This window comes from Brevibacterium renqingii (assembly GCF_017808095.1).
GTDB lineage: Bacteria > Actinomycetota > Actinomycetes > Actinomycetales > Brevibacteriaceae > Brevibacterium > Brevibacterium renqingii.
Window position 1 is genome coordinate 1,056,263 of sequence record NZ_JADBHG010000001.1, and the last position, 57,671, is coordinate 1,113,933.

Annotated in this window: 47 protein-coding genes and 1 riboswitch (1 of these 48 cut by a window edge); of the genes, 20 read left to right on the forward strand and 27 right to left on the reverse strand. The window is 66.6% G+C overall.

The features are described 5' to 3' along the window. Positions 1-35: 35 nt before the first annotated feature. The 5 genes from IIE29_RS04765 to IIE29_RS04785 all read right to left on the reverse strand — a co-directional run bounded on the left by IIE29_RS04765 (position 36) and on the right by IIE29_RS04785 (position 6,122). Complete coding sequence (locus IIE29_RS04765) at positions 36-476, reverse strand: heat shock protein transcriptional repressor HspR (protein WP_209324001.1); 441 nt, start codon at positions 474-476, stop codon at positions 36-38. Positions 477-490: 14 nt separating this feature from the next. Continuing rightward, complete coding sequence (locus IIE29_RS04770) at positions 491-1,504, reverse strand: DnaJ C-terminal domain-containing protein (protein ID WP_209324002.1); 1,014 nt, start codon at positions 1,502-1,504, stop codon at positions 491-493. Positions 1,505-1,684: 180 nt separating this feature from the next. Beyond that, positions 1,685-2,383, reverse strand: coding sequence for a nucleotide exchange factor GrpE (locus IIE29_RS04775; RefSeq protein WP_209324003.1), 699 nt, complete (start codon positions 2,381-2,383; stop codon positions 1,685-1,687). Then, entirely contained in the window at positions 2,383-4,242 is a 1,860-nt protein-coding gene (gene dnaK, locus IIE29_RS04780; protein WP_209324004.1) for a molecular chaperone DnaK, read from the reverse strand. Before dnaK ends, IIE29_RS04775 begins: the two co-directional genes overlap by 1 nt. A 356-nt stretch (positions 4,243-4,598) precedes the next feature. Continuing rightward, positions 4,599-6,122, reverse strand: coding sequence for a SulP family inorganic anion transporter (locus IIE29_RS04785; RefSeq protein ID WP_209324005.1), 1,524 nt, complete (start codon positions 6,120-6,122; stop codon positions 4,599-4,601). A gap of 186 nt (positions 6,123-6,308) precedes the next feature. Between IIE29_RS04785 and IIE29_RS04790 the strand changes: the two genes are divergently transcribed. Further along, positions 6,309-6,692, forward strand: a complete 384-nt coding sequence (locus tag IIE29_RS04790) for a MerR family transcriptional regulator (protein ID WP_209324163.1) — start codon at positions 6,309-6,311, stop codon at positions 6,690-6,692. Positions 6,693-6,851: 159 nt separating this feature from the next. Here the strand turns inward: IIE29_RS04790 and IIE29_RS04795 are convergent, their stop codons facing one another. Further along, entirely contained in the window at positions 6,852-8,120 is a 1,269-nt protein-coding gene (locus IIE29_RS04795; RefSeq protein WP_209324006.1) for an alpha-hydroxy acid oxidase, read from the reverse strand. Between the two features lie 133 nt (positions 8,121-8,253). Next, positions 8,254-9,942, reverse strand: coding sequence for an L-lactate permease (locus IIE29_RS04800; RefSeq protein WP_209324007.1), 1,689 nt, complete (start codon positions 9,940-9,942; stop codon positions 8,254-8,256). A 222-nt stretch (positions 9,943-10,164) separates the two neighbouring features. On the opposite strand from IIE29_RS04800, the gene IIE29_RS04805 reads away from it, so the two are divergent. After that, positions 10,165-10,950, forward strand: coding sequence for a FadR/GntR family transcriptional regulator (locus IIE29_RS04805; RefSeq protein ID WP_209324008.1), 786 nt, complete (start codon positions 10,165-10,167; stop codon positions 10,948-10,950). A gap of 93 nt (positions 10,951-11,043) precedes the next feature. Here IIE29_RS04805 and IIE29_RS04810 read toward each other — a convergent pair whose 3' ends face one another. Next, positions 11,044-12,177: a CobW family GTP-binding protein gene (locus IIE29_RS04810; protein ID WP_209324009.1), complete on the reverse strand. Its 1,134-nt coding sequence runs from the start codon at positions 12,175-12,177 to the stop codon at positions 11,044-11,046. 38 nt (positions 12,178-12,215) lie between these two features. Beyond that, on the reverse strand, positions 12,216-12,887 hold the full coding sequence (locus IIE29_RS04815) for a GntR family transcriptional regulator (protein WP_209324010.1): 672 nt from the start codon (positions 12,885-12,887) through the stop codon (positions 12,216-12,218). A gap of 453 nt (positions 12,888-13,340) precedes the next feature. Between IIE29_RS04815 and IIE29_RS04820 the strand changes: the two genes are divergently transcribed. Together IIE29_RS04820 and IIE29_RS04825 are read left to right on the forward strand one after the other, a co-directional pair. Then, positions 13,341-14,954, forward strand: a complete 1,614-nt coding sequence (locus IIE29_RS04820) for an APC family permease (protein WP_209324011.1) — start codon at positions 13,341-13,343, stop codon at positions 14,952-14,954. 87 nt (positions 14,955-15,041) lie between these two features. After that, entirely contained in the window at positions 15,042-15,398 is a 357-nt protein-coding gene (locus tag IIE29_RS04825) for a hypothetical protein (protein ID WP_209324012.1), read from the forward strand. Here IIE29_RS04825 and mobA read toward each other — a convergent pair. Further along, entirely contained in the window at positions 15,379-16,332 is a 954-nt protein-coding gene (mobA, locus tag IIE29_RS04830; protein ID WP_209324013.1) for a molybdenum cofactor guanylyltransferase, read from the reverse strand. The genes IIE29_RS04825 and mobA overlap by 20 nt on opposite strands. Before the next feature lie 208 nt (positions 16,333-16,540). Here mobA and IIE29_RS04835 point away from each other — a divergent pair, with 208 nt between their 5' ends. The 5 genes from IIE29_RS04835 to narI all read left to right on the forward strand — a co-directional run bounded on the left by IIE29_RS04835 (position 16,541) and on the right by narI (position 24,989). Continuing rightward, positions 16,541-17,896 (forward strand): MFS transporter, encoded by a 1,356-nt coding sequence (locus IIE29_RS04835; RefSeq protein WP_209324014.1) that lies wholly within the window; start codon positions 16,541-16,543, stop codon positions 17,894-17,896. Continuing rightward, on the forward strand, positions 17,893-21,696 hold the full coding sequence (locus IIE29_RS04840; RefSeq protein ID WP_425491434.1) for a nitrate reductase subunit alpha: 3,804 nt from the start codon (positions 17,893-17,895) through the stop codon (positions 21,694-21,696). The genes IIE29_RS04835 and IIE29_RS04840 overlap by 4 nt, the downstream gene beginning before the upstream one ends. 62 nt (positions 21,697-21,758) lie before the next feature. Then, positions 21,759-23,411, forward strand: a complete 1,653-nt coding sequence (gene narH / locus IIE29_RS04845; protein WP_209324015.1) for a nitrate reductase subunit beta — start codon at positions 21,759-21,761, stop codon at positions 23,409-23,411. 1 nt (position 23,412) lies between these two features. After that, positions 23,413-24,261 carry a nitrate reductase molybdenum cofactor assembly chaperone gene (narJ, locus tag IIE29_RS04850; RefSeq protein ID WP_209324016.1) on the forward strand — a complete coding sequence of 283 codons (849 nt, stop codon included), beginning with the start codon at positions 23,413-23,415 and terminating at the stop codon, positions 24,259-24,261. Next, complete coding sequence (gene narI / locus IIE29_RS04855) at positions 24,258-24,989, forward strand: respiratory nitrate reductase subunit gamma (protein ID WP_209324017.1); 732 nt, start codon at positions 24,258-24,260, stop codon at positions 24,987-24,989. Before narJ ends, narI begins: the two co-directional genes overlap by 4 nt. On the opposite strand, the gene IIE29_RS04860 is transcribed toward narI, so the two are convergent. Further along, on the reverse strand, positions 24,983-25,714 hold the full coding sequence (locus tag IIE29_RS04860) for a winged helix-turn-helix transcriptional regulator (protein ID WP_209324018.1): 732 nt from the start codon (positions 25,712-25,714) through the stop codon (positions 24,983-24,985). The genes narI and IIE29_RS04860 overlap by 7 nt on opposite strands. A 207-nt stretch (positions 25,715-25,921) precedes the next feature. On the opposite strand from IIE29_RS04860, the gene IIE29_RS04865 reads away from it, so the two are divergent. Then, positions 25,922-27,646 (forward strand): amidase, encoded by a 1,725-nt coding sequence (locus IIE29_RS04865; protein WP_209324019.1) that lies wholly within the window; start codon positions 25,922-25,924, stop codon positions 27,644-27,646. A 73-nt stretch (positions 27,647-27,719) separates the two neighbouring features. Here IIE29_RS04865 and IIE29_RS04870 read toward each other — a convergent pair whose 3' ends face one another. After that, positions 27,720-28,433: a DUF998 domain-containing protein gene (locus IIE29_RS04870; protein ID WP_209324020.1), complete on the reverse strand. Its 714-nt coding sequence runs from the start codon at positions 28,431-28,433 to the stop codon at positions 27,720-27,722. A gap of 123 nt (positions 28,434-28,556) precedes the next feature. Between IIE29_RS04870 and IIE29_RS04875 the strand changes: the two genes are divergently transcribed. The 3 genes from IIE29_RS04875 (at position 28,557) to IIE29_RS04885 (ending at position 30,663) form a co-directional block, all read left to right on the forward strand. Further along, on the forward strand, positions 28,557-29,330 hold the full coding sequence (locus tag IIE29_RS04875; RefSeq protein WP_209324021.1) for an isocitrate lyase/PEP mutase family protein: 774 nt from the start codon (positions 28,557-28,559) through the stop codon (positions 29,328-29,330). A 74-nt stretch (positions 29,331-29,404) separates the two neighbouring features. Further along, complete coding sequence (locus IIE29_RS04880; protein WP_209324022.1) at positions 29,405-30,166, forward strand: VOC family protein; 762 nt, start codon at positions 29,405-29,407, stop codon at positions 30,164-30,166. Next, positions 30,163-30,663 (forward strand): hypothetical protein, encoded by a 501-nt coding sequence (locus tag IIE29_RS04885; protein ID WP_209324023.1) that lies wholly within the window; start codon positions 30,163-30,165, stop codon positions 30,661-30,663. The genes IIE29_RS04880 and IIE29_RS04885 overlap by 4 nt, the downstream gene beginning before the upstream one ends. Before the next feature lie 14 nt (positions 30,664-30,677). Here IIE29_RS04885 and IIE29_RS04890 read toward each other — a convergent pair whose 3' ends face one another. The 3 genes from IIE29_RS04890 to IIE29_RS04900 form a co-directional block, all read right to left on the reverse strand. Continuing rightward, on the reverse strand, positions 30,678-32,807 hold the full coding sequence (locus IIE29_RS04890) for a RecQ family ATP-dependent DNA helicase (RefSeq protein ID WP_209324024.1): 2,130 nt from the start codon (positions 32,805-32,807) through the stop codon (positions 30,678-30,680). 64 nt (positions 32,808-32,871) lie between these two features. Then, positions 32,872-33,081, reverse strand: a complete 210-nt coding sequence (locus IIE29_RS04895) for a hypothetical protein (protein ID WP_209324025.1) — start codon at positions 33,079-33,081, stop codon at positions 32,872-32,874. A 329-nt stretch (positions 33,082-33,410) separates the two neighbouring features. Further along, the gene (locus tag IIE29_RS04900) at positions 33,411-33,884 is read right to left on the reverse strand and encodes a hypothetical protein (RefSeq protein WP_209324026.1); all 474 of its coding nucleotides are present in this window, start codon (positions 33,882-33,884) and stop codon (positions 33,411-33,413) included. 148 nt (positions 33,885-34,032) lie between these two features. On the opposite strand from IIE29_RS04900, the gene IIE29_RS04905 reads away from it, so the two are divergent. Then, positions 34,033-34,617, forward strand: a complete 585-nt coding sequence (locus tag IIE29_RS04905) for a TetR/AcrR family transcriptional regulator (protein ID WP_209324027.1) — start codon at positions 34,033-34,035, stop codon at positions 34,615-34,617. A 181-nt stretch (positions 34,618-34,798) separates the two neighbouring features. On the opposite strand, the gene IIE29_RS04910 is transcribed toward IIE29_RS04905, so the two are convergent. Next, positions 34,799-35,698 carry an ArgP/LysG family DNA-binding transcriptional regulator gene (locus tag IIE29_RS04910; RefSeq protein ID WP_246475685.1) on the reverse strand — a complete coding sequence of 300 codons (900 nt, stop codon included), beginning with the start codon at positions 35,696-35,698 and terminating at the stop codon, positions 34,799-34,801. Between the two features lie 70 nt (positions 35,699-35,768). Between IIE29_RS04910 and IIE29_RS04915 the strand changes: the two genes are divergently transcribed. Further along, a complete protein-coding gene (locus tag IIE29_RS04915; protein WP_343071793.1) occupies positions 35,769-36,368 on the forward strand; it encodes a LysE/ArgO family amino acid transporter in 600 nt (199 codons plus the stop codon). A 200-nt stretch (positions 36,369-36,568) separates the two neighbouring features. Here IIE29_RS04915 and IIE29_RS04920 read toward each other — a convergent pair whose 3' ends face one another. Together IIE29_RS04920 and IIE29_RS04925 are read right to left on the reverse strand one after the other, a co-directional pair. After that, entirely contained in the window at positions 36,569-38,746 is a 2,178-nt protein-coding gene (locus IIE29_RS04920; protein WP_209324029.1) for a YhgE/Pip domain-containing protein, read from the reverse strand. Between the two features lie 51 nt (positions 38,747-38,797). Next, positions 38,798-39,646 carry an ATP-binding cassette domain-containing protein gene (locus tag IIE29_RS04925; protein WP_209324030.1) on the reverse strand — a complete coding sequence of 283 codons (849 nt, stop codon included), beginning with the start codon at positions 39,644-39,646 and terminating at the stop codon, positions 38,798-38,800. Between the two features lie 298 nt (positions 39,647-39,944). On the opposite strand from IIE29_RS04925, the gene IIE29_RS04930 reads away from it, so the two are divergent. Beyond that, a complete protein-coding gene (locus IIE29_RS04930) occupies positions 39,945-41,021 on the forward strand; it encodes a tellurite resistance/C4-dicarboxylate transporter family protein (RefSeq protein WP_209324031.1) in 1,077 nt (358 codons plus the stop codon). A gap of 363 nt (positions 41,022-41,384) precedes the next feature. Here the strand turns inward: IIE29_RS04930 and IIE29_RS04935 are convergent, their stop codons facing one another. The 3 genes from IIE29_RS04935 to IIE29_RS04945 all read right to left on the reverse strand — a co-directional run bounded on the left by IIE29_RS04935 (position 41,385) and on the right by IIE29_RS04945 (position 44,058). Continuing rightward, a complete protein-coding gene (locus IIE29_RS04935) occupies positions 41,385-41,981 on the reverse strand; it encodes a DUF805 domain-containing protein (RefSeq protein ID WP_246475686.1) in 597 nt (198 codons plus the stop codon). A 174-nt stretch (positions 41,982-42,155) separates the two neighbouring features. Next, on the reverse strand, positions 42,156-43,454 hold the full coding sequence (locus IIE29_RS04940; RefSeq protein ID WP_209324032.1) for an MFS transporter: 1,299 nt from the start codon (positions 43,452-43,454) through the stop codon (positions 42,156-42,158). Between the two features lie 73 nt (positions 43,455-43,527). Beyond that, positions 43,528-44,058 carry a MarR family winged helix-turn-helix transcriptional regulator gene (locus tag IIE29_RS04945; RefSeq protein ID WP_209324033.1) on the reverse strand — a complete coding sequence of 177 codons (531 nt, stop codon included), beginning with the start codon at positions 44,056-44,058 and terminating at the stop codon, positions 43,528-43,530. Positions 44,059-44,175: 117 nt separating this feature from the next. Beyond that, positions 44,176-44,303: riboswitch (FMN riboswitch) on the forward strand. A gap of 113 nt (positions 44,304-44,416) precedes the next feature. On the opposite strand from IIE29_RS04945, the gene ribD reads away from it, so the two are divergent. The 4 genes from ribD (at position 44,417) to ribH (ending at position 48,301) form a co-directional block, all read left to right on the forward strand. Then, entirely contained in the window at positions 44,417-45,565 is a 1,149-nt protein-coding gene (gene ribD / locus IIE29_RS04950; RefSeq protein WP_246475687.1) for a bifunctional diaminohydroxyphosphoribosylaminopyrimidine deaminase/5-amino-6-(5-phosphoribosylamino)uracil reductase RibD, read from the forward strand. Positions 45,566-45,629: 64 nt separating this feature from the next. Continuing rightward, positions 45,630-46,337 (forward strand): riboflavin synthase, encoded by a 708-nt coding sequence (locus IIE29_RS04955; protein WP_209324034.1) that lies wholly within the window; start codon positions 45,630-45,632, stop codon positions 46,335-46,337. Beyond that, the gene (ribA, locus tag IIE29_RS04960) at positions 46,330-47,679 is read left to right on the forward strand and encodes a GTP cyclohydrolase II (RefSeq protein ID WP_209324035.1); all 1,350 of its coding nucleotides are present in this window, start codon (positions 46,330-46,332) and stop codon (positions 47,677-47,679) included. The genes IIE29_RS04955 and ribA overlap by 8 nt, the downstream gene beginning before the upstream one ends. A gap of 151 nt (positions 47,680-47,830) precedes the next feature. Continuing rightward, entirely contained in the window at positions 47,831-48,301 is a 471-nt protein-coding gene (gene ribH, locus IIE29_RS04965) for a 6,7-dimethyl-8-ribityllumazine synthase (RefSeq protein ID WP_209324036.1), read from the forward strand. A gap of 247 nt (positions 48,302-48,548) precedes the next feature. On the opposite strand, the gene poxB is transcribed toward ribH, so the two are convergent. The 6 genes from poxB to IIE29_RS04995 form a co-directional block, all read right to left on the reverse strand. Beyond that, positions 48,549-50,264 (reverse strand): ubiquinone-dependent pyruvate dehydrogenase, encoded by a 1,716-nt coding sequence (poxB, locus tag IIE29_RS04970; RefSeq protein WP_209324037.1) that lies wholly within the window; start codon positions 50,262-50,264, stop codon positions 48,549-48,551. 234 nt (positions 50,265-50,498) lie between these two features. Further along, positions 50,499-51,674 (reverse strand): MFS transporter, encoded by a 1,176-nt coding sequence (locus tag IIE29_RS04975; RefSeq protein WP_343071794.1) that lies wholly within the window; start codon positions 51,672-51,674, stop codon positions 50,499-50,501. Continuing rightward, a complete protein-coding gene (locus IIE29_RS04980; protein ID WP_209324038.1) occupies positions 51,675-53,009 on the reverse strand; it encodes a Wadjet anti-phage system protein JetD domain-containing protein in 1,335 nt (444 codons plus the stop codon). Further along, positions 53,006-56,428 carry an ATP-binding protein gene (locus tag IIE29_RS04985; RefSeq protein WP_209324039.1) on the reverse strand — a complete coding sequence of 1,141 codons (3,423 nt, stop codon included), beginning with the start codon at positions 56,426-56,428 and terminating at the stop codon, positions 53,006-53,008. Before IIE29_RS04985 ends, IIE29_RS04980 begins: the two co-directional genes overlap by 4 nt. After that, positions 56,425-57,198, reverse strand: coding sequence for a DUF4194 domain-containing protein (locus IIE29_RS04990; protein ID WP_209324040.1), 774 nt, complete (start codon positions 57,196-57,198; stop codon positions 56,425-56,427). The genes IIE29_RS04985 and IIE29_RS04990 overlap by 4 nt, the downstream gene beginning before the upstream one ends. Next, positions 57,195-57,671, reverse strand: partial view of a DUF3375 domain-containing protein gene (locus IIE29_RS04995; RefSeq protein WP_209324041.1) — the 3' portion only. The gene runs 987 nt beyond the window's last position; 477 of the gene's 1,464 nt are visible here — the last part of the coding sequence; its start codon lies off the right edge, out of view — the gene reads right to left on this strand; the stop codon is at positions 57,195-57,197. The genes IIE29_RS04990 and IIE29_RS04995 overlap by 4 nt, the downstream gene beginning before the upstream one ends.

Consider the following 57,671-nt stretch of genomic DNA (forward strand, 5'->3'; position numbering starts at 1 on the left):
CAGCCGGGTCCGCGCTCTTCTCGTCTCCGGTCTACTCAACGGCGCCGGAACCTGTTGTACAGAACCAGCGCGCCCGGCTCGGGTCTGCCCTGCGGGCGACGCCCACGGGAGATCGAAACAACGTCTCCGCCGACGGTGCCGGCCGCGAAGACTCGGGCCTCGCGCTCCTGCGCCGACATCCGCGAACGGACCTCGGCCTCGAGCTCCTCATTCCGGTGCTGGAGCGCATCGACCCGGTTCTGCAGGTCGATGATCTTCTTGATCCCGACGAGGTTCACTCCCTCGTCCTGCGACAGCTGCTGGATCATCCGCAGCTTGGCGATGTCCTGTCCCGAGTAACGCCGTCCCCGGCCTGCCGTGCGCTCTGGAGTGACGAGACCCAGGCGGTCATACTGCCGCAGAGTCTGCGGATGCATTCCCGCCAGATCCGCGGCCACCGAGATGACATACACCGCCGCACTCGATGAAATGTGCATCGTGCTTCACCACCTCAACTGGCCTTTGCCTTGTCCAGCAGGCCGTCGCGGGGATCTTCGCCCTCGGTCGCGGACTTGAATGCCTCGACCGCTTCCTTGGCCTCCTTGGACAGATTCTTCGGCGCCACGATCTCGACCGTCGCCAGCAGATCGCCGGTGCCCTTCTTCGTCTTCACTCCCTTGCCGCGCACGCGCAGGGTCCGGCCCGAGGGAGTCCCGGGCGCGACCTTGACCTTGACCGGCATGCCGCCCAGCGTCGGGACCTTGATCTCCGCTCCCAGAGCCGCCTCGTCGAAGCTGATGGGCAGGTCCATGCGGAGGTTGTCACCGTCCCGGGTGAAGACCGGGTGTGGCTTCACATGCACAGTGAGGATCACATCGCCGGGCTCGCCGCCGTTGGGACTGGCCTTGCCCTTGCCTGTCAGACGGATCTTCTGTCCGTCCTTGACGCCGATCGGTGTGCGCACGGTCAGCGGTTTGCCGCCGGGCATATTCAGCTTGACGGAAGCACCGTCGATCGCTTCGGTGAACGACAGGGTCGTGCTCGATCTGATGTCGCCCCCCTTGACCGGCGGCGAGTAGCCACCGCCGAACCCGCCGCCGTAGCCTCCGCCGAATCCGCCGAGCAGATCTGCGAGATCCGGGGGGACGTCTCCCCCGCCGCCGTAGGTCGTCCGGGTCCGTGTCCTTCCCCCGCCTCCGAAGAGGTCGGAGAACACGTCCTCGAATCCGCCGCCTGCAGCACCGCCGGGCCCTCCGGCTCCGGCACTGAACCGGGCACCGCCGCCCATGGCTCGGACCTGGTCGTACTGAGCACGCGATTCCTTGTCGGACAGCACCTGATGCGCCTGTCCGATCTCCTTGAATTTCTCCTCGGCCTTGTCATCACCGGGATTGGCATCCGGGTGGTACTTGCGTGCGAGTTTGCGGTAGGCCTTCTTGATCTCAGCATCGGAAGCATCTTTGGAGACGCCGAGGGTTTTGTAGAAGTCCTTCTCGAACCAATCATTCTGAGGTCCGGTATTCACCTGGCACCTCCTTTCCTTCCCAGCAATCCTGTCATCAGTGTATTCACTTGTCTCCTCACAATCCGCACCTTCGGGGCCAGCGCCCCGACGATCCGGACCGCCGCCGAGGTGGCCGCCCGGTCCCCTGCGTCAGTTCGCTGACGCAGGGGTTCCGGGAGCCGCCTCGGCGATCGTGGTCGTTCAGTCCTCCGGTTGCTGGACACCGACCCGGGCCGCGCGGATGATGCGCTCCCCGATTCGGTAGCCCGGCTGCATGACCAGGAAGACCGTCGGATTCTCGACATCGTCCGAAGGCTGCTGCATGAGCGCTTCGTGGATGTTCGGGTCGAACTCGTCGCCGACCTCTCCGTACTGTTCGACGCCGAGCTTGCCCAGCGACTCGATCAGCTTATTCACGTGGGTCTCGAAAGGCCCGGTGACATCGCCGTTCTCACGGGCGAGCTTGACCTCGTCGAGCACGGGGATCAGGGCCTCGATGACCTTGATCGTGCCGCCGAGGGCCGCCCGTTCCCGTTCGCGGTCGGCGCGCATACGGTACGCCGCGTACTCGGCGTTGATGCGCTTGAGGTCCGCGAGATGGGCCGCAGCCTCCGAACCCGGTTCGGGCTCGGCCGACGGCTCGGTGTCCTCAAGATCCGATGCATCGGCGGGGATGTCCACCCCGAGGTCGCTGGCATCGGCGGATCCGCTTCCGGTCTGATCGGCGTCGGACACCTGATCGGAGTTGGGATCCGCGACTTGCTCCTCGTCGACCCCGGCCGAGGCCGACTGGTCGTCGGCCTCGGGACGGACCTCACCGGTGTTCGGGTCGACCCGGCGCTTGTCGCTGAAAGTGAAGCCTGGCTCCTCGGACGACTGATCGTTGCCCTCGGCAGTCATTACTTCTTCTCCTCGTCCTCTTCGTCGACAACCTCGGCGTCGACGACATCGTCCTCGGCACCGGAATCGGCGGTTGCCTCTTCACCGGCAGCGGCGCCGTCGGCGCCCTGCTGGCTGTAGATGGCTTCGCCGATCTTCTGCTGGTTGGCGACGAGCTTGTCGTAGGCGGTCTTCACGGCGTCGTCGTCTTCACCCTTGAGGGCTTCCTTGACGGCGTCGACATCGCCCTGCATCTCGGTCTTGACCTCTTCGGGCAGCTTGTCCTCGTTGTCGGTCAGCAGCTTCTCGGTCTGGTAAGCGAGGTTCTCCGCATTGTTGCGGACGTCGGCGGCCTCACGGCGCTTCTTGTCCTCTTCTGCGTGCTCCTCGGCCTCACGGACCATGCGCTCGATGTCTTCCTTCGGCAGCGCGGAACCGCCGGTGATCGTCATCGACTGCTCCGTGCCGGTGCCCTTGTCGGTGGCCGACACGTGGACGATGCCGTTGGCGTCGATGTCGAAGGCGACCTCGATCTGCGGCACGCCGCGCGGAGCCGGAGCGATGCCGGTCAGCTCGAAGGTGCCGAGGTTCTTGTTGTCGCGAGTGAACTCGCGCTCACCCTGGAAGACCTGGATCGAGACTGAGGGCTGGTTGTCCTCGGCCGTGGTGAAGGTCTCCGAACGCTTGGTCGGGATCGGGGTGTTGCGCTCGATGAGCTTGGTCATCACGCCGCCCTTGGTCTCGAGTCCGAGCGAGAGCGGAGTGACGTCGATGAGCAGAACGTCCTTGCGTTCGCCCACGAGGACACCGGCCTGCACGGCAGCACCGATTGCCACGACCTCATCCGGGTTGACGCCCTTGTTGGGTTCCTTGCCGCCGGTGAGTTCGGTGACCACGGCGGACACTGCCGGCATACGGGTCGAGCCGCCGACGAGCACGACATGGTCGATGTCCTTGACGGACACTCCCGCGTCCTTCATGACAGCGTGGAACGGAGCCTTGGTGCGCTCGAGGAGATCCTTCGTCAGGTCCTCGAACTTCGCCCGCGAGAGCGTCTCGTCCAGGTGGATCGGTCCGTTCTCGCTCATCGACAGGTACTGCAGCGAGATGTTGGTGCTGGTGGCCGAGGACAGTTCCTTCTTGGCCTGCTCAGCGGCTTCCTTCAGACGCTGCAGAGCGGTCGCGTCCTTGCTCAGGTCGACGCCGTAGCCGTTCTTGACCTCGCCGACGAGCCAGTCGACGATGCGCTGATCCCAGTCATCGCCGCCGAGGCGGTTGTCGCCCGAGGTGGCCCGGACCTGAATGGTCGAGAAGTCGTCTTCATCCTTGCCGACTTCCAGCAGCGAGACATCGAAGGTGCCGCCGCCGAGGTCGAAGACGAGGATCGTCTCGTCTTCCTTGCCGCGCTCGAGCCCGTAGGCCAGAGCGGCCGCAGTGGGCTCGTTGATGATGCGCGAGACGTTGAGGCCGGCGATCTCGCCGGCGTCCTTCGTGGCCTGGCGCTCGGCATCGTTGAAGTATGCGGGGACGGTGATCACTGCATCGGTGACGTCTTCCTGCAGGTACTCCTCGGCGTCGTGCTTGAGCTTCTGGAGGATGCGAGCTGAGACCTCGGGCGCCGACAGCGTCTTGCCGCCGAGCTCCGTGGTCCAGTCGGTGCCCATGTGGCGCTTGACCGAAGAGACGGTGTTCTTGATGTTGGTGACGGCCTGGCGCTTGGCGATTTCGCCGACCAGAGAGTCACCGTTCTTGTTGACAGCGACGACGGACGGCGTCGTGCGACCGCCTTCCGCGTTCGCGATGACCTTCGGGTCACCGCCCTCGAGGACCGTGACGACGGAGTTCGTGGTTCCGAGGTCGATTCCAACTGCACGTGCCATAGCGTTATCTCCTTACTTTGAGCGAGTTCCTGCGGCTCAATGCGTGTGCTCGGGCGGCTCCGCCGCCGAGCTTCCACGACATTTCCTGCCATGGAGCGAGCAGCGGATCCACTCGAGCGCACACATTGAGCCAACCGGACTCAAGTATTCTCTTCGAAGTTTCGGTCGTCAAACCGACTTCATCAAAGTTGCGTACACTAGACTCAACTTTACTGAGGCCGGCTTTATTCCTGGGAGAAGAGAAAACTTCTCCATGGCCGCCCCAGGCGCTCGGATTTCGTCTCGAGCAGAGAAGCCGCAGACAACGACTGCAGAATATGCACCCTGCGAGAATCGGCGAGGGGACGGGACTGCTCCTAGTGGCCGCCGCCGAGGCCGCCTGTGAGTCGAGCGTGGAACGCAGTCGTGAAGTCGTTCATGCCGACGAACCCGACGGATTTTCCATACTGCTCGTATTTCGTTTCGATCGCATCGAGAGCGGCGACGGTCGACGCATCCCAGACATGCGAATTCGTGAAATCGATGACCACTCGATCCGGATCGTCAGCGTACTCGAACAGTGTCGTCAGGTCGTTGCTGGAGGCGAACAGCAGCTGCCCTTCGACTGTATAGTGAGCAACCTCCTGATCGCCCTGCATCCGGATCTCTCGGCGGACGTCGATGAGATGCGCAACGCGACGGACGAACATCACAGAGGCCACGAACACCCCGACAACGACGCCGATCGCGAGATTGTGGGTCGCGACGACCACGGCGACCGTGATGACCATGACGGCTGTTTCGCTCTTGGGCATTCTCCTGAGCGTGGCGAGTCTGATGGAGTGCCAGTCGAAGGTGCCGACCGAGACCATGATCATCACGGCAACGAGTGCGGCCATCGGAATGACGGATACGACGTCTCCGAGAGCAACGACGAGAATCAACAGGAACAGCCCGGCGAGGAATGTCGATATGCGGGTGCGGGCGCCGGAGGCTTTGACGTTGATCATGGTCTGCCCGATCATGGCGCACCCGCCCATTCCGCCGAAGAGCCCTGAGAGGATATTCGCCACTCCCTGGCCCCAGCTTTCGCGGGTCTTGTTCGAATGCGTATCGGTGACATCGTCGACGAGCTTCGCAGTCATCAGTGATTCCATGAGTCCGACAAGGGCCATCGCCAGAGAATAGGGGGCGATGATCGTCAGTGTCCCCCAGGTCAGGGGGACGTCAGGGATGAACAGCTCCGGCAGGCTGCGGGGCAGCTCCCCTTGGTCGCCCACGGTGGGGACGTTGATCGCGAAGACCACGACTGCGACAGTGACGATGACGATCGAGATCAGCGGAGCGGGGATGACCCTGGTGATCTTCGGCATCAAGATCATGATGACCAGACCGGTCGCAACGAGCGGATAGACCATCCAAGGCACATCAATCAGCTGTGGGAGCTGAGCGGTGAAGATGAGAATCGCCAGAGCGTTGACGAATCCGACCATGACGCTGCGCGGGATGAAACGCATCAGCTTTGCGGCACCGAACCCCGCGAGCACAACCTGCAGCACTCCGGCAAGCAGGACGGTGGCGATGAAGTAGTCCATTCCGTATTCACGGGCCACCGGCGCGATGACGAGCGCGACCGCCCCAGTGGCAGCGGTGATCATCGCAGGGCGCCCGCCGACGAACGCAATGGCTGCGGCCATGATGAACGAGGAGAAGAGCCCGACTTCAGGGTCGACGCCGGCAATGATGGAGAACGAGATCGCCTCTGGAATCAGCGCCAGCGCGACGACCAGCCCCGCGAGGACTTCTCGTGTGAGGATACGCGGAGTCTTCAGTGCGGTCATCAATGAAGGATCGGGGAGATAGCGGCTTCGGGCGGCGGCGGTCGTCGCGTTCGTCGTCATGTTTGAGCCTCCAAGGCCGGGAGCACGTCATGTGACACCATCTGAAAAGGGAATGCGCTTGCGCGCGATCGGCATGGCCCCACATCACGTGGGAGGTGAGAACCGGGAACGAGCCGCGCTGTCATACGGGCGCTGAACCCAACCTTAACGTAACGTAAAGGTTGCCGCGAAATGAGGGGAGTGTCGATGCCCGAGACCGGAATGATGCACATCGGAGAGCTGGCTGAACGCACAGGGCTGTCGTTGCGGACGATTCGCCACTACGACCAGATAGGCCTGCTGACTCCTTCGGGCAGGTCGGCGGGAGGTTTCCGCCTCTACACGGAAGACGATCATGACCAGCTGATGCTGATTCGCAGGATGAAGCCGCTGGGATATTCGCTGGAGCAGATGGGCGACCTGCTCCGGGCGCTGGAGAGTGCACGCGGGAGCGATTCCTCAAGTGCCGATGGAGCGAATGAGCTGACGCAGTTTCTCGATGATGCTCACGAACGTCGCGACAGACTTGCACAGCAGCTCGCCGCCGCCGACGAATTCATCGATCAGCTCAACTCAAGAATTGTTCGGTGATCCGAGCAGAGCCGTACAAGGCAGAAGGCATCTCTCTGGCATCCGGAGCTTCCCCAGGGACAGACAGAGTCTTTCGGGCAGACAGAGATCGGCCGGTGTCGATGATCATGCGATCCTGCGACACCGGCCGACCTGTTCGTCAGATGCTCGGCACGCAGCTCAGCCCCGGGCGGGGCGAGAGCCGATGATCTCGGCCCTGTCGTCGCGATCGAACTGCCGCAGCTGGGTCACATGAGCGGGGTTGAGCTCAGAGACATCGGCGACCTGCAGCAGACGCATGGTGCGTTCGACCTGTTCGCCGAGGATCCCGATCGTCCGATCCGCACCTTCCCGGCCGCCGGCCATGAGTCCGTAGAGATAAGCACGGCCGATGAGCGTGAAGTCGGCTCCGAGGGCCAGCGCGGCGACGATATCGGCACCGTTGCGGATGCCGGTGTCGATGATGATCTCCACGTCCTTGCCGATCTCGCGGGCCACCTCGGGCAGGAGTTCGAACGGCACAGGTGCGCGGTCGAGCTGACGCCCACCATGGTTGGACAGCACGATCGAGTCGACGCCGAGATCGGCGAGCCTCTTCGCGTCCTCGAGCGTCTGCACGCCCTTGACGGAGAATTTGCCGGGCCACATGGCTCGGATCTCGGCGAGGTCCTCGAAGTCGATGGAGGGGTCCATCGCCGAGTCGAGCAGCTCGCCGACCGTGCCGCCGGTCTCGGACAGGGAAGCGAATTCGAGCTTCGGGGTGGTCAGGAAGTCCCACCACCACCAGGGGCGGGGGATGGCGTTGAGGATCGTCTGCGGGGTCAGCTGCGGCGGAATGGAGAAGCCGTTGCGGGTGTCGCGCAGTCGGGCACCGGCCACGGGGGCGTCGACGGTGAAGAACAGGGTGTCGAACCCGGCGTTCTTCGCCCGCTCGACGAGGCCGTAGGAGATGTCGCGCTGCTTCATGACATAGAGCTGGAACCAGTTCCGGCCGTGCGGATTGGCCTTCTTCACGTCCTCGATCGAGGTCGTGCCCAGCGTCGAGAGAGTGAATGGGATGCCGGCGGCACCGGCCGCGGAGGCTCCGGCGATCTCGCCTTCGGTCTGCATCAGTCGGGTGAAGCCGGTCGGGGCGATGCCGAAGGGCAGGGCCGAGCTGCCGCCCATGATCTGGGTGCTCGTGTCGACGTTGGTGACGTCCTTGAGGATCGAGGGGTGGAACTCGATGTCCTGGAAGGACTGCATCGAGCGCGCCATCGAGATCTCTCCCTCGGCCGCACCGTCGGTGTAGTCGAACGCCGCGGCAGGCGTGCGCCGCTTGGCGATCCGACGCAGGTCCTCGATCGTCAGAGCGTTCTCCAGACGGCGCCTCTTCGGATCGAGTTCGAACTTCTTGAACTTCATCAGATCGAAGATCTCGGACGGCTGAGGGATCTGCCTCTTGACCATGGTGCATCGCTCCTTGCTGTTGCAATTGGGGTTGTTCGGTATGTGGGGCTGTCGATGATGTGCGGGGCTGCTGTGGCGCGGCTGTTCTGCCTCAGGGTCTGAGCCGCAGGCCCCACGGCTCAGACCGCGGCCCTCAGGTCGATGGGACCATCCAGGACAGGATCGTCGACTGGAGCCCGACGAGCAGGCACATCAGGACGAGCATGCCGAGTGACCATCCGATGACCCGGCGGAAGATCGACGCCTCCCTGCCGAGCAGGCCGACGGCGGTCGCCGCGATCGTGAGGTTCTGCGGGCTGACCATCTTGCCGAGGACGCCGCCGGAGCTGTTGGCCGCCACCAGCAGCAGCGGATTGAGGCCGGCTTCGTGCGCCGCCGTCTGCTGCAGTGTCGCGAACAGGGCGTTGGCCGACGTGTCCGAGCCCGTGACGGCCGTGCCCAGCCAGCCGAGGATCGGCGAGAGGAAGGCGAAGAAGGCTCCGGTGCCGGCGATCCAGGTGCCGATCGTGATGGTCTGACCCGACAGGTTCATCACATAGGCCAGCGCGAGCACCGAACCGACCGTGAGAATCGAGAATCGCATCTTGACGACGTTGACGACGAAGACGTCGAGCGCCTCCTTGGCCGTCATCCGGTAGACGATGGCGACGATGATGCCGGAGATGAGCAGCAGCGTTCCCGGCGACGACAGCCATTGGAAGTTGTAGATCGTGCTCGCCGACGCCTCCCCGGCGGAGGTGAGGAGCCTTCCGTCGAGACCGGGCCACGGGATCTGCACATCGGTGGAGGCCAGCCAGCTGTTCAGAGCGGGAACGAGCTTGGCCACTGAGAAGATCACGATCACGAGGAGATAGGGGAAGAGCGCGAGGAAGACGCGGGAGCCGGTCAGAGGCGCGGTCGTCTTCTCGACATCGGTCGCGACCGCCGCTGCCGCTCCCCCGGCGTCGGGGGCATCGGCGCCTTCGTGCTCACGCTCGTCGGCCATGCGGTCGAGGGCGTCCTGTCCGCCCTTCGGCTTCCAGAAGCGCAGCATCACGACGACGGCGGCGAGGCCGACCAACGAGGCGATGATGTCGGTGAGCTCGACCGAGAGGAAGTTCGAGGAGATGTACTGAGCGAAACCGAACACGACGCCGACGACCAGCGCCAGGGGCCAGATCTGGCGCAGTCCGCGACGCCCGTCGACGAGCATCACGAGGAAGAGCGGAACGATCGCGGCCAGGAACGGGGTCTGGTGACCGACCATGGCACCGATGTCCTGGTAGTCGATTCCGGTCAGCGTGCCGGCGGTGATGATCGGGATGGCGATGGCCCCGAAGGCCACGGGAGCGGTGTTGGCCACGAGGACGACGACGGCGGCGCGCATGGCAGTGAATCCCACGGCCACGAGCATGACGCCGGTGATCGCCACAGGGGCGCCGAATCCGGCGAGCGCCTCGAGGAGACCGCCGAAGCAGAAGGCGATGATGATGGCCTGGATGCGCGGATCATCGGAGATGACGTTGATGACCAGCCGCAGATCTTCGAAATGCCCCGAGCGCACGGTGAGTTCGTAGAGCCAGATCGCGGTGATGACGATCCACATGATCGGGAACAGACCGAAGGCGAAGCCCTGCGTCGCCGACAGTCCGGCCAGCCCGATCGGCATCCCGTAGGCGGCGATCGCGACGATGAGAGCGACTGCCACAGCGGACAGACCGGCCCAGTGGGCTTTCCACTTGAGCGCGCCGAGCGTGATGAAGATCGTGAGCAGGGGCAGGATCGCCAACAGAGACGACCACAGCAGGCTGTCGGCGACCGGCGCGATTTCGGGTGTGTACATGAACTCTCCAACACAGCCGGCGCTTGCCCACGTTGAGACGGCTCCCCTGTGAACGCGCTCCGAACTCGAATAGTTTCAGCATGGCCTTTATGAGGTCAGACCATTAATCTGAGCATAGAACCGGTCTGTGAACTGCGTCAAGAGCCGCCTGGAGAACAGATGCGAACGGATCGAGAGGAATTGCGAGAAGGGACGTGACATGATGACCCGGTGGGAACGACCATGAGTGACGATGACGCCGAGACACGATCGGCGCGATCCCCCGGCGCCGAGGCGACCGCGGGCCCGACATGGAGACCGGTGTCCCGAGCGAACACCTATGAGCTGGTCATCGATGCGATCGAGGAGCAGATCGTGGCCGGCTCGCTGACCGTCGGCGACCCTCTGCCGGCCGAGCGCGATCTCGCGAGCAAGCTCGGCGTCAGCCGCGCGAGCGTCCGCGAGGCACTGCGTGTCCTCGAGAGCCTCGGCGTGGTCCGATCCTCCGGCGGTTCCGGGCGGGGTGCGGGCACCTTCATCGCCGCGATGCCCTCGGCCGCGCTCACCCGCTTCCTCCGCCTCCACGTGGCCTTGACCAACTTCAGCCTCAGCGACGTCACGGAGACGCGCATCCAGCTCGAGCGCTCCAGCGCCGTCCTCGCGGCCGCCCGCGCCGGTGAGGACGCCCTCGCCGCGATCAACGCTCAGCTGGCGATGATGGACACCCCCGGGATCAGCCTCGAGGTCTTCAACGATGCTGACACCGCGTTCCACGTCGCCATCGCACAGGCGGCGGGCAATCAGCTGTTCTCCGATCTCACGGGAGCGATCCGCACGTCGCTGCGCACCTCGATCTTCGCGGCGTTCAATCGGATCGAGGACCAACAGGGCCTCATGTCCGAGCTGCAGGCTCAGCATCGGGCGATCATGGCTGCGATCGTCGCCGGTGACACCGAGGAGGCGGCGAGGCTGACCGAGGAGCACATCCGCTTCGCCGCTTCGGAGCTTCCCGGCCTCTCCGACGACTGAACGCGGACAAGGAACCGTGAGCCTCCCGCTGTCAGCGCCCAGGCTCGCAGACCGTCGCCTCAGTCATAGGAGCCGGTCGACCGCGGGAGCCGGTCAGCTGTGGAGACGCACGTGGTGACGCAGCCGCTCCACGCCGGTACCGAGTGAGTTCCCATCGTCCTCATCCGGCGCGAGCGCACCGTGCAGCCGACGGCGAACCGCAGCCTCGTCGAAGTCTTCGCCGATGACGACGAGGACGCTTCCCGAATCGGCAGCACCTTCCCGACGCCGGCCGTCGGCGACGTAGACGTTCGGGCCGACCGCCTGCACGCCGAACGTCAGCCACCGACCCCGTTCCCGGGTGCGCACCGTCCCCTTGACTCGGTACACCCCCGGCGGCAGGTCCTCGACGAAGTCCATCACGGCGTCGGGGTCGGCGGGACCGGTGCCGGTGACCGTCACCGACTGGGCATGCCGGTGCGGCACCGGCTCTTCGTCCTCCCCGGTCTGCTCGACCGCGGCCTCCGCATAGGCCTGGCGCAGCAGCTCGCGGATCGGCAGCTCGGGCTGGATCGCCTCCTCGCCTGCTCCACTCCCGCCTCGGCGCCGGTCGCGCAGTTCGCGCTCCCCCTCCCCCGGATCGAAGATCAGGGCGGGATCGAGGCGGGCATGGCACGTGCCGATGACGATCACGCGCGGATTGCGCTGATGGACACGGGCCCGGATCGCTTCGACCGCGGCTTCGCGATCGGCGACGGGAAGCTGGTCGAGCTTGTTGACCAGCACCAGCGTCGTGGCCGCGTAGCGCAGCGGCGGGAGGTGCGACGTGTCGACGGTTCGGAAGTGCATGGCGGCGTCGACGACGTCGATGACCCCGCCGAGGTGGAAGCGGTGACGGCCCATGCGCGTGACCATCCGCGCCAGGGTCAGGGGCTCGGCGAAACCGCTGGCTTCGACGATGATCGCGTCCAGGCGCAGTTCCGGGTCCGTCATCGCCACCAGCGCGTCCTCGAGTGAGGAGTCATCAGTCAGGCAGCAGACACACCCTCCGGAGATCGAGAACGGCTCGTCGACCTGCCCGACGACGAGGCCGGCGTCGATGTTGAGCTCACCGAAATCGTTGACCACGACACCGATGCGGGCATCGGGGTGGCGCAGCAGGTGGTTGAGCAGACTCGTCTTCCCAGCGCCGAGGTAGCCGGTGAGCAGGATGACCGGCACCGCTTCCCTGAATCTGCGTCCGCCCATGTCGCCTCCCACTGTGCTCGCCGTTTCGGCCACCCATGCTAACGCTCTTCACCATTCCGATCCCGCGCGAACATCTCCGGGTGGGCCTCGACGAGCCTGCGGGTATGGCGGATGTGGGCCGCCATGATCGCCTCGGCGGAGTCGACGTCGCCGAGCTCGAGCGCACGGAGGATCATCCGATGCTCGGCGACGATGTCCTCGCGTCGACGGCTCACCTCGGGGCTGAGCAGACGGCGGCGGTAGTAGTGGCTGAGATTCCACAGATGGTCGACAGTCTCGCTCAGCCGCAGGGTGCCGGGGACGGCCATGACTGCGCGGTGGAACTCGCGGTCGGCCTCAAGGAAATCGCCGGGCGAAGCCGCCTGCTCGACGACCTCGGCGAGCTGGTCGAACTCCGCGATCGACTCCTGAGTGTGCGTCGGCATCGCCAATGACAGCAGCAGCGGCTCGAGGCGTTCGCGCATGAGGTAGATCTCGCGGCATTCTTCGAGGCTCAACTCGGTCACCCAGGCTCCCGTCGATGCCACCAAGGTCACGAGCCCCGAGGATTCGAGGATGCGCAGGGCCTCGCGGATCGGGATTCGGCTGACACCGAACTCCGCGGCGACCTCCTCCTGCCGGATGCGGTCTCCCGGCTGCAGTCCGCCGCCGATGATTCGGGCCCGCAGCTCAGCCGCGATCGCAGCGCTGCGAGCAGGATCATGTGCCATTGCCCGTCCTCCCTCCGTCTTCCGCTCAGAAGCCTATCCTCTGCGCGACTCGCCGGCCGGAGAAAAAATCGCAACCCAATTGCAACCGACCTCTATGACGAGGATCCCCTCTGATCGCATCCTGTGAGAATTCCAGGAGATTGGATCCGATCTGCCAGGCGCCCTTGTCTCCGATATGCGCAATTCAGGCAAACGCGCCAATGGTGCGAACAATCATTGGATCCAATTCCGCCCGGAGAATGACGCGCCCTTCAAAACTGAGTATCCGTGCTGGTCATCTGGTGTATATGGAGACGGCTGATGCGACCCCAAAAAGGCCGAATCGTGATTGACATCACCATCGGGCGGGCGCACACTTCAACAGTCGAAAACGGTTTCACAATCGAAAGGGCGATGATGTCCATTTTGAATCCCCCGACCTCCGGGCCTGCGGCGTCCGGATCGGGCCGGCCGATGAAGGTCGACGTTCGCGCCGACAAAGGACTGAAGAGGGATATCGGGAAGATCGGCCTGCTCTTCACCGGAGTCGGTTCGATCATCGGCTCCGGCTGGCTGTTCGGGGCGTTCAACGCCTCGGTGATGGTCGGCCCCGCCTCACTGGTCTCCTGGGCCCTCGGCGCCGTCATGATGATCTTCGTGGCGCTCAACTACGCCGAACTCGGCGTGATGTTCCCCGTCGCCGGCGGAGTCATCCGCTTCCCGCACTTCTCCTTCGGCTCCTTCGCGTCCTTCACCAGCGGCTGGATCACCTGGCTCTCAGTCGCCGCGACCGTGCCGATCGAGGTCATGGCCGCCGTCCAGTACGCCTCGAGCTACCTTCCCTGGCTCATGCACACCGTCGACGACGTCGCCGTCCTCACCGGTCCCGGCATCGTGGTGAGCATCGCGCTCATGCTCGTCTTCAGCGTCATCAACCTCTACGGCGTCTCGCTCTTCGCGCGCTTCAACAACGTCCTCGTGTGGTGGAAGCTCGCCGTCATCCTGCTCGTCATCGTCGTGTTCTTCGTCCTCGCGTTCAACCCGGGCCACTTCACCTCGCAGCAGTTCGGCGGCTTCGCTCCCAACGGCGTGGCCCCGATCCTGGCCGCTCTGCCCGCGGCGGGCATCGTCTTCTCCTACCTCGGCTTCCGCCAGGGCGTGGAGTTCGCCGGCGAGACGACGAACCCGCAGAAGAACGTTCCCTTCGCAGTCGTCGGCTCGATCCTCGTCACCGGCCTCATCTACATCCTGCTGCAGGCCGCTTTCATCGGGGCGCTGCCGACCGATCTGCTCAAGGACGGCTGGGCGAACCTCGCGTTCACCAACGATGCGGGCCCCTTGGCCGAGATCTCCCTGCTGCTGGGAGCCGTCTGGCTGGCCGTCATCCTCTACGGCGACGCCATCATCTCGCCGGCCGACACCGGGCTGATCTACACGGCACTGGCGCCGCGGCTGTCGTACTCGCAGGCGAAGGTCGGCAACGCGCCCCGCGCCCTGGCCAGGCTCAACAGGAACGGCATCCCCTGGGTCTCGCTGCTCGTGGTCTTCATCGTCTCCTGCATCATGTTCCTGCCGTTCCCCTCATGGGCGAAGCTCGTCGGCTTCATCACCTCGGGCACAGTCCTCTCCTTCGCCACCGGCCCAGTGGTCGTCGCGGCTCTGCGCCGTCAGCTGCCCGAGCAGGAGCGTCCGTTCAAGCTGCCCGGCGGCGACGCGCTGCCGATCATCGGCTTCATCTGTGCGAACCTCATCGTCTACTGGACCGGCTGGGAGACGAACTGGAAGCTGTTCCTCGCCGTGGCCATCGGGTATGTCGTGATGATCGCGCACCACATCTTCGCCAAGGACAAGGCCCGCCTGCCGGACCTCAAGATGCGCTCGGGCTGGTGGATGCTGCTGTGGATGGTCGGACTCGTCGTCCTCAGCTTCATCGGCCACTACGGCGGCGGCCTCGACATCATGGGATTCATCGTCGGTGAGATCGTCACGGTGGTCTTCTCGATCATCGTCTTCTACGTCGGCATCGCCTGCCGCCTCACTCCCGAAGAGGCCGTCGAAGCCGTGGAGCAGACTCAGATCGACGACTGATCCTCGCCTCTGGTCGATTAGTCACGGCCGAAACCGCCTGCCCGCCACCGGCCCCTGCGCTAGGGTCGGTGGCCAAGGAGGGACGATATGCCGATGGACTACTCACCGGGCCGCATCGCGGCGATGACGGACGAACTCCTCGCCGCCGCGCAGACACTTGGAGTTCCCCTCCCGGAGGCGGAGTCCCCCGCCGAACTCGTCACGGTGCTGCTGGACGCCAGCGCCCGCTGGTCGGCAGAGACGGGGACCCGGGCCTCCGGGCCCTTCGGGACCTTTCTCGCCGGCTGCGTCGCCGGTGCGGACGAGGACGACCACGGTCTTGCCTTCGTCGACGGACTCGTCGGCGGCCGCGGCCACGGCCACGAGCCCGGGCTGGGGGCCCGACCCGGTGCCTCGTCCGGACTCAGCGCCGGGGCCGAGGATCTCAGCGCCGGGGCCGAGTGAGGATCTCCTCCACCTGAGCCAGCGCCTCGGCGACCGAGGCGCGGTCGTCCCCCGGCGCCGCGGCGTGGAGTCTGCCGGCGAGGAAGGCGGCGACGACCGGGCTGAGCGAAGAGTCCGAATGCTTGATGTGCGAGGCGAACTCGAGCACGGCAGCGACCTCGGCATCGGTCATCCTCGCTTCTCCCGGCAGTTCGGCCGCAGCGAGATCCCGCATCCGCAGCACCTGCTCCGGCACGGACCTGCCGCCTCGTGCAGCCTCAGCCTTCGCTGCGGCCGAGTTCGCGGGAGCGTCCGTGGCAGCCCTCTGCTCGTCCGACGCATCCGAGTGCGGAACAGCCGCATCGGCCGTGTCGATCTTCCGGGCCACGCGCTCGTACTCCTCGCGGGTGTCGAAGTCGACGATCTCCGCGGGGTCGACGTCGACCGGTGCCACGTCGAGTCCGCTGAAGAGGAGCTTGACCGCCCTGTCCCGCGTCTGGCCGATATCGGCCAGACGTCGGCGCAGCAACGCGGTGGGCCAGGCGGCACAGAGGAACTGGAGCTTGCCGCGATCATCGACGCCGGCGGCAGGCAGCTCGGTCTCCCGGCACGCGGCGATGAGCGCCCGCAGATGGGCCGGCCGCACCAGCGGCATGTCCCCGGCCAAGATCACAGTGACCTCGGAGTCACCCATCACTCGGGCAGCGGCATCGATTCCGGCCAGAGGGCCTGCGAACTCGGGCTCCTCCCGTACGCTGCCGACGGATTCCGTCTCGGCCTCCGTGAGCCCCGCGGTGGATCCGGCCACCCATACCTCGGCCTCGGGCACGGCCTCACGGACAGTGCCGAGGATCCGCGAGATCACCGTCTGCCCGCGGAGGCGGACACCGGGTTTGTGCACGCCCCCGAACCGTCGGGAGCGACCGCCGCTGAGAATCATCACCGTGATCGACATGGCTCGATCATACGCTTTTCTACCAACAGTAGAATCAGTCATGGAACCATGACCTAAATCACTTCGTGACCTCGTGAGGCCGGCTGCGACCCCCGCAGGGACGCCTCCTGTGCGCCCTCGGGATTAAACACGGTGGAAACTGTTCCACTTTCCCCTCAACTCTGCTGTGATCGGAAGCAGTCGGCACATTCGTCGAGGAGGGCAGAAGATGTCACAGCCTGAGAGGCAGCAACCAGCGACCGGCGGATCACCCGCTTCGGCCACGAACGCCCAGCGGACCCGAGCACTGGTCTTCGCGACCCTCGGCTTCACCGTGACGTTTTGGGCCTGGTCGCTCATCAGCCCGCTGGGTCCGCACTTCGTCGAGGAGAAGCTCACCGATGACTCGGCGCTGCTCGTGGCCGTGCCCGTGCTCGTCGGTTCGCTGGGACGGATCGTCGTCGGAGCGCTGACAGACCGCCTCGGCGGCCGTTTCATGATGTCGTTCATCGCCCTCATCACGGTCATCCCGGTGCTCTTCGTCGGCTTCGTCGGCCAGTACAACTACGCCACGCTCATCGTCGGCGGATTCTTCCTCGGCGTCGCCGGCACGAGCTTCGCCGTCGGCGTCCCCTACGTCAACCGCTGGTTCCCCAAGGAATCCCGCGGTTCGGCCATCGGCGTCTACGGCATGGGCATGGGCGGCACTGCGATCGCGGCCTTCACCACGGTTCCCCTGCACAACATCTGGCCGCAGCTTCCCTTCGTGGTCGCCGCCGTCGTGCTCATCGTCTACGCGGTGCTGGCCTTCACGATGATGCGCAATCCGCCCGACTGGCAGCCCGTGCGCCAGAGCCTCATCGCCACCCTGGGGCAGACCCTGTCGGTGAAGCTGACCTGGCAGGCCGCCTACCTCTACGCTCTCGCCTTCGGCGGCTATGTCGCGTTCTCCGTCTACCTGCCGACCTTCCTCAACAACGACTACGACCTCGAACCCGCCGACGCATCCCTGCGCATGGCCGGCTTCGTCATCGTCGCCGTCGTCGCCCGTCCGTTGGGCGGCGTCCTCTCCGACCGCCTCGGCGCGGTGAAGACACTCGGCGTGGCCTATTCGCTCATCGCCATCTGCGCCATCGCACTGTCCTTCCATCCCTTGGAGTTCATCGTCTACACCTCCGAGTTCATCGCCATGTCGGCGGGATTCGGGCTGGCTTCCGGCGCGACCTTCGCTCTCATCGCCCAGCGCTCGGACCCCTCCCGGGTCGGCTCGATCACCGGCTTCGTCGGCGCCGCCGGCGGACTGGGCGGATTCGTCCCGCCGCTCCTGCTGGGAGCGATGTGGTCGGCGACCCACGACTACTCCCTCGGGCTGCTGCTGCTCGCCGGCTTCACGGTGATCGCCCTCCTCATCACACTCTGGATCGGCACGAACCCGCCGGCGACGCCGCCGGCCGAAGCCGCGACCGCCGGCGGCACCGCCGCTGCCTCCGCGCCCGGCACCGGCTCGAGCGCCGAACATGCCGCGGCCGACAGCGGCCCCACGAAGCCACGTATCAGCGACGACGACAAGGAGACACGGTCATGACCACCGAGAACATGGCGCAGGGCAGGGACCAGCACACGCCCGCGGAGTCCTCGGTGCCGAGGACCGACCGTCCGGGCACCGACAACTCGCTGATGGACGCCCTCATCGGCAGCCGGAAGTTCTTCACTCCCCGGGCCACGATGAGCGAGGACAAGCGCGAGCTGCATCTCAAAGGCGGCCGCCAGGGCGATTCCTTCTACCGCAACCGCTGGTCGCACGACAAGGTCGTCCGTTCCACCCACGGCGTCAACTGCACCGGTTCGTGCTCGTGGCACGTCTATGTCAAGGACGGGCTGATCACCTGGGAGTCCCAGGCCACGGACTATCCCAGCGCGGGTCCCGATATGCCTGAATACGAACCGCGCGGCTGTCCTCGCGGCGCTTCCTTCTCCTGGTACACCTACTCCCCCACCCGCGTCCGCTACCCCTATGTCCGCGGCGCCCTGCTGCGCCTGTTCCGCGAGGCCAAAGCCGCCAACGGACACGACCCGGTGCTGGCCTGGAAGTCCATCGTCGAGGACCCGGTCAAAGCCCGCCGCTACAAGTCCGTGCGCGGCAAGGGCGGACTCGTGCGCGCCACCTGGGCCGAGGCCGTCGAGATCGTCGCCGCCGCCTATGTGTACACCGTGAAATACCTCGGACCCGACCGCACCACCGGCTTCTCCCCCATTCCCGCCATGAGCCCGGTCTCCTTCTCCTCCGGTGCCCGCTTCCATCAGCTCATCGGCGGCTCGATGCTCTCCTTCTACGACTGGTACGCCGATCTGCCCCCGGCATCCCCTCAGGTCTTCGGCGATCAGACCGACGTGCCCGAATCCGGGGACTGGTGGAACTCCTCGTACCTGATGATGTGGGGCTCGAACGTCCCGATGACCCGGACCCCCGACGCACATTGGATGGCCGAGGCCCGCTACCACGGGCAGAAGGTCATCTCGATCGCTCCGGACTACGCGGAGAACGTGAAGTTCGCCGACGAGTGGCTGGCACCAGCCACCGGCACGGACGGCGCCCTGGCGATGGCGATGGGCCACGTCATCCTCAAGGAGTTCTTCGTCGATGCGAAGACCGAGTACTTCGATGGCTATGTCCGCAAGTACACGGACCTGCCGTTCATCGTCGAGCTCGAACCCGGTGAGGACGGCATCCACTCACCCGGACGCTTCGTCACCGCAGCAGAGCTCGGCAGCAGCGCCACCGCCGAGGCGGACACCGAGGACGCGGACTTCAAGCCCGCCGTCTGGGACCGCCGCACGGGCGGTCCCGCGATCCCCAACGGCACCCTGGGCCATCGCTTCGCAGCCGATGGCGAGGGCAAGTGGAACCTCGACCTCGAGGACATCGACCCGGCGCTGTCGATCGCCGAGGCGACCACGGATGAGGGCGGAACCATCGGTTCCGGTGAGACCGCCGAGATCCGGCTGCCGCGCTTCGACACCGCCACGCAGGGCCAGATCGACGAGGTCGTGCGCGGAGTCCCCGTCCGCCGCCTCGGCGACCGGCTCGTGACGACGGTCTTCGATCTGCTCCTGGCCGAGTACGGGGTGCCCCGCGAGGGGCTGCCGGGCCAGTGGCCGGCAGACTACGAGGACGCCACCAGTCCTCACACGCCCGCCTGGCAGGAAGCCATCACCGGAGTCCCCTGGCAGGCGGCGGCGCGCATCGCCCGCGAGTTCGCCGCCAATGCCCGCGATTCGCACGGGCGGTCGATGATCATCATGGGTGCCGGCACGAACCACTGGTTCCACTCCGATCAGACCTACCGGACCTTCCTCACCCTGACCACCCTGTGCGGCACGCAGGGCGTCAACGGCGGCGGCTGGGCCCACTACGTCGGGCAGGAGAAGATCCGCCCCTTCACCGGCTGGCTCCACCTGGCCAACGCGCTCGACTGGGTCCGGCCTCCGCGGCAGATGACGCAGACGACGTACTGGTACATGCACTCGGACCAATGGCGCTACGACCAGTTCGGGGCCGACATGCTCTCCGCGCGGGCCGGGCAGGGCAAGTTCGACGGCATGTCGACCGCCGACGCCGTCGCCCAGGCCACGCGGTTGGGCTGGCAGCCGTACTATCCGACCTTCGACGCCAACCCGCTCGAACTCACCGAGGAGGCCGCACGGGCCGGCAAGTCGAGCGCCGACCACGTCGTCGACGAGCTCAAGAGCGGACGTCTGCGCTTCGCGGCCGAGGATCCGGACGCGGAGAACAACTACCCGCGGATCTGGTCGATGTGGCGGGCGAACACGCTCGGCTCCTCGGCGAAGGGCGATCAGTACTTCCTCAAGCACCTCCTCGGCGTCGACAACTCGGTCAGTGCCGAGGAGACGCCCGAGAACCTGCGTCCGCGCGACGTCGCCTGGCGGGATGAGGCACCCGAGGGCAAGATCGACCTGCTGCTCACGCTCGACTTCCGGATGACGACGACGACGCTGCACTCGGATGTCATCCTGCCCGCGGCGACCTGGTACGAGAAGCACGACCTGTCGACGACGGACATGCACCCCTTCGTCAACACCTTCAATCCCGCGATCTCCACACCCTGGCAGTCCCGCAACGATTGGGAGACCTGGGCGACGATCGCGGAGAAGTTCTCCGAGCTCGCCCGCACCCACCTGGGCACGCGCAAAGACATCGTGGCTCAACCGCTGCAGCACGACAGCCCGGATGCGCTGAACACCCCCCACGGCCGGGTCAAGGACTGGAAGTTCGGCGAATGCGAGCCCGTCCCCGGCAAGACGATGCCGAAGCTCGTCGAGGTCGAACGCGACTACACGGCCATCCACGACCAGTACACGACGATCGGCCCGCTGCTGGAGTCGCAGGGCATGAACGCCCGCGGCATCCGCTACAACGTCGACCACCACGTCGAACGGCTGCGCCGACTCAACGGAGTCGCGACCAAGGGCGCCGGCAAGGGGCAGCCGCGCCTTGACTCCGACCGGCGCGCCGCGGACTACATCCTCGGCCTGTCCGGGACGACCAACGGGCTCATGGCCACTGAAGGGTTCACCACCCTCGAGCGGCGCACCGGGCAGAGGCTGGCCGATCTGGCCGCCGAGCATGAGGGCAAACAGGTCTCCTTCGAGGATGCGAAGGCGGCTCCCGTGCCCGTCATCACCTCCCCGGAGTGGTCGGGCTCCGAATCCGGCGGCCGCCGCTACTCGCCGTTCACCATCAACGTCGAAAGGCTCAAGCCCTGGCATACGCTGACCGGGCGCTACCAGTTCTACATCGATCACGACTGGTTCCTCGAGATGGGCGACGCCCTGCCGACGTTCCGACCGCCCCTGGACATGAACGCTCTGTTCGGTGAACCGCAGATCGGCGAGTCGGACGGCACCTCGATCGCCGTGCGCTACCTCACCCCGCACAACAAATGGGCGATCCACTCGATGTACCAGGAGAACTTCTTCATGATGAGCCTCGGTCGGGGCGGGCAGACGATCTGGATGAGCGTCGAGGACGCCGAGGCCGTCGGCATCGCCGACAACGACTGGATCGAGGCGATCAACCGCAACGGCGTCGTCGCCGCCCGTGCGGTCGTGTCCCACCGGATGCCGCAGGGCACGGCGTTCATGCACCACGCGCAGGAGCGCACGGTCAACGTTCCGCTCACGGAGACGACCGGACAGCGCGGAGGCATCCACAACTCCCTGACCCGGATCATGATCAAGCCGACCCACCTCGTGGGCGGGTACGGGCAGCTGTCCTTCGCATTCAACTACTACGGCCCGACAGGCAACCAGCGCGACGAGGTGACCGTGATCCGGCGTCGCACCAACCAGAACGTGGAGTACTGAACAGCGATGGCACCCACCGACGACCAGCAGCGGACACCGACTCGGGAACAGGAGGCATACTGATGAGAATCATGGCGCAGATGGCGATGGTGATGAACCTCGACAAATGCATCGGCTGCCACACGTGCTCGGTCACGTGCAAACAGGCGTGGACGAACCGCAAGGGCACCGAATACGTGTGGTTCAACAATGTCGAGACCCGACCCGGTCAGGGTTACCCGCGCGGTTACGAGGATCAGGAGAAGTGGCAGGGCGGCTGGGCGCTGAGCAAGAACGGCCGGCTCAAGCTCAAGGCCGGCGGCAAGCTCAAGAAGCTCGCGTCCATCTTCTCGAACCCGAAGCTGCCGGGCATCGAGGACTACTACGAGCCCTGGAGCTACGAATACGACAATCTGCTCTCGGCACCCGAACAGAAGCACATCCCCACGGCACCGCCGAAGTCCCTGCTCACCGGCGAGCGCATGGACATCAAGTGGTCGGGCAACTGGGACGACGACCTGGGCGGCACCTATGCCAAGGGCGATCTCGATCCGATGCTCAAATCGATCGGGGACAAGGTCAAGCTCGAGTTCGAAGAGACCTTCATGTTCTACCTGCCCCGCATCTGCGAGCACTGCCTCAACCCCTCCTGCGTCGCCTCGTGCCCCTCGGGCGCGATCTACAAGCGCGAGGAGGACGGCATCGTCCTCGTCGACCAGGACTCCTGCCGCGGCTGGCGGATGTGCATCTCCGGCTGCCCGTACAAGAAGATCTACTTCAACCACCGCACCGGCAAAGCCGAGAAATGCACGTTCTGCTACCCGCGGATCGAGAACGGCGAACCCACCGTGTGCGCGGAGACCTGCGTCGGCCGCCTGCGCTACATCGGGCTGGTCTTCTACGATGCCGATCGTGTCACCGAGGCGGCCTCGGTGCCCGATGAGAAGGACCTCTTCGCAGCCCAGAAGGATCTCATCCTCGACCCGCACGATCCCGATGTCATGAACGCCGCCGAACAGGCGGGCATCCCCCACGACTGGATCATGGCGGCTCAGCGCTCCCCGGTGTACAAGCTCATCAAGGACTACGACCTCGCGCTGCCGCTGCATCCGGAGTACCGGACGATGCCGATGGTCTGGTACATCCCGCCGCTGTCGCCGGTCGTCGACGTGGTCAAGGACACCGGCTACGACGCGGAGAACGCGGTGAACCTCTTCGCCGCGATCGACGAGCTGCGCATCCCCATCGAGTACCTCGCGAACCTCTTCACCGCCGGGGACACCGATGTCGTGGCCGATGTGCTCCGGCGCATGGCGGCCATGCGGGCGTTCATGCGCGACATCAACATGGGCGTCGAACCGGATCAGCGCATCCCGCACTCGGTGGGCATGGAGCCCGAGGAGATGGAGGACATGTACCGGCTGCTGGCGATCGCGAAGTACGACGAACGCTACGTCATCCCCGCCGGGCACTCGGAACAGGCGCACAGCCTCGAGGGCATCGGCTCCGACTGCCCGCTCAACGCCGAGGGCGGGCCCGGGATGAGCGAGATGCCCGACATCGCCTCCAGAGGATTCGCGGGCACCTCCGGGATGTCGGACCCGCTGGCCGAACGCAGCGCGGAGGACGAGGGAGAACGCTCGCATCTGCGCGGTCGGCTCAACCTGCTCAACTGGGACGGGAAGGGGCGTCCCACCGGACTGTTCCCGACCATCGACGGACCGGCCGGAGCCTGAGATGTACCGACCGCTGAAGTTCCTGTCCAAGTGGACGAAACGCGCCGCCGTGCATGCCGAGTCCGGCGGGCAGACCGCGCCGGGGGTGAGCCGCCAGGCTCTGCGCGCCGTCTATGCAGCCGCCTCCTGGCTCATCGACTATCCCGATGAGGAGGCGCTGCGGAGGCTGCCGCAGATCTCGGCGGTCCTCGATCGGGCGGACGTACCGAAGAACCTGCGTGAGGATCTGGACGCGACGATCGGCCACCTCGGCGCTGCCGATCCCATCGAACTGCGTGCCGACTATGTCGAAACCTTCGACACCCGGCGGCGCGGCTGCCTGTTCCTCACCTATTTCTCCAATGGGGACACGCGCAAGCGCGGGCAGGCGCTGCTGCAGATCAAGGACATCTACCGGTCGGCGGGTCTGGACATGGACGAAACGCAGCTGCCGGACCATCTCACCTACGTCCTCGAATTCGCCGCCGGCCACGATCTCGACGCAGGAGTGCGGATCCTGCTGTCCAACCGGGCCGGGATCGAGCTGCTGCGCCTGCACCTGACCGAGATCGACTCCCCCTGGGCGGGCACGATCCGCGCCGTCTGCGCCACCCTGCCCGCCCTCGACGGCGACGATATCCATGCCGTCGAACGATTGGCCGCCGAGGGCCCGGCCACCGAGACCGTCGGCCTCGACGGACTGGGCGGCTACGGTGACGCTCCACCGAGCGCGGCCGAGATGACCGCGGCGATGGCGGCGGCACCGGGCGCTGCGATGTCGCCCGGCTCGGCACAGGCCCCTGGCGGCTGTGGGAGCGGCGGGCAGCACACCTTCATTCCGCTGACCGATGTGACAGGAGAGCGATCATGAACTCACCGACAGTGCTGGACACGTTCCTGTGGGTGATCATCCCCTATATGGCGCTGGCCGTGTTCGTCCTCGGCCATGTCTGGCGCTTCCGCCGCGACCGCTTCGGATGGACGACGAGGTCGACCCAGATCTACGAATCGAAGCTGCTGCGGATCGGTTCGCCGCTGTTCCACTACGGCATCATCTTCGTCTTCCTGGGCCATGTCATCGGGCTCGGGATTCCGAAGTCCTGGACCTCTGCCGTGGGCATCACCGACCACATGTACCACTTCATGGCGATCACAGTGGGCCTGGGCGCCGCGGCCGCAACGGTCGGCGGGCTCGCCCTGCTCATCTACCGCAGGCGGACGAACAACCGCGTCTTCGGGGCGACGACCCGACTCGACAAGCTCATGTACCTCATGCTCGCGATCGTCATCCTCGCCGGTGTGTACTCGACGATCTTCGACTCGGCTCTCAGCGACTACGACTACCGTGAGGGCGTGTCCGTGTGGTTCCGCCAGTTCTGGATGTTCCAGCCCGACATCGCGCTCATGGCGCAGGCGCCGCTGGGCTTCCAGATCCATGTCATGGCCGCGATCCTCATCTTCGCACTGTGGCCCTTCACCCGACTCGTCCACGTCTTCGCCGCGCCGCTGGGCTACATCACACGGCCGTACATCATCTACCGCTCGAAGGACCGGCAGACCCAGCCGGAGCGCCGCGGCTGGGAGCGCATCGACTACTGAGAGCCGTCGTCCGGGTCCGAACCCGCCTCAGGGCCCTGCCTGGGCTCGGAGCCCTGTTCGGACGCGGCGCCCGATCCGGCTTCCGGTTCCTGCGGGATCGCGGCACCCGGGTAATCGGCATCGCGCAGCAGGATCTGGCAGGTGTCCGCCGAGGTGAACGGCAGCAGACGATCGAGCTCGAGCGGGCCGGGCACCTGGCCGAGGAGGCTGCGGACGAGATTCGCGTGGATCGCACAGGCGATCTCGCGCTCGTCGCCGACCATCCGATAGTGCGGACACGGGGCCAGGGAGATGCGCATCTCCTCCTCGTCGACCATCGGCTCCATCCCCGAATCATCGAGGTGCTCATAGAGCACATCGAACTGTGCCCCGGCGTCATCGCCCAGTTCATCGAGTGCCGCCGGCTGCGTGCCATCGCCGTTGGCCAGCCTCCGCAGCACCTGCCGGTGCTCCCGGGCACGATCGATGCGCTCACGAGCGGCCTCATTCGCCTCGGGATCGTCCACGGGCCGATAGACCATCGGAGGGCGCCCGCGCGTGCCGGTCGCGGCGGGCTCGAGACAGACGAAGCCCTCCTCGATGAGGATCCGCAGATGGTCCCTGGCGGTGTTGACGTGGAGGCCGACCTCGTCGGCGAGCTCTTTCAGCCGGCTTCCCGGCCGCTTCTGCACAGCACCGAGGAGCTTGACCCGGCTGACCTCGGCCAACCCTCGAAAATCGTTCACTCTTCGCGGCATGCCATCACTTCCTCGCGACTGCCTCAGTGGGGAACTGCTCGGAGACTGTCTCCGCCTTCATTCTACAACCAGTAGAAACCTGCTCCGGGGCCGGGGCGACGGATTCCGCAGCCCGGCCGACCCCCTGTCGGCGCTACCCTGGGCAGAGCAGACAATCGCAACGCGCACGCACCGCCGAGTGCACGGAGGATGAGCATGACGAAGTTCGATGCAGTCGAGGCCTCGATCGCCCAGCTGCGCACCGCCCTCGAAGACGGAAGCACCACCTCGGTGGAGCTCGTCGAGGCCTATCAGGATCGGATCAGCGCCTTCGACGGCCCGGACACGCAGACGAAGCTGAACTCCGTGATCGTGGAGAATCCGCAGGCACTCGCCGAGGCGGCCGCCTCGGACGAGCGACGCGCCGCGGGCCGGACGCTGGGTCCCCTCGACGGGATCCCGTACACCGCGAAGGACAGCTACATGGTCGCCGGCCTGACCGTCGCCTCGGGCTCCCCGGCATTCGCCGATCTCGTGGCGCAGAAGGACGCGTTCACGATCGAGCGGCTGCGTGCCGGCGGTGCCATCTGCCTGGGGCTGACGAACATGCCCCCGATGGCCAACGGAGGGATGCAGCGCGGTCTCTACGGTCGCGCCGAGAGCCCGTACAACGCGGAGTGGCTGACCAGCGCCTTCGCCTCGGGGTCATCGAACGGGTCGGGCACGGCGACGACGGCGAGCTTCGCGGCCTTCGGCCTCGGCGAGGAGACCTGGTCGTCCGGGCGAGCCCCGGCCTCGCACAATGCGCTCATCGCCTACACCCCGTCACGCGGAGTGATCAGCGTGCGCGGGAACTGGCCCCTCGTGCCGACCATGGACGTGGTCGTCCCCCATACCCGCACGATGGCGGACCTGTGCGAGGTCCTCGATGTCATCGTCGCCGACGACGCCGAGACCCGCGGCGACTTCTGGCGCGTCCAGCCCTGGGTCGAGATCCCGGCGGCGAGCGCCGTGCGCCCGGATTCCTATGCTGCTCTGCTGCCGACCGATGCCCGGGCCGCGGCCTCGGCTCTGGCCGGCAAGCGCCTCGGTGTGCCGCGGATGTACATCAACGCCGACCCCGAGGCCGGGACGAATCCCCACGGAGGGATCGGCGGACCGACGGGTCAGCGGATCGACACCCGCGCCTCGGTGATGGAGTTGTGGGAGGCCGCTCGTCGTGACCTCGAGGCCGCCGGCGCCGAGGTGGTCGAGACCGACTTCCCGGTCGTGAGCAACTACGAGGGCGATCGTCCCGGAGCGCCGACGATCCGCACCCGCGGACTCGTCAGCTCCGATTACCTCGATCGCGAGATCAACGACCTCTCCTCCTGGGCCTGGGACGATTTCCTCGCCGCGAACGGGGACCCGAAGCTCAGCTCGCTCGCCCAGGTCGACGGACAGCAGATCTTCCCGCATCCTCAGGGCGCACTGCCCGACCGGTACACCGGCTTCGATGACGACATCGCCACCTACCCCGAGCAGGTGCGCACCAACGGCTATTCGTCGCTCACCGAGATCCCCGAGCTCGAAACGGGCGTGCGCGGACTCGAGGAGACCCGTCGGCTCGATCTCGAGAAGTGGATGGATGAGCTCGGGCTCGATGCGGTGGTCTTCCCGGCCATGGCCGATGTCGGTCCGGCCGATATGGATGTCAACGAGGCCTCGGCGGACCTCGGCTGGCGCAACGGCACCTGGGTCGCCAACGGCAATCTCGTCCCCCGGCACCTCGGCATCCCGTCGGTGACGGTGCCGATGGGCACGATGGCCGATACGGGGATCCCGGTCGGGCTGACGATCGCCGGACGCGGCTGGGACGACACTGCGCTGATCGAGATCGCCGCGGCCTTCGAGGCCACCGGGGACCGACGCGAGGCGCCTCCGCGGACCCCGCGGCTCTGAGGACTCTGTTTCGGGTCGTGAAACGTCGTTCCCTGAGGGCATTCCATCAGGCCGTTCCCCGTGTCCTCGTGGACTAGCGCCGTCGACCGTCCAGGTCGCGATGCCGCCTCGAGGCATCACGCAGCTGCATCCATCCGGCGAGGACGAACCAGGCGAGGAACGGATAGGCGGCGACCCGCTCGATGATTCCGACCGGCAGCCCCCAGTCCTCCGGAGCGGCCATGAGCAGGGTTCCGGCGAATCCGAGCGCCGCCAGACCGATCGACAGTCCGCCCAGCTCGACGGGCCCGATCCAGCGCTCCTTCGACCATCTGGTCATCGCGATGCCGACCGTGAGCAGGCCGAGGTTCTCGACCACGACGCCTCCGAAACCCAGCACCGCGTGCATGGTGGGGTCCACGTCGGCCGGGACCATTCCCGTTCCGGCCAGAAGCATCCCACCGGCGGCGAGCAGGAAGGACCCGCACCTGCCCCAGGCTGTCGGAGCGATCCAGTCGTGCCAGACGAACGCGATCACCGCGAGCATCGAACCCGCGAGGATGAAGACGCCGTTGACGAGGGGGTGGGCCGGCGAACACACCTCGATCAGAGGCTCGGAGTCACCCCACTCCCCGCATCCTGTCATTCCGAGGTGGCTGATCGACTGCTGCACGAACGAATAGGTGCCTTCGGAAGCCAGTGCCGCGGGAATCTCGATGAGGACGGCGAGCAGGGCGGCGAGCACGGCGAGCAGTGCCCAGACCCGCTCAGGTTTGGGCGAAACGCGAATGGTGCCCGAACCGGTCACCTCGCCCCTTCCGTGCGACGACCTCGGATGACGATCATGGTACCAACGTGCCACCCTGAGACCTTCGGGTGAACCAGGCCGATCCCTGGCGTGTCGCACGCGCGGGGTGGAACAGTAGTCACCATGACCGACTACAGCGTGCTCGCCGAACGTGCTTTCACCCTGCTCGAAGGACACCACCAGGACGGACCGCTCGTCCTGCCGACGGTCTGGGATGCCTGGTCGGCTCGAGCGATGGTGAAGGTGGGCTTCAACGCCCTGAGCATCGGCTCCCATCCATTGGCGGACTCCCTCGGGTCCGCCGACGGTGAGGCGATGTCCCTCGAGACGGCACTGGCCGGAATCTCGCGAGTGACCGCCTCGGTGAATGTGCCGATCACCGCGGACCTCGAATCCGGGTACGACACCCCCGCCCCCGATCTCATCGCCGGTCTCCTCGAGGCCGGAGCAGTGGGGGTGAACATCGAGGACACCGTCCACAGTCGCGGAAGCATGCGCAGCGCCGAGGAGCATGCGGAGTACATCTGGAGCCTGCGGCAGGCCGCCGAGGCCCAGCGCGTACACGTCGTCATCAACGCCCGCACCGATGTGTTCAAAAATGCCGAACAGTTCGACGATCCCGTCGCCGAGGCGATCCGCCGTCTCAAGCTGTGCACCGAGGCCGGTGCGGACTCGCTGTACCCCGTCGCGATCCCCGACACCGAAACCCTCACGACCATCCTGTCCGAGGTCACGCTGCCGCTCAATGTCACCGCGCACCCGATCAAGGGTGCGATCCCCGATGAGCTCGACCTGTCCCAGGTCGCCGATCTCGGCGTCAAGCGTGTGACCTTCGGGCCCCTGCTCCAGGCGGCGTTGCAGGACTGCTTCGCAGACTTCACCCGGAACTGGCACTAGGCGAACCACCAGGGAACCGGACGCCGGCGCCGATGAAACCCAGGCCGAGACAACCACAATGAAGAGGAGCCGCAATGCCTGCCGACCCCCGCGAGGGCCAGCCCGTCTGGATCGACTACACATGCCATGAGTTCGAGTCGACCACGAACTTCTATTCGCAGATCTTCGGATGGGAGTTCAACGACCAGGGGTCCGACTTCGGCCACTACAACATGATCACGAAGGACGGAGTGACCATCGGCGGTGCCATGCGCGCGCTCAACATGGACGGCACCCCGAATCCGATGATCCCAGCGACGTGGACGACCTATCTCCACACTGAGGACATCTCCGACGTCTATGCGAAGGCGCTCGAAGCCGGTGCCGCCCCCGTCGCCGAGCCCATGGCCGTGGGGCCGCTGGGACAGATGGCCGTCATCACCGATCCCGCCGGTGCCGGTGTGGGCATGTGGCAGCCCGGAGAGTTCTCCGGCTTCGACACACCTCTGACGCCGGGCACGCCCGTCTGGTTCGAGCTCATGACCGTGAACTACTCGGCCGCGAACGAGTTCTACGGCCACGTGTTCTCCTTCGAGATCACCCCGATGGGAGATTTCCCCTACTCCACGCACGGCGCCGGCGACGATGCCGTGGCCGGAATCTGCGATGCCCGAGAGTGGGCGCAGGTGTCGTTCTGGCGCACCTACTTCAACGTCGAAGACGCCGATGCCGCGGCGTCGAAGGTTACAGAGCTCGGCGGCAAGGTGCTCGCCGGTCCGGAAGACTCCCCGTATGGACGCATCGTCACGGTCACCGATCCGGAAGGGGCCACGTTCCAGCTGCAGCAGGACCCGTGACGGACGCCGAAGCTGTCGCCGACCGCTTCCGACCGCTGCGGCGACGCCTGATCAGCCTCGGGCTCGGGGAGTTCGTCGCCGCGGCCGTCTTCGCCGTTGTGCCGTCGAACCTCGCATTCGTGGCCGCCGACGGCGCCGAAGCCGCCTTGTGGTTCGCACTGTCACCGCTGATCTTCGTCCTCGTCCAGGCCGGGACTTACTGGCTGCTCGCCCGGCACCACCTGCCGGAGACGATTCCGCGCGGTGCCGACCGCCTCTCCCGGGGGCTGCGCGTGCTCGATCCGATCGTGCTCTTCGGCTGCGGAATCGGCATCGTCGCCGCCTGGCCCGGGTCGAGCCTGAGCAGTGTGCTCATCGTCTTCGTCTGGCTGTTCGCCGTCGTCGAGTACATCAACTACTTCCACGTCCGCCTGTCCTACCCCTGGTCGACCTGGACCCGGCAGGTCGGGCGCCGGTCAACCCCGAGGTTGGCCAGGGACCTGCGCCTGGCCCGCTGAGTCCGCCGTGTGCGTCAAGCTCGAAGAGCCAGTGCGAACGGCAGCACCGAAGCTGCTCCTGCCCGGCGCAGCAGGCGCGCGCAGATCGTCATCGTCCACCGCGACACCACCTCGTCATCGACCAGCAGCACCGACTTGCCGGATACCGCCTCCTCGACCTCGGGCGGTACGACGAAGGCTTCGAAGAGGTCCTTGACGCGGAAGGCGCTGTTGACGTCCGGGGTGCCGTGATCACCGACCTGCAGCAGCTCACCGCCGTCGACGAGACGACCGGCCGATGCGAGGTTCGCAGCCAGGGACCGCACGGTCACGGGTCGACGGGCGCTCGGGATCGACACGACCGCCTCGGGGCGGGTGTCCCAATTCCATTGCCCGAGCACCTCGAGGCACCACTTGCCGATCTGTGCCGGAACCTCGGCATCGGGAGCGTCGGGGGCGAGGAAGGACCGCAGTGTCTGCCCCTGTCCGAGGTCGCTCAGGCGTGCGATCGCACGCCCCTCCTCGGCGAGCTCTTCGGCCGGAATGCGCCCCTTGAGCGGCACGCCGATATTGGCCAGTCCGCTCGGCCAGGTGCTGCGCGGTTCGATGGGCAGGCCGATCTTGTGGAGGTTCCCCGCCGCGGCCCGGCGCTGCTCCTCGGAGATCTCGGCTGAGAACCACGCGCCTGCACAGTTGTCGCAGCGGCCGCAGGGGCGCGGATCGGGGTCGTCGAGCTGCCGGATGAGGAACTCCATCCGGCACTGCTCGGTCGCCTCGTAGTCGAGCATGGCCTGCGCCTCGTCGGCCCGCACGGCCGCGACCTTCTCGTAGCGCTCCCGATCGTATGTCCATCCCTGACCGGTCGAGATGTATCCGCCGCGCACCTTGGACACGGCGTCTTCGACCTCGAGGGTCTTGAGCAGCAGGTTGAGCCGGGAGCGCTTGGTTCCGACCAGGGTCTCCAGGCGGGCCACGGATAGGGGGCCGTCCGCCTCGGCCAGGGCGGCGAGCACGGCGTTCGCATCGTTCTGGTTCGGCATCGAGGCGGTGGCGAAGTACTCCCAGATCTGCTCATCCTCGGGGCCGGGGAGCAGGAGCACATCGGCCGAGTCAGTGGCGCGGCCGGCACGGCCGACCTGCTGGTAGTAGGCCACGGCCGAGGACGGTGCGCCGATGTGGATGACGAATCCGAGGTCGGGCTTGTCGAAGCCCATCCCCAGCGCCGAGGTGGCCACGAGCGCCTTGAGGCGGTTGTCCTTGAGCTGCTGCTCGAGTTCTGCACGCTCTTCGGCATCGGTCCGGCCGGTATAGGCGCGAACCTCGTAACCCTGGTCGCGCAGCATCCGGGTGATGTCCTCGGCGGCGCTGACGGTGAGTGTGTAGATGATCCCGGATCCGGTGAAATCGGCGAGATGGGAGCCCAGCCAGGCGATGCGAGCGCTGGCGTCGAGGCCGGACAGGACGCCGAGGCGCAGGGAGTCGCGGGCGAGTTCGCCGCGGACGACCGTCGTGTGTTCCCCGAGCTGTTCGGCGACATCGGCGACCACCCGCGAATTGGCCGTGGCGGTGGTGGCCAGCACCGGGGTGTTCATGGGCAGCTCGGCCAGGATGCGACCGATGCGTCGATAGTCCGGACGGAAGTCGTGCCCCCAGTCTGAGATGCAGTGGGCCTCGTCGACGACGATGAGGCCGAGGAAGGACAGCAGCTGCGGGAGCACTTCATCACGGAACTGCGGGTTGTTCAGCCTCTCCGGGGAGACGAGGAGGACGTCGAGGCTGCCGGCCCTGAGGTCGTCGAGCACGGAGTCCCATTCGGTGACGTTCGAGGAGTTGAGGCTGGCGGCGCGGACTCCGGCACGCTGCGCCGCTGCGATCTGGTCGCGCATGAGCGCCAGCAGCGGGGAGATGATGAGGCTCGGTCCGGTGCCTGCCGAGCGCAGCATCCGCGTGGCCACGAAGTAGACCGCGGACTTGCCCCACCCTGTGCGCTGGACGACGAGGACGCGCTTCTTGAACTGCACGAGGTCGCGGATCGACTCGAGTTGCCCCTCGCGGAACTGCGCGTCCGGATTCGCGGTGAGCTCGGTGAGGATCCGTTGGGCCTCGGCGGTGAAGTCGTCATGGGCGGCAGGGACCGGCGGGGATGTCGGGGCGCTTTCCGTCATGGGGCCAGTCTAGGCCGAGGCACTGACGCGAGCCTCCTGACGTCGACCGCACCCCTCGGAAGGACTACTCGCCCTTGACCGAAATACCGTCCTTGAGGATCACAACCGTTAAGCCCTTCTGATCGAGGCCGTCGATGGCCTCCTCCAGGTGCACGACCAGCAGCCGCCAAGCCGCCTCTTCAGGCATTAGGCCCGGCTGCGACCACACCTCTTCCGGGTGACCACGGGCAATATCATGAATCCGCCCCTCCAGGTCCCTGCGTTGCTTCACCAATCACCGACCTGGGAGCCACCGGATCAACGGCCCGCAGAGCAAAGGGCGTCTGACTGACCCGGTCCACACGTCCGATAGACTCCAATGCCTCTGCGAGGTCATCCAAGGTGTGGATCATCATTGCGTCACCTCTTTGCCGTTCGCGGATAGGCGGTAATGACATCGTAAGTTTCAGCACTCACCACAACCAATGGACGGCAGGATCGCTTGACTTCACCATTCTGAATGGTGGCCACCCTGACCACGCGTGGGCGTCGCGGACTCGCCTATACAGCAGACCGCGCGATCCGGTCGGCGCACTCCTCCAGCGTCGCCTCGACGACGGGATCTCAGCGCAGCGCGAGTTCGATGCCCAACGTCGCGAGCACGCCAAAGAGGGCGCCCCAGAGGATGATCGAGATGACCTGCCAGAAGGCCACGGCATTGCGGTTAGCCCCGAACCCGACCATCGCCGACGACGTGATCTGCGAGGGAAGAAAGGTCTGGCCGAGCAGCGAGACTCCCGGCACGCCGAACCTGTCGAACATGCGCTTGAGCCGCTGCCGCTTCGGCTTCTCCTCGGTCTGCCTGTTCTTCGTCGCCTTGTCGCGGATGGCACCGGCACCATAGACGAAGACGAGCATGGAGGCGACATTGCCGATGACGGCCACGAGGATGGCTACCACGGGATGCAAGCCGATGGCAACACCGATGACAGAGCCGAAATACGACTCGACGAACGGGATGGCGGAGACGAGCAGAACGCCCGCCCATTGCAGCCAGTCGGGAAAGTTTCCGGCGAATTCCTGCAGACTGTCGATCATGAGGGCTCTCTCTTCTTCCGTTCGGGTCCCCTGGGCGGGTCAGCACACGGCTCCAGCCACGCCGCCTCGACGCCGCTAGCACACCGTACTGGTACACCGTACTATACACTGAGCAGAAGCATCGTAGTCAATGAAGCGAGGAGCTCGGTTGTCGAAGCGAGATGAGATCATCGCCGCGGCAGTTCGCCTGGCCGAGGGGGCGCAGCCCGGGCAGGCGAACCTCAGCGTGCGCGCCGTGGCCAAGGAAGCAGGAGTCGGCCCATCGACGCTGCGTCACTACTTCCCCTCCCAGGCCGACCTCCACGAGGCGGTCGCGCTGCGCTCCATCGACACCATCATCAATGACTTCTCCATCGCCGATAGGACCCTCGAACCGGCCGACCGACTCTATGAGTGCTGTGCCCAGTTCCTGCCGACCCATGAGCATCGGGAGGTGCAGCTCGAAACCTGGTTCTCCATGCACCTGCATGCTCTCGGAGACGAGAAGCGGGCCGTGTCCCGCCGGCTCCTTGAGCACGGTCACCGAGTCACCTATGACAGCCTGCGTCGCTGGCTGAATCTGCTCGCCGAGGAGGGGCACCTCGACCCCGCCGAGGCGGCGCCGGCGGCCACGGCCCTCTTCACCACCATCGACGGCATCGCGCTGCACTCGATCATCACACCGGAGACCATGACAGTCGAGGCCGGCCACGAGCAGGTCAAGTGGACGATCGCCAGGATCCTCGCCCTCTGACCTTCTGAGCCCCTGATCTTCCGGAGTGTGGACACTTGGGCAGGCGAATCGGCACCCAAACACCTTGGGTGGGCTAAATGGGCAGGATCTCTTGCGAAAAATTCATCCCATTTGGACCACCCAAGCAGGCAGAATCAGCCTGTTTCGACCACCTGAGCGCACCGCACTCCCAGGCCTCGGCTCAGCGCATGATAGCGGCCGCGCGCCGCAATGCCTCGGTGAGGCGGGAGAGCTTGTCCGAAGCGAGCGTCCAATGATGCCAGTACAGCGGAACGTCGATGTGCGGGTCCTCACCGATCTCCACGAGGTCGGCATCGAGCGCCTCGAGCTGCATCACCGGAATCATCCCCCAGCCGAGGCCGGCGGCGACTGCAGCCGCGAATTCCGCCGAACCCGGCACAACCGAGATCGGCGGCCTCGCAGCGATGCCGCAGCGACGGAGGAACTCGAACTGCAGGTCGTCGTCCTGTCCGAAATTCACCATCGGCAGCTGCGTCAGGTCCGGATCACCCTCTGCGGCCTGCCTTTCCAGCAGCGACCGCTCTGCCACGGCGACATAGCGCATCGTCCCGAGCTCATCGACCTTCGTCCCGTATCCTCCTGTCTCCGCCGATGTGATCGTGCCCAGCACCTCCCCCGAGGCCAGCAGCGGCAGCGCCTTGTCCTGATCGACGACTTCGATGCGGACGACGACGTCGTCCCAGCCGGCCGCCTCGGCGAAGAGGGGGCGGAACCACGTCGCCATCGAATCGGCGTTGACGCCGATCCGCAGCACTGTGGGCTCGCGCCGTCGGCCGCTGGCCTCATCCGCGCCGAGCGCATCGGCATCGATGCCGTGCAGCCGGTCGAGCGCTTCGGATTCGAGGAGCTCGACCTGCCGTGCATAGCGCAGAATGGCCTGCCCAGCCTCGGTGACGGTGATCGGATTCGTACGCCGGATGAGCACCTGCCCGAGGCGGGTCTCGAGGGTGCGGATGCGCTGGCTGGCCGCCGAGGCGGTGACGCCGAGGACGAAGGCCGCACCTTCGACGGTGCCTTCGTCCACGGCGGCGGCAAGCGCTTTGACATGGTCGATGTTCATGAAGCAATTGTGCATCAATTGCATATTCTGTTGTTTTTCTTATCTCCCGGCGATCCCTACTCTTGAAGCCGTGCTCACTCATCTCATCACCGGAATGCTCACGGGCTGGTCGCTCATCATCGCCGTCGGACCCCAGAACGCGCTCATCCTCCGGCAGGGGATCCGGCGCGAGCACCTCGGTGTCGTCGTCGGGATCTGCATCCTCGCCGATGTGCTGCTCATCGGCGCGGGAACCGTGGGGATCGGGGCGATCGTCCTCCTCGCCCCGTGGGCGCTCGAGGTCCTGCGGTGGCTGGGCGTGGCCTATCTGCTGTGGTTCGCGTGGAGCAGCCTGAGATCGGCCAAGACGGCGTCGGGGCTCGAGGCGGACACGCATCAGCGCAGCCTGAAGTCGGTGATCGTGACCACGCTGGCCCTGACGTTCCTCAATCCCGGCGTCTACCTCGACACCGTCGTCATGCTCGGAAACCTCGCCAACCAGCAGGGTCCCGGCGGCGTCGGGCCGTTCACGATCGGCGCGATGCTCGGCTCGATCACCTGGTTCCTCGGCATCGGCTACGGCGCCCGCGGGCTCTCCCGCTATCTGGCCCGGCCCCGGGTGTGGCAGGTCCTCGATGTGATCATCGCGATCGTGCTCATCATCCTCGCCGTCCGGCTGGCCCTGGGGTAGGGCAGCTCGTCCAGCCCGCAGGTCCGCCCGGGCTCACGCACCACCACCGCCGTCGTCTGTCGCGGCACTGAACACAGCGAGAACTGGTCGCGTTCGGATGCGAAATCGGCGATCCGGTATCCGAACGCGACCAGCTCTCGGGAGACAGCTCCGCAGGAGACGAGGCCCCGGGCCCGCATCCGCGGACGCGCGGCCGCCGCCTACAGCTGCAGGCTCGGGTGGAGCTGAGTGAGTGTGACCATGCGCTTGCGGCTGCAGACGACGACGGTAGCGGCCAGGCATATCAGCGTCATCAGCAGCAGGACCACCGCCGACTGCGCCGCGATGAACATATCGCCGCCGGCGATGAGCGTGCGCAGTCCGTTGACCGCATGGGTCATCGGCAGGAACGGTGAGATGATCTGGAAGATCCCCGGTGCCGTCTGGACCGGATAGGTCCCTCCGGCCGAGGCGATCTGGATCATCAGGAGCACCAGCGCGATGAGTCTGCCCACTCCCCCGAGCGCCGCGACGCACAATTGGTGCACGGAGTGGAAGCTCGCGGCGACGAGGATGGAGAACAGCAGGGTCCAGAGCCAGGCACCGGCCGAGAAGTCGAGCGCGAATGTGAGCACGAGGTAGAGCACGGCCACCTGGGCGATGCCGAAGAGGAGACCGGGCACATAGCCGGCCCAGGCGATACGAGTGGACTTCGCCGATGACGCCAGAGCGCGATACGGGATGGCGTTGATGACCATGTAGGTGATCATTCCGCCGATCCACAGCGCCAGGGAGACGAAGAAGGCTGCCAGACCCTCACCATAGGCGTCGACCGCATTGTCCTTGACCTTATCGGCGTCGACCGGCACGGCGACGACGTCCGAGCGGTGATCACGGTCGTTCTTGTCATAGGTCGGAATCTGCTTGAGCCCCTCCTCGAGGCCGTCGGAGAGCTCGCCGGAGCCGTCGACGAGCTTGCCGGCGCCGGTGTCGAGCTCCTTCGACCCGTCGACGAGCTGCGAAGAGCCGTCCTTGAGGTCGCCGACGCCCGTCTTCGCCTGGGAGGTGCCGTCCTTGAGCTGTTTGGCTCCGTCATTGAGATCCCCGGCACCGGTGGCGAGCTTGCCCGCTCCGGCATCGAGCTTGACCAGGCCGGAATGCAGGTCATCGGCTCCCGTCGAGACCTGCTGCGCACCGTCGTCGAGCTGACCGATCTTCTTGTCGGCGGCCTTGATCTTCGCCATGACACCGTCGACGGCCTTCGTCACGGGGTCCTCGAGCTTCTTGGCCTCGTCCTTGGCATCGGAGGCGCGCTCATGTGCGGAGTCGAGGTCGTCCCCGAGGCCGTTCATGTCCTCGGCCAGCCGCTGCACGTTCGGATCGTCCGGGTAGTCCTCCTGGAGCTGCTTGATCCGATCGTCCATGTCCCCGCGCACGGTGGTGCGGGCATCGTCGAAGTCGCCTTCGGCCCGTTCGAGCTTGGGCCGGGCACCGTCGACGAGGTCGTCGGCCTTCCGTTTGAGATCCTCGGCCTTTCCGGTGGTCTCATCGGCGACGTCGCGCAGCTGCGAGGTGCCGTCGGCGACCTGGCCGGCCCCGTCGGCGAGGTCCTTCGAACCGTTCTTCGCCTCGGTGGTGGACTTCGCCAGGGTGTCCGCGCCCGTCTTCAGGTCGCCGCTTCCCTTGACGAGTTCGCCGGCTCCGTCGTCGAGGTCGCCGATGCCCTTCTGCAGCGTGCCGACGCCCTTGTCGAGTTCGGTCGTGCCATCGACGAGTTCGCCGGTGCCGTCGTGGAGTTCGATGGAGCCGTCGTTGAGCTGCGAGGCTCCGTCGGCGGCTTTCTCGGTCTGGGAGTGGATGTCGTTGAACCCGACATAGACTTCCGAGACGTATTCGGCCGTGGTGGTCTCGTTCAGGCTCGACTTGATCTCGGTCAGCACCGTGCCGGCCAGTTGGCCGACGATGAAGTTGTGGGCGTCGTCGGTGCGCAGCTGGAGCCCTGCCTGCTCCGGATCGTCGCCACCGGTGGACACCAGCTGCTCGGAGAAGTCCGAAGGGATCTCGAGGACGGCGAAGTACTTGCCCTCGGCCAGTCCCTCATCGGCCTCCTTCTGTGAGGTCTCCTCCCAGTCGAAGCCGCCCTCGCCCTTGGGCGTGATCTCGTCGACGAGTTCATCGCCGGCGTGCAGGGATTCGCCGTCGGAGTCCGGCTTCTTCGCCCCTGTGTCCTCGTTCACCACTGCCGCCTGCAGCTTGTCGAGGTGGTCGGTCGGAGACCAGTTCGAGGCGAGGTAGAGGCCACCGTAGATGGCGGGGATGACGGCGACGACGATCATCGCCAGACGGGTGATCGTGTGCCGTTTGAAGCGAGAGAGCTCGAGCCATGGCAGGGAGAACATCGAAGAATCACCTTTGGGGTCGAAGTGAAGGGATCACGGAGTGCGGCGGCCTCAGTGGCGCGGGGGCTGGTGGGGACTGAGCTGCAGTTCGCTCACCCCGGTGGGCGAGACCTCCGACTGCAGAGCCTCCAGGGCGATGTCGAATTCCGAGGAATCCTCGCAGGAGACGATGAACGTGAGCGGATTGTCCGGGTCTCTCGATTTCCGCAGCTCCTGGTAGATGAGCAGACCAGCCCATGCCCGGGCGCGATCGGAGCGTTCACGCAGATAGTCGATATTGTCGATGACGATGAGCGGCGGCCGGCTGAGGCTCGCGAGTCCGAACTCGAGGAGGAACTTCTGCAGCTCGCTCAGCTCGGAGACGAACACCTCACCGTCCTCGTCGATGAGGAAATCGGCTTCCCGTGCGTCCTCGGTCGAGAAGGTCCCCTCGGGCAGCTCATCGATGAACTCGGTCGCCGAGTGGAAGGTATCGCGGATGAGGCCGATGACCTCGCGCAGCGACGGTTTCGACACCCACGGCTTGTACCAGGGCTGCAGCATGATCTGCCGCTCGGCGACGTGCTGGGCCACCGTGAAATCGTTCTCCAGATCGGTCAGCCCCTCGACGTGTCCGACGGCGACGTGCTCGCGGACGGCGCGGGCCTGCTTCCGGATATCCAGATCGCCGAGGCGGCCCTCCCCTGCGGAGACGCGCATCCGCCCGGCGATGGAGAGCAGGAGCGAGGTCTTGCCGCTGCCGGCGGGGCCGCGGATGATCGCGAGGCCGCCGGTCGGCACGTCGAGATCGACGCCCGAGAAGACGCTTCCCTGCTTTCCTGACATGCCCCAGCCCTGCAGGTGGACCGCATCGCTGCTGGTTTCGGCATCCTCGGTGAGCGTGTCCGATGTGCTCTCCATTGCCCTGGCTCCCAATCGTCTGTGCCTGCGTCGTCTGTGTCTGCGTCGGTCGATCGCATTGGGGTGCATCCGCACGTCCCGTTTCTGAGCAGACTACGCCACTGCGGCGCGCTCGTTGCGGCATACCCCGATTCGGGTCAAGTTACCCATAGGTAACTATAATCAAGCCGACCGCGATTCTGAATCTCACGCGGGCGAATGTCTGCAATCACACAGTCGCTCGGCGGCCCGAGGGCACAACCTGCCCGAGGGTCGTAGTATCGAGGGTGGAGAAGAGGGAAACGAGAACGAGGAACGGATGAGCACAGCCAGCGGCGATCTCTCGCAACTGCACAGGGACTGGGGACTGAACCCGGCGACCCTCGCCCCCGGCTGCTTCGCCTCGGTCATGGCCACGGGCATCGTCTCGATCGGCGCACAGTTCAAAGGACTCGCGCTGATCTCGGCGGTGCTGTTCTGGGTGGCGGTCGCGCTCTACGCCTATTTCATCGTGCTCACCCTCTGGCGGGTTCTGCGCTTCCGGCAGGGCCTTCGCCACGACCTCCACGATCCGAACCGGGCTTTCGGCTTCTTCACCATCATCGCGGGTACGAACGTCCTCGTCACCGCCCTCGTCGGCCTCGGCGTCATACCTGTGGCGATGGTCCTGTTCTGCGTCGGAGGCCTGTTATGGCTCGTGCTCGGCTATGCGATCCCATTCACCGCCGTGCTCGGCTCGAGCATCCGCCCGGTCGTCACCGGGGTGAACGGCACGTGGTTCGTCTGGGTCGTCGCGGCACAGTCCGTGGCGGTCGCGGCCTCGAGCCTGGCCATCGCGCTGCCGAAGACGAACACCGCCCCACAGCTCGTGGTGCCCCTGTCACTGCTCGCCGTGGTGATGTGGTCGGTCGGCCTCGCGCTCTATATCGCCTGCGCGGTCTTCCTCGGGGTGCGGGTGCTGCTGCACCCACTGGAGCCGGAGGACTTCGACGCCCCGTACTGGGTGACGATGGGCGCGCTGGCGATCTCGATCGTTGCGGGCTCCAGGATCCTCGAACTCGAATCGACGCCGCTCCTCGATGCGACACGTCTGCTCGTCGGAGGCTCTTCGGCTCTGCTGTGGGCCTTCGCCACGTGGCTCATCCCCTCGCTCGTGCTGGCCGGGGCCTGGCGTCATCTTCGCCACCGCGTGCCGCTGGGCTATTCGGCGGGACTGTGGAGCATGGTCTTTCCGCTGGGCATGTATGCAGTGGCGAGCATGTACCTGGGCAACTCGGACCATGTGCCGGCGATCGAGTGGATCGGTCAGCACTGGTTCTGGGTCGGCTTCACCGTCTGGGCGATCGTCTTCGCCGCCATGGTCTGGTCGTTCATCCGCTCCCTGCGCGACCGGTGAGTCTCCGCGAGCTCGGCGCGTGGGTCTCTGCAAATTCAGCGGAGGCACAGCATCACATTTCGCGACTCTGGCGCTCCGCACCGCTTTTCGAGAGACGAAACGCCCCGCCGATGCCAACTCGCACCGTTGCAACGGTGTCAGGTGGCACGGACGGGGCGTGATGGTTGCGCAACGGGAGGAGATGGCACGGACGGGGCGTGATGGCCGCACAGCGGGAGGAGATGCCACCGACAGGAAGTGATGGCCGCGCAACGGGAGGAGACTGCCACCGACGAGGCGGTTCGAGCGGTCAGGAGGCGCTCCGGACGATCACCCTGGTCACCCCGACTCCGCGGTCGCTCAGACTCCTCGAACCGTGGCAGGTCAGGCGTCGAAGCGCTGGCCCTCGGGCTTGGTTTCCATGATCATCAGCACGAGGACGATGATCCAACCCACCCCGGGGATGAAGTAGAGGAACCACATCGGTCCCGGGTAGTTCGCATCATGGAGACGGCGCCAGGAGATCGCCAGGTACGGGATGATCGTCGCAAGGCCGATGATGAGCATCAGGATGCCGCCGATCCCGGTGAGCGCCAAGGCCCCACCGGACGGGCCTGCCGACATCCCATAGGGGTCCGCGGCCGACATCGTGGCCGATGCCGCCGACATCCCCACGCCGATACCGTAGAGAATCCCGGGGATCACTTGCAGCAGAGCCACAAAGAGGTACGCCCACCAGTATTCGCTGCGCGAGGCGCGTCCGGAGAACTTCGTGTAGTTCTTGAAGAAGCGCTTGACGGCTTGCCCGAAAGTCGCACCGTAGAGCGGGAGCGAGAGGTCGTCGGGGCTGGCGGCTCCGCGAGGTGCTCCGCCGAATCCCTGTGCACCGTACCCCTGTCCGCCGGGCATCCCGGCGCCTGGCATTCCTTGGTCGGGCGCTCCGGAGCCTGAGTTGTATGCTGCATTCGCGTCGTAGGTCATGATGGCCTTCATCGTTAGGTGATATTTCCGGCGGCACTCTTCCGCTGATCGTCAGGGTTCTTTCAGCCGATCACCAGGAAGCGCGATCACCATTCTGCCTCATCGCGCCCGTCGATCACATGAAGACCCGGTTTCAGATCTGCAACACCGCTGCGGGGCCGCGGGAACCAGGTCTCAGGAATCGCCACCGGTCAGCGCATAGGCCTCGTCGACGGGAGTCTCGTCGATGTGCCCGTCGACGCGGCGCAGCGCTTTCCAGCCGAGCGAGATGACCACGACCGACAGCAGCACGGCTCCGGCGCCGAAGAGGTAGGGTGCACCGGCGCTGATCGACTCGGACACCGAGCCCGCGACGATCGGCGCCACTGCGCCGCCGACGAAGCGCACGCCCGAGTAGGTTCCCGAGGCCACCGGGCGGGGCAGGTCGCTGACCTCCATAGCCGATTCGGTGAAGACCGTGTTCAGCAGGCCGAGCAGCAGTCCCGCGATCACGACGCAGACGATGATGCCGACGAACGATTCGACGATGAACGACATGACGGCCAGCAGCGCGGCCAGTCCGATGAGCGTGACGATGAGGCTGCGGCGACGGCCCATGCGCTTGGTCAGCAGCGGAGCACCGAACACCGAGGTGACTGCCACGCAGAGGCCCCAGCCGAAGAAGACGTACCCGAGCCCCATTGCGCCGAAGTCCTCGATGCCCATTTTCGCGGCGGCCGCCTCGACGGGGAAGGGGCTGTAGGCCAGCAGGATGAAGAAGCCGAAGTTGTACAGCAGAGCGGAGACGCCCAGCACGGCCACGCCCGGCCGAGCCAGGGCGCGGAAGGTGGCGCTGAGTCTGATCGGTTCGGCGGTGGGACCGTTCGAGCTCGTGCCTCCGGGCAGCAGGACGACGATGGCGATGAAGCCGATGGCCATGAGGACAGCGGTGCCGAAGAAGGGCCCGCGCCAGGACATGCCGCCGAGCAGACCGCCCAGCAGCGGGCCGGTGGCGATGCCCACGCCCAGGGCCGCCTCGTAGAGGATGATCGCCTTATCGGCACCGCCCGAGGCCGCGCCGACGATCGTCGACAGCGCCGTGGAGATGAACAGCGCATTGCCCAGTCCCCAGCCGGCCCGGAAGCCGATGATCTGGTCGACCGTGCCGGAGAACCCGGCGAGGGCGGAGAACGCGACGATGAGGACGAGCCCGACGAGCAGTGTCGTCTTGGCGCCGATGCGCGAGGACAGGAAGCTCGTGAAGAACATCATGCCGCCCGTGATGAACAGGTAGCTGGTGAACAGCAGCATCGACTGTGCCGGCGTGGCATCGAGCTCGGCCGAGATGGCCGGCAGGATCGGATCGACCAGGCCGATGCCCATGAACGCGATGACCGCGGCGAACGCCACGGCCCATACGGCTCGCGGCTGACGCAGAATGGATGCTTCCGCTGCGGTGTCTCCTGGTGCTTCGTTGTCGGTTGACGCTCTCATCTGGTGGCCGCGGCCCCTTCCCTGTGGTGCGATATGTGGTGAAATCTGTGGTTGATTCGCGGTCGCGCCCGGATCAGGCGGGCTCGACCTCCGTGGATCCGGCCCCGTCGCGTTCCTGCACGGAACCCTCCTGTACGGGCGCTTCCTGCACAGCCTCCTCGGCGCTGTCGACCGGGTGGCGGTCCTTGAGGAAGTCCGACACCAGTCCCAGCGCGCGATCGACGCTCATCCGCTCATCGGGGGACAGCGATTCGAAATAGGGCTGCATCTGCTCGATCATGATCGACCGGTTCTCGGCCAGCCGCCGGCGGCCCTCTTCGGTCAGAGAGAACTGGGAAGCGCGCCCATCGGTCGGACTCGCCTCCCGGAGCACGAGCCCCGCCTCCTCGAGTCGGGCGAGGAGCTTCGTCGCCGCAGGCTGCGAACTCAGATACCCCTGCGCGAAATGACCGACCCGAACGGGCTGATACTGCTCGACGACGGCGAGCGCGCGCAGAGTCGCCAAGGAGTTCTCGTTGCCGATCACTCGCCGAAACGCCCGAGTCAGGCGCGACGAGACGACCACGAGCCGCGAGACGAGCTCTGCCGAATCCACATCATCCATAACTTATTTATATACCCAGGTTATGCATCACAGCAAATCGTTCAGCCCACCAGGCGATGGACTCGGTCTGTAACGGATGCCATTCCCGCCTCGGCGATCGGCGTGCTAACCTGGCCTCACATGTTCCGGGGACGGTGAAATTCCGTACCGGCGGTCACAGTCCGCGACCCGCCAGCTTCGCGCCGGCGGCTGATTCGGTGAAATTCCGAAACCGACAGTCAGAGTCTGGATGGGAGGAGCATGGTGGCCTCGGCCGCTGTGTTTCGGTGCATTCGACGGCACCGGCGCGCATCCGAGTCACCCTGATGGTTGCACCCGCAATATCCTCCCTCCCGGCGAAGGCTCGGGAGGTTTTCTTTTGGACGCGGAGTTCACCGAACTCGAATCCACGGCGATGTCGGCCGCCCTCGACGCTGCACGGGAGGGCTTCCGCGGGGCCAATCCGCTGGTGGGTGCCGCTGTCCTGACCGCGGACGGGCAGATCGTGACCGGTCATCATGCGGGAGCTGGGACCGCCCACGCCGAGGTGGACGTCATCACCACCGCCCACGACCTCGACATCGACCTGAGCACCGCGACGCTGTTCGTCACCCTCGAACCCTGCTCCCACCGGGGGCGGACCGGACCGTGCACCGAGGCCATCATCGCCGCCCGAATCCCCTCTGTCGTCTTCGCCTCCCCCGACCCGAACCCCCGCGCCGCCGGCGGTGGCCGGATCCTCGCCGAGGCGGGTCTGCAGGTGCGGTCGGGACTGCACCGGGAGGACGCCCAGGCCCTCAACGCCCGGTGGGCGCAGACCATGGCCGAGCTCCGGCCCTTCGTCACGGCGAAGATCGCGCAGAGTCTCGACGGGGCCGTCGCTGCCGCGGACGGGACCAGCCAGTGGATCACCTCGCCGGAGTCCCGGGCCCATGCGCATGAGATCCGCTCCCGCGTCGATGCCATCCTCGTCGGCACCGGCACGGCCCTGGCCGATGACCCCCGACTCAACGCGCGCGGCGGCGACGGCTCCCCGCTGCCGAACCAGCCGCGACCGGTCGTGCTCGGCACCTCTCCGCTGCCGGCCGAGTCCTTCCTCGCGCTCAACCCGGACACTCTCCGGCTGCCCACCCACGACATCGACGCGGCGCTCGAGCAGCTGTATGCCGAGGGTGTACGCCACCTGCTCGTCGAGGGCGGGCCGCGGGTCCTCGGTGCCTTCTTCGCCGCCGGAGCCGTCGACGAAGTCTTCTGCTACCAGGCCCCGATGCTCATCGGTCCCGGGCGCTCCAGTGTCGAAGGCTTGAACATCGACACCCTCGGCGAGGCGCTGCGGCTGATCCCCGACGACACCGAGGTGCCCGCGGTCTCGCGGCTCGGCCCGGACTTCCTGCTGCATTTCACCACGGCCCCTGCGCCGCCGGACAGCCGAGCGACAGCGCTCGGCCGCGGGCAGTCCACCGCGCCGGTCCGCCCATGGCCGATCGCCCCGCCTGCATCGGTCACTCGGCCCGCACCGCAGCGCTGACCACACATCTGCCAGCCATCAGCACCAGGCCACCATCACCCAGCAATCAGCACCACGGAGGCATATGTTCACCGGAATCATCGAAGGACTCGGCACCGTCGAGGCCATCGAATACACGAACGATTCGGCCGAGATCACCATCGATGCCGGCGAGCTCGTCGCCGACCTCGAGCTCGGCGGCTCCCTGGCCGTCAACGGCGTCTGCCTGACCTCGACGAGACGGAAGGACGCCGAGCAGCCGGGGCTCTTCACCGCCGAGGTCATGGGTGAGACCCTGCGTCTGACCGGTCTCGGCAGTCTGCAGACCTCGGACCGGGTCAATCTGGAGCGCTGCACTCCCGCCTCGGGGCGCTTCGACGGCCACATCGTCCAAGGGCACGTCGACGGACGCGGCGAACTCGTCGACCGCACCGACCGACCCGATTGGTCGACCCTGCACATCGCGATCCCTGCCGGTCTCGCCCCGCTGACCGCGGTCAAGGGCTCCATCGCCCTCAACGGGGTGTCCCTGACTCTGACCGCCGTGTCCGAACCCGCTGAGGCCGCCGCGTGGGTCGAAGTCGGGCTGATCCCAGCGACGCTGAGCCACACGACCTTCGGCGAGCTCGAGATCGGAGCGGCCGTGAACATCGAGGCGGACGTGCTCGCGAAGTACACCGCCCGCCTCCTGTCCTTCCATGCCGTCGACGAGGCCGCCCCGACCCACCCGGGGCCAGCCTCGGCGAGTCCCCACCCCGCGACGAACACACACCAAGGAGTCGATCATGACTGAATCAGTCGCCCATTCCAGCCGTCTCGATTCGATCGAAGACGCCGTCTCCGCCATCGCCGCAGGTCGGCCCATCCTCGTCGTCGACGACGAGGACCGGGAGAACGAGGGAGACCTCATCATGGCCGCCGAATTCGCCGATGCCGCCATGATGGGCTTCTTCGTCCGGCACACCTCCGGCGTCATCTGCGCCCCGATGACCGCCGAGCACGCCGCGGCTCTGCGGCTGCCGCCCATGGTCGCCGACAACGAAGACCCGAAGGGCACCGCCTACACGATCAGCTGCGATGCGGTGGGTGTGACCACCGGCATCAGTGCCGCCGAGCGCGCCCGGACCGGTCGCGTCCTCGCTGCGGCAGACCCGGATCCCGCCGCGATCTCGCGTCCCGGTCATGTCTTCCCCCTGGTCGCGAAGTCCGGCGGTGTGCGGGAGCGACCCGGCCACACGGAGGCCGGGGTCGAATTCGCGCGCTTGGCCGGTGCCCGACCGGTGGCGATGATCGCCGAGGTGGTCCACGACGACGGTTCGATGATGCGCTTCGATGCGGTGCGCGACTTCGCCGATAACAACGAGCTCGTGATGGTCTCGATCGAACAGCTCATCGCCTACCTCGAGGAACGCGACGCGGCTTCGCAGACCGATGGGCCCGTCGCGGGCGGGTCCCCATCGCCCGCTGCGGAAGAGTCGGCCGCTCCCGACTCCGGCGAGGAGGATCTGATGTCGACCGAAGAAGTGCCGCTGCCGACGAAGCACGGGCACCTGCGGGCGCGCGCATTCACGATCGACGGGCACGACCACCTCGGCGTGTTCGCCGGGTCCCTCGAGACGACTTCGGCCGGTCCGGCGCCGCTCGTGCGGGTGCATTCGGAGTGCCTGACCGGGGACGTCTTCAATTCGCACCGGTGTGACTGCGGTGAACAGCTCGACCAAGCGCTCGATGTCATCGCCGAGCACGGTGGAGCGGTGATCTACCTGACCGGTCACGAAGGGCGCGGGATCGGTCTGAGCAACAAGCTTCGCGCCTATGCGCTGCAGGATCAGGGCAGGGACACCGTGGACGCGAACCGGGAGCTCGGATTCACCGACGACGCCCGCGACTACCGTGCCGCGGCAGCGATCCTCGGCTCACTCGGTCTCACTCGCATCCGGCTGCTGACGAACAACCCTGCCAAGACCGAATCACTCGAGCAGCTGGGCATCACGGTCGAAGCGGTCGTGCCGCTCGAGATCGCGGCGCGGCCGGAGAACACGCGCTATCTGACCACGAAGCGCGAGCGCATGCACCATGCGCTGGCGCTGCCGGAGGTCACAGGCACCACCGCACCCGGGGCCGTCGCCAGCTGAGCCTGAGCCTGCGCAGACGGGTCCTCACCATTCACCGGCTCTCAGCATTCGCGGACCCGCATCCCGAATCGCGCACGAGTCCGGCATCAGGCCCGCATCCCGAATCATCCACGAACCCGGCTCACCGGAGCCCTGAACGAAGGACACAGCCATGGCCCATTTCGGAGCACCCGAACTCACCGTCGACGCCGCCGACCTGCGCGTCGCCATCATCGCCGCTTCCTGGCACACGCAGATCATGGACGGCCTCGTCGACGGAGCCCGACGCGCCGCCGCCGAGGCCGGAGCAGACACCACGCTGATCCGCGTGCCCGGCAGCTTCGAGCTGCCTGTCGCCGCGGCCCGAGTGGCCCCTCACTTCGATGCGGTCGTCGCGCTCGGCGTCGTCATCCGCGGCGGCACCCCGCACTTCGACTATGTCTGCCAGGCCGCCACCGACGGCCTGGGCAGGGTTGCCATCGACTCAGGCAGGCCCGTGGGCTTCGGTGTTCTCACCTGCGACACCGAGCAGCAGGGAATCGACCGGGCCGGGCTGGAGGGCTCCCAGGAGGACAAGGGCCACGAAGCCATGACCGCAGCCCTCGTCACCGCCCGCGCCCTCGCGTCCTACCCCCTGGGCTGAGAGCGCTGGCCGCTCCCGCGCCACACGCGTCTCCTGCAGGCGGATCCAGCACGAAATCCGCGCGCATTTCAGAGCGGATCCGCCTCCAGGAAGCATCCGCGCTCCACGACCCGGCGTGCCGGGCCGCTTCGCATCCGCGCCGGCGGTATCCGCGCCGTCGGCTTCGGCGCAGCGGCTTCGACGCAGCGGTTTCCGCACCAGCGGCTTCGGCGCAGCGGACTCACCGGCGCGCCTTCCGGCAGCCGGCTCAGAAGAGCTGGCGGATGTTCGTCCGGGCGAGGTCGATGAGTTCGTCGCCCTTGCCCGAGAGCACCGTGCGGATGGCGTAGAGGGCGAAGCCCTTGGCCTGCTCGACGGTGATCGACGGCGGCATCGACAGCTCCTGGCGCTCGGTGACCACGTCGAGGACGGCCGGCCCGTCGTAGGCGAGGAACTCCCGCACCACCTTCGGCAGGTCCTTGGACTTCTCGACCCGGAAGCCCTTGATGCCGACCGCTTCCGCGATGGTGGAGAAGTCGGGGTTGGCGAGGTCCGTGCCGAAGGTGACGAAACCGGCGGCCTTCATCTCGAGCTCGACGAAGTTGAGCGAGGAGTTGTTGTACACGACCGTCTTCACCGGCAGCTTGTTCTGGGTCAGCGTGATGAGCTCACCGAGCAGCATGGCCAGCCCTCCGTCGCCGGCGAGCGCAATGGTCTGCCGGTCTTCGAAGGCCGACTGCACGCCGACGCTCTGGGACAGAGCGTTGGCCATGGAGCCGTGGCTGAAGGAGCCGATGAGCCGGCGCTTGCCGTTCATCGTCAGGTAGCGGGACGCCCAGACGACCGGTGAGCCGACATCGGGGACGAAGACCGCGTCGTCATCGGCCATCTCGTCGATGAGCCGGGTCAGGTACTGCGGATGGATCGTCCGCTTCGAGGGCGTGGCCAGTTCGTCGAGATCCTTCCGGGTCTTCGCATAGTGCTTGGTCAGCGTCTTGAGATGGGAGCTGCTGCGGTTCGGGGTGATCTTCGGCAGCAGGGCTTCGACGGTATCGGCGACCGTGCCGACCAGTCCGATGTCCACCGGGGTGCGGCGTCCGATCTGAGAGCCGCGGACATCGACCTGGATGACTGTCGCATTCTCGGGATAGAACTGCTGGTAGGGCAGGTCGGTGCCGAGCATGAGCAGGGCGTCGCAGTCCTTGAGCGCGGCGTAGCCGGAGGAGAACCCGAGCAGTCCGGTCATGCCCACGTCATAGGGATTGTCGTGTTCGACGAACTCCTTGCCGCGCAGGGAATGGACGATCGGCGCCTGCAGCTTCTCGGCGATGGCGAGCAGTTCATCGTGCGCGCCTTCGGTGCCGGCCCCGGCGAGGATCGTGGTCTTCCTGCTCTTGTTGAGCGCCTTTGCCGCGGCCTCGATCTGGGACTCGGCGGGGATCATTCGGGAAGGATAGGCCTTGACCACCTCGGCGGCGGCATCGATCTCGCTCAGTCCGATGTCACCGGGGATGACGAGGACGGCGACACCGCGCTTCTCGATGGCCTCGCGCATGGCGATGCGCAGCAGCCGCGGCATCTGCTCGGGGTTCGCGACGTGCTCGACGTAGACGCTGCACTCGCGGAAGACGTCCGTCGGGTGGGTCTCCTGGAAGTAGTTCGAGCCGATCTCGTCGCTGGGGATGTGGGCGGCGATGGCAAGCACCGGCACTCGCGAGCGCTGGGCGTCGTAGAGGCCGTTGATGAGGTGGAGGTTTCCGGGACCGCAGCTGCCGGCGCAGACCGCGAGCTCACCGGTCAGCGCGGCCTCGCCGCTCGCGGCGAAGGAGGCGGCCTCCTCGTGGCGGACGTGGACCCATTCGAGCTGCGGATTGACCCGCAGCGCATCGGTGAAGCCGTTGAGCGAGTCGCCGGGGATGCCGTAGACGCGCTCCACTCCACTGGCCACGAGAGTATCGACGATGTTTCTTGCGACGGTGGGCATGTGGTTCCTTCCGTTGAAACACGAACGCCAGGGAAGCGCTGGTGCGAACCCCGGCAGGGGCTGCCTCGAGGCGAGGCCTTGACCGCGTCTTCAGTCTAGCCGCGGAATCCTCCGCCGAGGCTGTCCGGTTCCTCACGCGAGCTGCGTCACGTCCCTGACGCGAAAACCCTCACGCCTTCCCCTGGACGGTGCTTCGGGGCCGGTCACGGGCCCGACCCAGGCCTGGCCGGTGCTTCAGGTCTTCGCCGACAGCACCGTCGCCGCTGTGAGCAGACCGGCCATCGCCACCGCCATCATCGGATAGCCGCCGAGCGCTCCGGCCAGGGCCGGGCCGGCGACGGGTGCCAGGGCTGTGCCGGCCGTGATCGGGGCGACGAAGACACCGTTGACGGCACCGAAGTTCTTCGTCCCCCACCGGTCGGAGACCGCGGTGGCCTGCAGCAGAGTCATGCACCCGCGCACTCCCCCGGCGAGCATGGCGATGCCGATGAGCAGCCAGATCGGGCCCGGCACGAACGCCAGCAGCCAGAGACCGGCCGCCCCTGCGGCGAAGAGGACGACCGTGCGCGTGCGGGCATTCGTGTGTCTCTCCAGGCTGGGATAGCCGAAGCGTCCTGCCACTTGGCCGAAGCCGACGAGGCCGAGCGCCACGGCGGCCAGACTGTAGCCCGCACCGCGTTCGATGATGAGCGGGATGATGTTGATCGTCACGGCGAAGAGGGTGAAGGTCGCGACGGCGACCGCTGCTTGGAGGATGAGGAAGCGCGGGTCGCGGGTGACCCGGCGCAGTTCGGCCCGGCTCGGCTTCTCCGTGCGGGCGGCCGCCTCGTCGGTCCACCGCCTGTTGAAGAAGCCCAGGTTCAGCGGCAGGACAACGACTGCGAGCAGCCCGGCGAGGACGACATAGGTCGTCCGCCACCCCACCGCATCGATGAGCCAGGCGATGATCGGGGCGAAAACCGTCGACGCGAGTCCGCCGACGAGCGTGATCGTCGTCAGCGGCTTCGTCCGTTCGGCCCCGTACCAGCGGGTGACGACGGCGAACGCCGGTGGGTAGAGCGTTGCGGCCTGGGCGAAGCCGGCGAGGATCCAGGCGAGGAAGAAGACGATGAGGTTCGGGGCGGCGGCCACGAGCGTCAAGGCGATGGCGCCGATGAGCGTCCCCGCGCCCATGATCAGGCTGGGCCCGTGCGAATCGAGCATCCGCCCGACGGCGGGCCCGACGAGTGCGGAGACGATGAGACCCACGGTCAGAGCCGCCGTCACCGTGGTGTGGCTCCACCCCATGTCCGCCGAGATCGGGGTGACCGCCACCGGCAGCGAGTAGTAGAGCAGGCCCCAGCAGACCAGCTCCGCGATGCACATCGCCGTCAGTCCCCCGCACGGCTTGTCGGTCGTCACCGGAGTCACTCAGCGCGGTCCTTCACCGGATCGGCCCGACCCCTCACCGGACCGGCCCGTCCCCTCGCCGAGGCGGCTCTCCCCTTCCGCGAAACCGTCCGTCCCCGCGCCGAGGTTGCCCGGCGCCGGCTGTCCGACCGCGGCTGCCAGCCGGGCCAGCGCGGTGTCCCAGGGGATCCGCTCCTGTTCGAGCCGCACGTCTCCCGCGGCCCGGATGCGGGCCAGCGCGCGGGCCTCGGTGCCGGTCAGTTCCGGGAACGTGCCGGAGCTCGGCTTCGGTTCGGGCACCCACAGATCCTCGTGCGCGAGCAGGGTGGCTTCGTCCATGAGCACGGACTCGACCTCGGGCATATGGCTGCGCAGGCGGTTGAGGATCGCGAACCCGTGCGAGTCGAGGTCGCCCCAGTAGATCACTCGGGCGCGCCCGGTCCACGCCAATCGCGCCACACCATCGACCGCATAGCCGGAGCCGTGGACGGCTGCCGCGCCCGGCCAGGTCGGCATCGCGAGCACGGATTCGAGGTTCTCGAAGACGAAGACCACGCTCGGCGCCAGGGGCAGACGACTCAGCTGGGAGATCGGCGCACTGATGTCGTTGAGGCCGGACATCTCGGCCGCGACGGTCGGATCGAGGATGCGCAGCCGCAGCTTCGGTTCGGCGTCGAGGACGGTGACGGCCCCGGCGTGCCCGATCCCGGTCAGCAGCGCCGTGACGAGGCTGCGGTGGGTTTCGAACCACTTCGAGTCGACTCCGCGGATGGGCAGCTGCCGGGGCCGCAGGGAACCGAGATGGTGGCTGCGCAGCCAGTCGACGACGTCGACGACGGTGGCGAACGCTCCGTCGGTCAGCGACAGGATCCTCTTCGCCTGCGATCGGATCGCCGAGGCGAGCGGGTCGCTGTCCGAACCGGGACCGGGTTCTGTGGCGCTGAACCTGTCAGCATCTCCCATGCCATCGGCACCGAACCGCTGCCGAATCAGCTGGGCGCGATCGCGCAGCGTCCTCCAGTCACGGGCGGTGTCGCCGCCGACGAAGGCGGCCACCTCGGCGGGGGTGGTCAGACGCAGTCGGATCGGGACGCGCTGGCGCCCGATGCGGGCCCAGTTGCGGTCCTCCCAATCGATCTGCAGCGCCGAGGCATCCCCCTTCTCCTCGACAGCCCGCCAGCTCGCCGCCCAGTCGGCGGCCGCATTCTGGTCGGCGAGCACCTGCTTCTCCGTCGGCGGTCTGAGCGCGATCTCGAGGCGAACCACGTCCACGGCTCCGGCCGCCCAGGCGGCCATGGACGAGCTCAGACGGCTGCGCGCCCGAGCGCGGGCCTCGGCGACGGAGAGCATGTTCATCGCCCGTCGGGCGCCTCGGCCGGCTCGTGCGCATCATCCGAGCCCCCGGCTTTCCCGCGGCCCGTCTCGTCCCACACCATCGTCGAGGTCAGGGTCTTCTGCCGGCTCGGATTCTCGATCGAGGTCGCCGCACCCACATAGGGTTCGATCGTCTGCAGCAGCTTCTGCGGAGTGGCGAGCACCATGTGGAACCCGAACTCGATGAAGATGTCCAGAGCCATCCGCGTATAGCGGGTATCGGCCTTGTCGAAGGCTTCGTCGAGGATGATCGTGCCGTACTTCGAGATCGCCTCATCGGGGTCCGCGAGCTGATAGCGCAGCGCCGCCGCCAGACAGAAGATCACGAGCTTCTGCTGCTGCCCGCCGGACATCGCCGCACCCGAATCGTAGGTGGCATGCGCGCGGCCGTGGTCGTCGATCTCTTCGGCGAGGAAGCTGACGTGCAGACGTGTGTCCAGGCACTGGGTCTTCCACACCTTGTCGACGTGCTCGCTCGAGGCGAACCGGCGCATCACCTCGGCCAGCGTGTCGTACTTCCTCTCCGCGGTCTCCATATCGTCCTCGCCCCAGCTGCCGGCGGCGACGAGTCGCAGGTCGGCGATGAAGGCGTTGACGGTCTCGGAGCGCCGGGTCTTGACCTTGAGCCGCAGGTAGCGGTCCTCGTCGAACTGGGACCGCAGCAGGGAGGAGTTGATCGGGGCGACCCTGTCCTCGATCTCGCGTGGGGCGGCGTGGATCTCGTTGAGCAGCTCGCCGATGAGGTCGCGTGAACGCTGCTGGAGCAGCTCCCGGAACCGGTTCTCGTGATCGGGCAGGCCGTGGGCCTCGATCTCGTCGAGCATCGTCAGATACGCGCGCCGGTCATCGACCTCGGCCGTGAGCTGGGACGACACCGACGGCCATGCGGCCTTGAACTCCGCGGCCAGCCGCGTCACGGACTGGCCGGCCCGGCTCGCCTCCGCCTGTGCCCGGTCCTTCTCCTCCTGCAGCGCCTGCGAAACCTGCTGGCCCACCTCGGCGAGGCTGTCGCGCCGGATTCCGCGCTGGATCCTGCGGAACCGCTCATCCAGCTGTTCGCCGAGGTGGCTGTCGACCTCGGGGATGCGGCCGGCGCTGACATCGTCTTCCAGACGCTCGATGCCTGAGCGCAGACTCGCCGACTCCTCACCGGCTCGGCGCAGAGCGTAGACGGCCTCGGAGCGCGCGGTCTCGGCGGCGTCCTTGGTCGCCTTCGCCTCACGTTCGGCGCCGATCGCCTGCTGCAGGTCGCCGTCGGCGTCTTCGAGTTCGGCCAGCTGCCGTTCCAAGGTTTCGACGACCTCGGCCGCGCCTGCCCGGTCGACATCCCGCCAGGACTGCTCGCGGATGCCGGCGAGGATGCCTCGGCGGCGGTGCGCCTGAGCGGTTTCGGCATCTGCGGCGGCGACGATCTGCTCGGCGGCGGCGAGCTCCGTCTGAGCTTCCTTGAGGGAGTCGATGAGCGCTTCGAGCTTGGCTTCCCGGTCGCCGAGGACCCATTGGCTGCGGTCGTCGATGCGCCGGCGGTCGTCCTTCTCGTATCTGGTGCGCGAGGTCTTGACCTGTCCCTTGACGGTGACGGCACGCGGGTGGTCGTCGAGCTCGTCGGGATGGTCGACACAGGCGAAGTCGAAGCGTTCGGACAGGGTGGATCGCACCCAGTCGCCGAATCCGGTGTCGGCGACACGGACCTTGTTGACCAGGGAACTCTCACTGCCGACTGGGCGCGGACCGGGAACCTTAGCGGGTATCTCTTCGAAGACGAGACGACCGCGGATGCGGTGCGCATCGACCCAGGAGCGGACTGCGGTCAGGTTCTCGGAGCGGACGAGGACGGTCAGCGCCATGGGTCGCAGCACTCGTTCGATCGCCCCGGTCCATCGGGCCTCATCGGGATCGACTTCGATGAGTTCGGCGGCGAACGGCAGCGCCTTCTCGCTCAGCCCCGTGCCGGCGGCGAGTTCGGCTCGGATCGCCATGAGATTGTTCGGCACAGTCGATCCCGAACGACGCAGCGATTCGATCTCGCCTTCGAGTTCCCTGACCCGGGCGCGGGCGGTCGAGAAGCGGTCGTGGTCGGCATGGCTGGGGCCTGCCACCTGCGTGTCGTCGCCGAGACTGGCCGCGATCTGGGCTTGCAGCTCGGCGAATTCCGCGGCCGTGTTCGGAGCCGACTCGATGCCGGCCTGCTCGAGTTGGCGAGCCAGTCCGGCCCAGCGTTCGGCGATGGCGCGCCGTTCGGTCTCGGCTGCGTCGATGCGCTGCTGGAGGTGTTCGGCCTCCGCTCCGCCGAGTTCGAGCGTCGTCCGTCTGGCCAGGTCGTATTCGTCCACCGCCGCGTCATAGTCGCGCTTGGCCCGATCGGCGGTGACCTCGAGTTCGACGAGCTGCCTCGTCAGTGCGGACAGGTCCGTGCGCAGGATGTCGAGTTCACGGCGTTTCTGGTACGGCAGCAGCGACTCGCTCAGAGCGATCGACTTCGCGGCGATGTCATTGGCGGTCTCGAAGCTGGACGCGGCCTCCCGCAGCTGCTGCAGATGGTCGCGCTGTCTGCGCAGTTGGACGACGTGGTCGTGGGCGTCCTTGAGGTCGCCGAACTGGGCGACCGCGGTCTCGGCGAGATCGAAGGTCACCGGGGTTTCGAGCATGTGATCGCGGAAGAGCCGATCGAGGCTGTCGAGGCTCTTGGCCGACTGCGTCTTGTGCAGCAGCTGGAGTGCAGATTCGTCGGCCATGCCGAAGGTCTTGCGCATCCGCGCATAGAACTTCCCGTGCGATCCGTTCGAGGTGACAACGGCGTCGGGGCGGTCGGCCTTGAGCTTGCGGGTCTCGAGTCCGGACCGCGCATAGTGCTGGAGGTCGGCGAGATCGAGTTCGGCGCGCTCCAAGATGCAGGCGTCGGACAGATCCGTCGTCTTCGTTCCCGAACCCTTGATGAAGAAGAGGCGGGCCAGCGACAGCGGGCGGTCGCTGCCGTTGTCGTAGCGGAGGATGATACCGCTCCACGTCGCCCGCGGTCGCAGATACTTGCTGACGACCCGGTCCTCGTCGGAGTCAGCGGTCCGCGTCCATGCTCCCCGGACGTAGCTGACGAGGCTGCGCTGGTCGAGACGAGCACCGGCCGTCTGTGCGGCGACATTGAAGCGCAGCCATTTGTCCGGGGTGAGGACCGCGGCGATGCCGTCGAGGAGGGAGGACTTGCCGGAGCCGGAGGGTCCGGTGATGAGGTGTCCCCGATGGGAGACGGGGATGCGGTGGATATCGGCGTCGAACGTGCCCCAGTTCGCGATCTGGATCTCCGACAGCCGCCACTGGCTGCCCACTTCGGGTCGGTTCGCGCCGCGAGCGCGCGCCTGGTCGGCGACGAAGGCGGCGTCGAGCGGAAAGAGCGCTTCGGTCACGACTCGTCCTCCTCGTCGGTGGTGGTCTCAGCCGAGGTTTCGGGGCCGTCATCGGACGTTTCGGCGGCAGCGGCTGCGGCAGCGGTGTCCGCCTCACCGGCGTCGGTATCGCCTGCGGCGATGCGTTCGTAGACGTCGATGAGCTCGCGCACCCGGTCCTCATCGATGAGGAACTTCACCATCGGAGAGATCTCGAAGCGGTCCTCACCGGCCTTGTGGAGGACGCGCAGTCGGTTGCTCATGCGCGACCAGGCGCCGTTGAGATTGCGCTGGAACGTCGACTCGTCCCCGGTGCGATAGATCGCGAGCCTTTCGTAGACCTCCTCACGGTCGACGATGACGCGCTTCTCTCCGGGAGCGGCCAGCAGCAGCTGGCGCAGCACGAGGAGCATGGCCGTGTCGAGGAAGGTCAGCCGTTCGCTGCGCACGGCCGCCGGTGCCTCGATCTCGTCGGTGACGATCTTGCGGGTGAAGGCGAATTCGTCGACCCGGTCGATGACGAGGTCGAGGAACAGGTCGTGCAGCCGGGAGCGGACGAGGCCCTCGTCGGCCACCAGTGCCGCCCACAGCTGCGGGCTCTGCACGCCCGAGACATAGGGCCCCTTGAGGAGTTCGAGCAGCACTCGTCGGGTCCGCTCCCCCAGAGTCCCGGTGTCGCCGGTCCACAGGGCACTGGGGTTGTGGCCGGCTCCTTCCCCCGCCTCGGCGCGGGTGGTGTCGTCAGCGGGGGTCGACGAGGCGGTCGCCTCGGTGTGGTCGGTGCGGATCATAGGGTGATGCCTTCGGTGAAGTAGTGGCGACGGATCGTGGCGGTGCGGGCGATGCCGTCGACGCCGGACCAGGTGAGGATTTCGCGCTTGTCCTCATCGACCTGACCGTACGTGCTGGCCAGGGACAGCAGCCCGACGACGCTCGCCAGACCCTGAGTGGCGGGGAACCGGTCGAGCACCTCGGCGACGGAGGTCTCGGACGCGGCGGAGACGACGGAGTTGATGTTCTCTGTGAGTTCGGCGAAATCGATCTCGGATTCCCGCGCCACGGCGAGGAGTTCGGCGAAGTCGACCTCGGACTCGGCGGCCTCGCCCAGTTCCGCACCGGCGTCGAACTCCTCGGGATCGTGGAGGATGACCTCGCCGACGCTGCCGAGCGGCACGCTCGAGAGTTCGAGGTCGATGCCGATCTCGTCGTAGGGCCTGCGCACTCGGGCAACCGGAGCGGCGGCGGCCAGGCCCTCCTGCAGGAG

What these genes read in the sequence shown, in the direction of transcription:
- IIE29_RS04765 (WP_209324001.1), bottom strand. Translation starts at nt 476, where the DNA reads ATGCACATTTCATCGAGTGCGGCGGTGTATGTCATCTCGGTGGCCGCG.
- IIE29_RS04775 (WP_209324003.1), bottom strand. Translation starts at nt 2,383, where the DNA reads ATGACTGCCGAGGGCAACGATCAGTCGTCCGAGGAGCCAGGCTTCACT.
- dnaK (WP_209324004.1), bottom strand. Translation starts at nt 4,242, where the DNA reads ATGGCACGTGCAGTTGGAATCGACCTCGGAACCACGAACTCCGTCGTC.
- IIE29_RS04785 (WP_209324005.1), bottom strand. Translation starts at nt 6,122, where the DNA reads ATGACGACGAACGCGACGACCGCCGCCGCCCGAAGCCGCTATCTCCCC.
- IIE29_RS04790 (WP_209324163.1), top strand. Translation starts at nt 6,309, where the DNA reads ATGCCCGAGACCGGAATGATGCACATCGGAGAGCTGGCTGAACGCACA.
- IIE29_RS04795 (WP_209324006.1), bottom strand. Translation starts at nt 8,120, where the DNA reads ATGGTCAAGAGGCAGATCCCTCAGCCGTCCGAGATCTTCGATCTGATG.
- IIE29_RS04800 (WP_209324007.1), bottom strand. Translation starts at nt 9,942, where the DNA reads ATGTACACACCCGAAATCGCGCCGGTCGCCGACAGCCTGCTGTGGTCG.
- IIE29_RS04805 (WP_209324008.1), top strand. Translation starts at nt 10,165, where the DNA reads ATGAGTGACGATGACGCCGAGACACGATCGGCGCGATCCCCCGGCGCC.
- IIE29_RS04810 (WP_209324009.1), bottom strand. Translation starts at nt 12,177, where the DNA reads ATGGGCGGACGCAGATTCAGGGAAGCGGTGCCGGTCATCCTGCTCACC.
- IIE29_RS04815 (WP_209324010.1), bottom strand. Translation starts at nt 12,887, where the DNA reads ATGGCACATGATCCTGCTCGCAGCGCTGCGATCGCGGCTGAGCTGCGG.
- IIE29_RS04820 (WP_209324011.1), top strand. Translation starts at nt 13,341, where the DNA reads ATGAAGGTCGACGTTCGCGCCGACAAAGGACTGAAGAGGGATATCGGG.
- IIE29_RS04825 (WP_209324012.1), top strand. Translation starts at nt 15,042, where the DNA reads ATGCCGATGGACTACTCACCGGGCCGCATCGCGGCGATGACGGACGAA.
- mobA (WP_209324013.1), bottom strand. Translation starts at nt 16,332, where the DNA reads ATGTCGATCACGGTGATGATTCTCAGCGGCGGTCGCTCCCGACGGTTC.
- IIE29_RS04835 (WP_209324014.1), top strand. Translation starts at nt 16,541, where the DNA reads ATGTCACAGCCTGAGAGGCAGCAACCAGCGACCGGCGGATCACCCGCT.
- IIE29_RS04840 (WP_425491434.1), top strand. Translation starts at nt 17,893, where the DNA reads ATGACCACCGAGAACATGGCGCAGGGCAGGGACCAGCACACGCCCGCG.
- narH (WP_209324015.1), top strand. Translation starts at nt 21,759, where the DNA reads ATGAGAATCATGGCGCAGATGGCGATGGTGATGAACCTCGACAAATGC.
- narJ (WP_209324016.1), top strand. Translation starts at nt 23,413, where the DNA reads ATGTACCGACCGCTGAAGTTCCTGTCCAAGTGGACGAAACGCGCCGCC.
- narI (WP_209324017.1), top strand. Translation starts at nt 24,258, where the DNA reads ATGAACTCACCGACAGTGCTGGACACGTTCCTGTGGGTGATCATCCCC.
- IIE29_RS04865 (WP_209324019.1), top strand. Translation starts at nt 25,922, where the DNA reads ATGACGAAGTTCGATGCAGTCGAGGCCTCGATCGCCCAGCTGCGCACC.
- IIE29_RS04875 (WP_209324021.1), top strand. Translation starts at nt 28,557, where the DNA reads ATGACCGACTACAGCGTGCTCGCCGAACGTGCTTTCACCCTGCTCGAA.
- IIE29_RS04880 (WP_209324022.1), top strand. Translation starts at nt 29,405, where the DNA reads ATGCCTGCCGACCCCCGCGAGGGCCAGCCCGTCTGGATCGACTACACA.
- IIE29_RS04890 (WP_209324024.1), bottom strand. Translation starts at nt 32,807, where the DNA reads ATGACGGAAAGCGCCCCGACATCCCCGCCGGTCCCTGCCGCCCATGAC.
- IIE29_RS04900 (WP_209324026.1), bottom strand. Translation starts at nt 33,884, where the DNA reads ATGATCGACAGTCTGCAGGAATTCGCCGGAAACTTTCCCGACTGGCTG.
- IIE29_RS04910 (WP_246475685.1), bottom strand. Translation starts at nt 35,698, where the DNA reads ATGAACATCGACCATGTCAAAGCGCTTGCCGCCGCCGTGGACGAAGGC.
- IIE29_RS04920 (WP_209324029.1), bottom strand. Translation starts at nt 38,746, where the DNA reads ATGTTCTCCCTGCCATGGCTCGAGCTCTCTCGCTTCAAACGGCACACG.
- IIE29_RS04925 (WP_209324030.1), bottom strand. Translation starts at nt 39,646, where the DNA reads ATGGAGAGCACATCGGACACGCTCACCGAGGATGCCGAAACCAGCAGC.
- IIE29_RS04930 (WP_209324031.1), top strand. Translation starts at nt 39,945, where the DNA reads ATGAGCACAGCCAGCGGCGATCTCTCGCAACTGCACAGGGACTGGGGA.
- IIE29_RS04935 (WP_246475686.1), bottom strand. Translation starts at nt 41,981, where the DNA reads ATGACCTACGACGCGAATGCAGCATACAACTCAGGCTCCGGAGCGCCC.
- IIE29_RS04940 (WP_209324032.1), bottom strand. Translation starts at nt 43,454, where the DNA reads ATGAGAGCGTCAACCGACAACGAAGCACCAGGAGACACCGCAGCGGAA.
- IIE29_RS04945 (WP_209324033.1), bottom strand. Translation starts at nt 44,058, where the DNA reads ATGGATGATGTGGATTCGGCAGAGCTCGTCTCGCGGCTCGTGGTCGTC.
- IIE29_RS04955 (WP_209324034.1), top strand. Translation starts at nt 45,630, where the DNA reads ATGTTCACCGGAATCATCGAAGGACTCGGCACCGTCGAGGCCATCGAA.
- ribA (WP_209324035.1), top strand. Translation starts at nt 46,330, where the DNA reads ATGACTGAATCAGTCGCCCATTCCAGCCGTCTCGATTCGATCGAAGAC.
- ribH (WP_209324036.1), top strand. Translation starts at nt 47,831, where the DNA reads ATGGCCCATTTCGGAGCACCCGAACTCACCGTCGACGCCGCCGACCTG.
- poxB (WP_209324037.1), bottom strand. Translation starts at nt 50,264, where the DNA reads ATGCCCACCGTCGCAAGAAACATCGTCGATACTCTCGTGGCCAGTGGA.
- IIE29_RS04980 (WP_209324038.1), bottom strand. Translation starts at nt 53,009, where the DNA reads ATGAACATGCTCTCCGTCGCCGAGGCCCGCGCTCGGGCGCGCAGCCGT.
- IIE29_RS04990 (WP_209324040.1), bottom strand. Translation starts at nt 57,198, where the DNA reads ATGATCCGCACCGACCACACCGAGGCGACCGCCTCGTCGACCCCCGCT.